This is a genomic window from Streptomyces sp. WMMC1477 (assembly GCF_027460245.1).
In the GTDB taxonomy this organism is placed as follows: Bacteria; Actinomycetota; Actinomycetes; order Streptomycetales; family Streptomycetaceae; genus Streptomyces.
The window spans coordinates 1,871,870-1,929,540 of sequence record NZ_JAPZBD010000003.1; the positions used below are offsets into that span (position 1 = coordinate 1,871,870).

The 57,671-nt window shown below is 71.2% G+C and carries 46 protein-coding genes and 1 pseudogene (2 of these 47 running past the window's edge); 21 read left to right on the top strand and 26 right to left on the bottom strand.

Annotated elements, in window-relative coordinates:
- Both O7609_RS08540 and O7609_RS08545 read right to left on the bottom strand, forming a co-directional pair.
- Nucleotides 1-238 carry the beginning of a site-specific integrase gene (locus O7609_RS08540; protein ID WP_269743352.1) on the bottom strand. Its footprint begins 1,436 nt before the window's first position, so only the first 238 of its 1,674 coding nucleotides appear in the window; its start codon is at nucleotides 236-238; the stop codon falls past the left edge of the window.
- Nucleotides 235-924 (bottom strand): helix-turn-helix domain-containing protein, encoded by a 690-nt coding sequence (locus O7609_RS08545; protein WP_269743353.1) that lies wholly within the window; start codon nucleotides 922-924, stop codon nucleotides 235-237. Before O7609_RS08545 ends, O7609_RS08540 begins: the two co-directional genes overlap by 4 nt.
- A 94-nt stretch (nucleotides 925-1,018) precedes the next feature.
- Between O7609_RS08545 and O7609_RS08550 the strand changes: the two genes are divergently transcribed.
- The 5 genes and pseudogenes from O7609_RS08550 (at nucleotide 1,019) to O7609_RS08570 (ending at nucleotide 6,825) form a co-directional block, all read left to right on the top strand.
- A complete protein-coding gene (locus O7609_RS08550) occupies nucleotides 1,019-1,249 on the top strand; it encodes a hypothetical protein (RefSeq protein WP_269743354.1) in 231 nt (76 codons plus the stop codon).
- Between the two features lie 233 nt (nucleotides 1,250-1,482).
- Nucleotides 1,483-2,813: pseudogene (locus O7609_RS08555) on the top strand (DUF3631 domain-containing protein).
- Nucleotides 2,814-3,358: 545 nt separating this feature from the next.
- Nucleotides 3,359-4,198: a DUF2637 domain-containing protein gene (locus O7609_RS08560; RefSeq protein WP_269743355.1), complete on the top strand. Its 840-nt coding sequence runs from the start codon at nucleotides 3,359-3,361 to the stop codon at nucleotides 4,196-4,198.
- 345 nt (nucleotides 4,199-4,543) lie between these two features.
- Nucleotides 4,544-5,113, top strand: coding sequence for a MobC family plasmid mobilization relaxosome protein (locus O7609_RS08565; RefSeq protein ID WP_269743356.1), 570 nt, complete (start codon nucleotides 4,544-4,546; stop codon nucleotides 5,111-5,113).
- The gene (locus tag O7609_RS08570) at nucleotides 5,110-6,825 is read left to right on the top strand and encodes a relaxase/mobilization nuclease domain-containing protein (protein WP_269743357.1); all 1,716 of its coding nucleotides are present in this window, start codon (nucleotides 5,110-5,112) and stop codon (nucleotides 6,823-6,825) included. The genes O7609_RS08565 and O7609_RS08570 overlap by 4 nt, the downstream gene beginning before the upstream one ends.
- Before the next feature lie 6 nt (nucleotides 6,826-6,831).
- Here O7609_RS08570 and O7609_RS08575 read toward each other — a convergent pair whose 3' ends face one another.
- The 7 genes from O7609_RS08575 to O7609_RS08605 all read right to left on the bottom strand — a co-directional run bounded on the left by O7609_RS08575 (nucleotide 6,832) and on the right by O7609_RS08605 (nucleotide 15,828).
- On the bottom strand, nucleotides 6,832-7,965 hold the full coding sequence (locus O7609_RS08575; protein WP_269743358.1) for a hypothetical protein: 1,134 nt from the start codon (nucleotides 7,963-7,965) through the stop codon (nucleotides 6,832-6,834).
- Between the two features lie 90 nt (nucleotides 7,966-8,055).
- Entirely contained in the window at nucleotides 8,056-10,137 is a 2,082-nt protein-coding gene (gene fxlM / locus O7609_RS08580; RefSeq protein ID WP_269743359.1) for a methyltransferase, FxLD system, read from the bottom strand.
- Nucleotides 10,138-10,158: 21 nt separating this feature from the next.
- Complete coding sequence (locus O7609_RS08585) at nucleotides 10,159-11,433, bottom strand: lanthionine synthetase C family protein (RefSeq protein ID WP_269743360.1); 1,275 nt, start codon at nucleotides 11,431-11,433, stop codon at nucleotides 10,159-10,161.
- Nucleotides 11,430-14,384 (bottom strand): lantibiotic dehydratase, encoded by a 2,955-nt coding sequence (locus O7609_RS08590; RefSeq protein ID WP_269743361.1) that lies wholly within the window; start codon nucleotides 14,382-14,384, stop codon nucleotides 11,430-11,432. Before O7609_RS08590 ends, O7609_RS08585 begins: the two co-directional genes overlap by 4 nt.
- A 217-nt stretch (nucleotides 14,385-14,601) precedes the next feature.
- Nucleotides 14,602-14,781: an FxLD family lanthipeptide gene (locus O7609_RS08595; RefSeq protein WP_224295499.1), complete on the bottom strand. Its 180-nt coding sequence runs from the start codon at nucleotides 14,779-14,781 to the stop codon at nucleotides 14,602-14,604.
- Between the two features lie 186 nt (nucleotides 14,782-14,967).
- Entirely contained in the window at nucleotides 14,968-15,156 is a 189-nt protein-coding gene (locus O7609_RS08600) for a hypothetical protein (RefSeq protein WP_269743362.1), read from the bottom strand.
- A 225-nt stretch (nucleotides 15,157-15,381) separates the two neighbouring features.
- Nucleotides 15,382-15,828: an ATP-binding protein gene (locus tag O7609_RS08605; RefSeq protein WP_269743363.1), complete on the bottom strand. Its 447-nt coding sequence runs from the start codon at nucleotides 15,826-15,828 to the stop codon at nucleotides 15,382-15,384.
- A 239-nt stretch (nucleotides 15,829-16,067) separates the two neighbouring features.
- Between O7609_RS08605 and O7609_RS08610 the strand changes: the two genes are divergently transcribed.
- From O7609_RS08610 to O7609_RS08620, 3 genes are all read left to right on the top strand, one after another.
- Nucleotides 16,068-17,351, top strand: a complete 1,284-nt coding sequence (locus O7609_RS08610) for an XRE family transcriptional regulator (RefSeq protein ID WP_269743364.1) — start codon at nucleotides 16,068-16,070, stop codon at nucleotides 17,349-17,351.
- The gene (locus tag O7609_RS08615) at nucleotides 17,348-17,887 is read left to right on the top strand and encodes a GNAT family N-acetyltransferase (RefSeq protein ID WP_269743365.1); all 540 of its coding nucleotides are present in this window, start codon (nucleotides 17,348-17,350) and stop codon (nucleotides 17,885-17,887) included. The genes O7609_RS08610 and O7609_RS08615 overlap by 4 nt, the downstream gene beginning before the upstream one ends.
- Before the next feature lie 203 nt (nucleotides 17,888-18,090).
- Nucleotides 18,091-19,191 carry a DUF3644 domain-containing protein gene (locus O7609_RS08620; RefSeq protein WP_332330041.1) on the top strand — a complete coding sequence of 367 codons (1,101 nt, stop codon included), beginning with the start codon at nucleotides 18,091-18,093 and terminating at the stop codon, nucleotides 19,189-19,191.
- A 187-nt stretch (nucleotides 19,192-19,378) separates the two neighbouring features.
- Here the strand turns inward: O7609_RS08620 and O7609_RS08625 are convergent, their stop codons facing one another.
- The 5 genes from O7609_RS08625 to O7609_RS08645 all read right to left on the bottom strand — a co-directional run bounded on the left by O7609_RS08625 (nucleotide 19,379) and on the right by O7609_RS08645 (nucleotide 27,471).
- Nucleotides 19,379-20,143: an IS5 family transposase gene (locus O7609_RS08625; RefSeq protein WP_269743367.1), complete on the bottom strand. Its 765-nt coding sequence runs from the start codon at nucleotides 20,141-20,143 to the stop codon at nucleotides 19,379-19,381.
- A 370-nt stretch (nucleotides 20,144-20,513) separates the two neighbouring features.
- On the bottom strand, nucleotides 20,514-23,657 hold the full coding sequence (locus O7609_RS08630) for a type I restriction endonuclease subunit R (protein WP_269743368.1): 3,144 nt from the start codon (nucleotides 23,655-23,657) through the stop codon (nucleotides 20,514-20,516).
- Entirely contained in the window at nucleotides 23,657-24,865 is a 1,209-nt protein-coding gene (locus O7609_RS08635; RefSeq protein WP_269743369.1) for a restriction endonuclease subunit S, read from the bottom strand. Before O7609_RS08635 ends, O7609_RS08630 begins: the two co-directional genes overlap by 1 nt.
- Complete coding sequence (locus O7609_RS08640; protein WP_269743370.1) at nucleotides 24,862-26,607, bottom strand: type I restriction-modification system subunit M; 1,746 nt, start codon at nucleotides 26,605-26,607, stop codon at nucleotides 24,862-24,864. The genes O7609_RS08635 and O7609_RS08640 overlap by 4 nt, the downstream gene beginning before the upstream one ends.
- Before the next feature lie 558 nt (nucleotides 26,608-27,165).
- Nucleotides 27,166-27,471, bottom strand: coding sequence for a dihydrofolate reductase family protein (locus tag O7609_RS08645; protein WP_269743371.1), 306 nt, complete (start codon nucleotides 27,469-27,471; stop codon nucleotides 27,166-27,168).
- Between O7609_RS08645 and O7609_RS08650 the strand changes: the two genes are divergently transcribed.
- Nucleotides 27,441-29,039 carry a LuxR C-terminal-related transcriptional regulator gene (locus tag O7609_RS08650; RefSeq protein WP_269743372.1) on the top strand — a complete coding sequence of 533 codons (1,599 nt, stop codon included), beginning with the start codon at nucleotides 27,441-27,443 and terminating at the stop codon, nucleotides 29,037-29,039. The genes O7609_RS08645 and O7609_RS08650 overlap by 31 nt on opposite strands.
- A gap of 25 nt (nucleotides 29,040-29,064) precedes the next feature.
- Here the strand turns inward: O7609_RS08650 and O7609_RS08655 are convergent, their stop codons facing one another.
- Entirely contained in the window at nucleotides 29,065-29,796 is a 732-nt protein-coding gene (locus tag O7609_RS08655) for a ferritin-like domain-containing protein (RefSeq protein WP_269743373.1), read from the bottom strand.
- Between the two features lie 427 nt (nucleotides 29,797-30,223).
- Between O7609_RS08655 and O7609_RS08660 the strand changes: the two genes are divergently transcribed.
- The 3 genes from O7609_RS08660 (at nucleotide 30,224) to O7609_RS08670 (ending at nucleotide 32,660) form a co-directional block, all read left to right on the top strand.
- Nucleotides 30,224-30,427: a cold-shock protein gene (locus O7609_RS08660; RefSeq protein WP_269734360.1), complete on the top strand. Its 204-nt coding sequence runs from the start codon at nucleotides 30,224-30,226 to the stop codon at nucleotides 30,425-30,427.
- A gap of 273 nt (nucleotides 30,428-30,700) precedes the next feature.
- A complete protein-coding gene (locus tag O7609_RS08665; RefSeq protein WP_269734361.1) occupies nucleotides 30,701-32,191 on the top strand; it encodes a DEAD/DEAH box helicase in 1,491 nt (496 codons plus the stop codon).
- A gap of 130 nt (nucleotides 32,192-32,321) precedes the next feature.
- Complete coding sequence (locus O7609_RS08670) at nucleotides 32,322-32,660, top strand: SCO5918 family protein (RefSeq protein ID WP_269734362.1); 339 nt, start codon at nucleotides 32,322-32,324, stop codon at nucleotides 32,658-32,660.
- Nucleotides 32,661-32,699: 39 nt separating this feature from the next.
- On the opposite strand, the gene O7609_RS08675 is transcribed toward O7609_RS08670, so the two are convergent.
- Nucleotides 32,700-33,041 carry a MerR family transcriptional regulator gene (locus O7609_RS08675; protein WP_269734363.1) on the bottom strand — a complete coding sequence of 114 codons (342 nt, stop codon included), beginning with the start codon at nucleotides 33,039-33,041 and terminating at the stop codon, nucleotides 32,700-32,702.
- A gap of 1,040 nt (nucleotides 33,042-34,081) precedes the next feature.
- On the opposite strand from O7609_RS08675, the gene O7609_RS08680 reads away from it, so the two are divergent.
- Nucleotides 34,082-35,455, top strand: a complete 1,374-nt coding sequence (locus O7609_RS08680) for a hypothetical protein (RefSeq protein WP_269743374.1) — start codon at nucleotides 34,082-34,084, stop codon at nucleotides 35,453-35,455.
- Here O7609_RS08680 and O7609_RS08685 read toward each other — a convergent pair.
- Nucleotides 35,385-37,508, bottom strand: coding sequence for an ATP-binding protein (locus tag O7609_RS08685; protein WP_269743375.1), 2,124 nt, complete (start codon nucleotides 37,506-37,508; stop codon nucleotides 35,385-35,387). The two genes, O7609_RS08680 and O7609_RS08685, sit on opposite strands and share 71 nt — an antisense overlap.
- A 231-nt stretch (nucleotides 37,509-37,739) precedes the next feature.
- Here O7609_RS08685 and O7609_RS08690 point away from each other — a divergent pair, with 231 nt between their 5' ends.
- The gene (locus O7609_RS08690) at nucleotides 37,740-38,126 is read left to right on the top strand and encodes a hypothetical protein (protein ID WP_269734366.1); all 387 of its coding nucleotides are present in this window, start codon (nucleotides 37,740-37,742) and stop codon (nucleotides 38,124-38,126) included.
- A 55-nt stretch (nucleotides 38,127-38,181) separates the two neighbouring features.
- On the opposite strand, the gene O7609_RS08695 is transcribed toward O7609_RS08690, so the two are convergent.
- Nucleotides 38,182-39,045, bottom strand: coding sequence for a LysR family transcriptional regulator (locus O7609_RS08695; protein WP_269743376.1), 864 nt, complete (start codon nucleotides 39,043-39,045; stop codon nucleotides 38,182-38,184).
- Nucleotides 39,046-39,113: 68 nt separating this feature from the next.
- Here O7609_RS08695 and O7609_RS08700 point away from each other — a divergent pair, with 68 nt between their 5' ends.
- Together O7609_RS08700 and recQ are read left to right on the top strand one after the other, a co-directional pair.
- Nucleotides 39,114-40,013 carry an EamA family transporter gene (locus O7609_RS08700; RefSeq protein ID WP_269743377.1) on the top strand — a complete coding sequence of 300 codons (900 nt, stop codon included), beginning with the start codon at nucleotides 39,114-39,116 and terminating at the stop codon, nucleotides 40,011-40,013.
- Nucleotides 40,014-40,134: 121 nt separating this feature from the next.
- A complete protein-coding gene (gene recQ / locus O7609_RS08705; RefSeq protein WP_269743378.1) occupies nucleotides 40,135-42,024 on the top strand; it encodes a DNA helicase RecQ in 1,890 nt (629 codons plus the stop codon).
- A 94-nt stretch (nucleotides 42,025-42,118) separates the two neighbouring features.
- On the opposite strand, the gene O7609_RS08710 is transcribed toward recQ, so the two are convergent.
- The 7 genes from O7609_RS08710 to O7609_RS08740 all read right to left on the bottom strand — a co-directional run bounded on the left by O7609_RS08710 (nucleotide 42,119) and on the right by O7609_RS08740 (nucleotide 48,289).
- Complete coding sequence (locus O7609_RS08710; protein ID WP_269734370.1) at nucleotides 42,119-42,745, bottom strand: hypothetical protein; 627 nt, start codon at nucleotides 42,743-42,745, stop codon at nucleotides 42,119-42,121.
- Nucleotides 42,742-43,956 carry an MAB_1171c family putative transporter gene (locus O7609_RS08715; protein WP_269734371.1) on the bottom strand — a complete coding sequence of 405 codons (1,215 nt, stop codon included), beginning with the start codon at nucleotides 43,954-43,956 and terminating at the stop codon, nucleotides 42,742-42,744. The genes O7609_RS08710 and O7609_RS08715 overlap by 4 nt, the downstream gene beginning before the upstream one ends.
- A gap of 7 nt (nucleotides 43,957-43,963) precedes the next feature.
- Nucleotides 43,964-44,518: a hypothetical protein gene (locus O7609_RS08720; RefSeq protein WP_269734372.1), complete on the bottom strand. Its 555-nt coding sequence runs from the start codon at nucleotides 44,516-44,518 to the stop codon at nucleotides 43,964-43,966.
- A 225-nt stretch (nucleotides 44,519-44,743) separates the two neighbouring features.
- Nucleotides 44,744-45,235: a helix-turn-helix domain-containing protein gene (locus tag O7609_RS08725; protein WP_269734373.1), complete on the bottom strand. Its 492-nt coding sequence runs from the start codon at nucleotides 45,233-45,235 to the stop codon at nucleotides 44,744-44,746.
- A 786-nt stretch (nucleotides 45,236-46,021) separates the two neighbouring features.
- Nucleotides 46,022-46,231, bottom strand: coding sequence for a DUF397 domain-containing protein (locus O7609_RS08730; RefSeq protein ID WP_269734374.1), 210 nt, complete (start codon nucleotides 46,229-46,231; stop codon nucleotides 46,022-46,024).
- A 213-nt stretch (nucleotides 46,232-46,444) separates the two neighbouring features.
- Nucleotides 46,445-47,308, bottom strand: coding sequence for a helix-turn-helix domain-containing protein (locus O7609_RS08735; protein WP_269734375.1), 864 nt, complete (start codon nucleotides 47,306-47,308; stop codon nucleotides 46,445-46,447).
- A 216-nt stretch (nucleotides 47,309-47,524) separates the two neighbouring features.
- On the bottom strand, nucleotides 47,525-48,289 hold the full coding sequence (locus tag O7609_RS08740) for a GOLPH3/VPS74 family protein (protein ID WP_269734376.1): 765 nt from the start codon (nucleotides 48,287-48,289) through the stop codon (nucleotides 47,525-47,527).
- A 337-nt stretch (nucleotides 48,290-48,626) separates the two neighbouring features.
- Here O7609_RS08740 and O7609_RS08745 point away from each other — a divergent pair, with 337 nt between their 5' ends.
- The 3 genes from O7609_RS08745 to O7609_RS08755 all read left to right on the top strand — a co-directional run bounded on the left by O7609_RS08745 (nucleotide 48,627) and on the right by O7609_RS08755 (nucleotide 54,656).
- Nucleotides 48,627-50,732: a D-alanyl-D-alanine carboxypeptidase family protein gene (locus tag O7609_RS08745; protein WP_332328054.1), complete on the top strand. Its 2,106-nt coding sequence runs from the start codon at nucleotides 48,627-48,629 to the stop codon at nucleotides 50,730-50,732.
- 44 nt (nucleotides 50,733-50,776) lie between these two features.
- Entirely contained in the window at nucleotides 50,777-53,446 is a 2,670-nt protein-coding gene (locus tag O7609_RS08750; RefSeq protein WP_269734378.1) for a bifunctional FO biosynthesis protein CofGH, read from the top strand.
- 109 nt (nucleotides 53,447-53,555) lie between these two features.
- Nucleotides 53,556-54,656: an ADP-ribosylglycohydrolase family protein gene (locus O7609_RS08755; RefSeq protein WP_269737073.1), complete on the top strand. Its 1,101-nt coding sequence runs from the start codon at nucleotides 53,556-53,558 to the stop codon at nucleotides 54,654-54,656.
- Between the two features lie 147 nt (nucleotides 54,657-54,803).
- Here O7609_RS08755 and O7609_RS08760 read toward each other — a convergent pair whose 3' ends face one another.
- Nucleotides 54,804-55,742, bottom strand: a complete 939-nt coding sequence (locus O7609_RS08760; RefSeq protein ID WP_269743379.1) for an SCO6745 family protein — start codon at nucleotides 55,740-55,742, stop codon at nucleotides 54,804-54,806.
- A gap of 142 nt (nucleotides 55,743-55,884) precedes the next feature.
- Between O7609_RS08760 and O7609_RS08765 the strand changes: the two genes are divergently transcribed.
- Nucleotides 55,885-56,478 carry a TetR/AcrR family transcriptional regulator gene (locus tag O7609_RS08765; RefSeq protein WP_269743380.1) on the top strand — a complete coding sequence of 198 codons (594 nt, stop codon included), beginning with the start codon at nucleotides 55,885-55,887 and terminating at the stop codon, nucleotides 56,476-56,478.
- Between the two features lie 171 nt (nucleotides 56,479-56,649).
- Nucleotides 56,650-57,671 carry the 5' portion of a CehA/McbA family metallohydrolase gene (locus tag O7609_RS08770; RefSeq protein ID WP_269744328.1) on the top strand. 460 nt of this gene lie beyond the right edge of the window, so the window shows 1,022 of its 1,482 coding nt (coding positions 1-1,022); the start codon lies at nucleotides 56,650-56,652; the stop codon falls past the right edge of the window.

Here is a 57,671-nt window from a genome sequence, read left to right on the forward strand (position 1 = left end):
CGGCGTCGGCCAGGCCGACGAGCGCGCGCACGTGGTCGAGGTCCGCCTGGGCGGCCTTGAGGGAGTCGTAGCCGGCGCGGCTGAAGGAGCGGCGGGTGCCGTCTTCGCGGGGCGGAAGCTCCTGGCGTATGGAGTACGAGCCGTGCTTGCGGCCGGAGAGCTTGGGGCATTTCTTGCCGAGCGGGTTGCCAGTGTGAGGGTCGCGGCAGTAGCAGCGGCGGTGGGTGGAACCCTTCAAAGATCGTTCTCCTCGGTGGGGTCGGTACCGGGTGGGTCGACGTCGTCAAGCTGCGAGGGCAGGTGGGGTGGAGTGCCGCCGGCTTCGCGGATGGCGTCGCGGTGGCGTCGTAGTTCGTGCTTGGCGTTGGCGGCCTGATCGGCGTACCGGGCCAAGGCGCGCTCGGCTGCTTCCCGCTGGACGCGGTTGGGGGCGGTCTTGACCTTCCAGCGTTCGTAGTCCTCACTCTCCACGGCGGCCAAGGCTGAGCGGAGTTCGAGGTCGTGGGCCAGGAAGTGGTCGAGCATGTAGTCGGTGGCGTCATCGGCAGCCGAACTGCCGGTGAACCACTGCAGGGCGTCCCAGGCCGGTCGCGGTTCCTCGTAGGGGAGTTGGCGGACCTCGTCGACGTAGCCGACGGGGTAGATCAGGCTGATCGGGGACATGCGCAGGGCCTTGGCGAAGACCATGACCTCGACCAGAGGGAGGACGGCGCGGCGGCCGGACTCCATGTTGGCGATCACGTTGCGGGGGATCGGGTAGCCGATCTCCTCGCATCTGTCGGCCAGATCCTGTGCGCTCCACCGCAGTTCCTTCCGTCGTCTGCGGACCTCGCCGGCCACGGTGGCCATGACGTGGTCCTCCCATTCGAGGTCGTCGGCCTCGGTGTCTTCTTCGTATCCATGGTCGGAACGGGTTTGTGTCATGAAGACACATTAACTTGCCTAACGTTGATTCCATGGCCGGGAGACGAGCGCGATCGCCGTGTTCGCCGAGGGCTCAGTCATGGATGGAGCGCGTATGCGCGAGAACGAACCCGTCGGCCGGGCGAAGGGCATGAGCCGCGAGGAGCTGCTGGAGCTTCCCGCCGCTGTTGACCTGGAGACGGGCAACCGGGCGCTGGGGCTGGGGCGGAGCAAGGGGTACGAGCTGGCGAAGCGAGGCCAGTACCCGTGCAAGGTGCTGAGGCTGGGCAACGCCTACCGGGTGGTGACCGCAGACCTGTTGGTTCTGTTGGGCCTGGCCGCGTGAGAGCGGGGAACCATAGCAGACGGTTCTGCGCTGAGCTGACACAGAAACGCTGGACTGTTGCCGGGCGTGGACGTACCGTCCGTGTTCCCTCGCGATGGCCTGGCGCCCGCGAGAAAAGGGTGGGCCCCCGGCGGTGCAACGCCGGAGGCCCGATGACTCCCCACCAGTCCCATGTGAACCGACCCGGCGGCCAGGGCATGCCAGCCCGCCACCGCCAGACAAGGAGCTGCCGAGTGCAACCCGAGAACCCCGAGCCCTATTCCGCCCCCGCCCAGGCCGTCTGGCCCGCAGCAGCCATCCCCGGCCGACCCGGCGCCCACCTGCACTCCACGCAGGCCGACGACGCCGATCCGAGCCCCACCGGTGATGCGGACGACGCCCGCAGCGCCGACGAGGCCAAGACGCCGAGCGAACTCGTGGAGATACCCGACGCGGAGCCGACCCACGGCTCGAAGCTGCTGGACGAACTGCACGGGCAGATCGCCCAGTTCGTGATCCCGCCCTCCCCGGAAGCCCTGGACGCGATCACCCTGTGGGTGGCGGCAACGCACATGCAGCCCTCGTGGCAGCACGCCCCGCGCCTGGCGGTGGTGGGGCCGGCGAAGCGGTGCGGCAAGTCACGGCTCCTGGACGTGCTGACCGAGACGGTCCACGAACCGATGCTCACCATCAACACCACCCCGGCGGCCATCTTCCGATCGATCTCCGAGGACAACCCGCCAACCCTCCTGGTGGACGAGGCGGACACCATCTTCGGCCCGAAGGTCGCGGAGAAGAACGAGGAGACGCGCGGCCTGCTCAACGCCGGCCACCAGCGGGGTCGTTACGTGACCCGGGTGGTGGGCAACGACCACACCCCGCACCGCTTCGCGACCTTCGCCATGGCGGCCATCGCGGGGATCGGCGAGCTGCCCGACACGGTTATGGACCGGTCGGTGGTGATCCGGATGCGGCGCCGGCCGAGGGCGAGAAGGTCAAGCCCTTCCGCTCCCGTCGTGACATCCCGGCCCTGCACGATCTGCGCGACCGTATCGCCGCGTGGGCCAGGCCCCTGCTGGACGAGGCCGCGGACCTGGAGCCGGAGATGCCGGTCGAGGACCGTGCCGCGGACACCTGGGAGCCCCTGGTCATCGTCGCCGACCTGGCTGGCGGGCACTGGCCCCGGCGGGCGCGCCTCGCGTGCGCGCGGATGGTCGCCGCCGAAGTGGCGGCCGAGGAGGACCACCCGAGCGGGGCGCGGATTCTCGCCGATATCCGCCGGGTGTTCTACGCCCAGCGTGAGGTGGAGAGCCTGTCCACCGCGGAACTCCTCCACCACCTGCGCCAAGACGCGGAGGCTCCGTGGGCGGAGTGGGGGCGGGGCGGGCTGACCGCCCGCGAGCTGGGCAGGATGCTGCGCGAGTTCGAGATCAGGCCCGGCAACGTGCGCATGGCGGACCGGACTCAGCGCAAGGGCTACATGCGCAACAAGTTCCTCGATGCCTGGAGCCGGTACTGCCCCACCATCCACTCAGTGGACACCCAGGCGGCCCGCCCGGTGAACCACCCGCCGTTCACTGAGTGAACGCCCTCTGCCCGGCGAACTCGACGCGGGCTGAACTCCGCCCCCCTTGTTGCCGTCCCTGCCGTCCTTGCCGTGATCTCGCAGGTCAAACGGTATACCGGCAAGACGGGAACCGGGGTCAAGACGGCAATGCGATCCGCGATCGCAGCCCTGCCGCAAGAGGCTGCCCGCATCCGTCTTGCGCCGTCCCCCGCCGTCCTGCCGTATCAGCGCAGGTCACAGCAACGCCCGCTGGGACGGAAGACGCAACGCCACCGTCCCGGCCCGGGGCACGGCCACACCGGCACCAGGCCCGCCAGGACGCGTCGACGTCTTGCTCCGAGTCGGAGCAAGACGTCGACGCCACCCGCCAGGACGGAAGGCCGAGGCGGTTGCCGTACCCGCTGTGACCTGCGCCTGCAACGGCAAAGACGCACCACACCACTACCCCAGGAGCACCCCGCTTGAAGGTCCCTCTCATGTCCCGTCACCGAGACCGCCCGCCGCTGGACGACCAGCCCGGTCAGAGGCAACCAGCGAAGACGAAGCCGACTGCGGAGCAGTACGTGCTCCGCGCGGCCGGCATCGTCATCGTGGCCCTTACCGCCGGTGCGTTCTGGCTCTCCTACGCCCACCTGGCCGAGGTCGCCGCCCAACACGGACTCCGCGACTCACCGACCCGCCGATGGGCGTGGCCCGCGACGCTGGACGCGTTCATCGTCGCGGGCGAACTCCTCATGCTCCGTGCGGGCCTGCGCCGCGTCACCGACCTGTGGGCCATCGGCGTGACCGTTATCGGATCGGTCGGCTCGATCGGGCTCAACGTGGCCGGGGTGACCGGCACGCGCGACGCCAGCAGCGTCCCATTGCTCGACTATGTGGTCGCCGCGGTTCCCCCGGCCGCCGCGATGGTGGCCTTCGGCGTGCTGATGCGGCAGATCCAAGCGCTCGTCGCACAGCCTGATGTCGACCCATCGGGCCCCGATTCGGTGCAGGTGCCGGAGCCGCCGGTCACCGCATCCGTCCACCTCGACGAGGCCCTGGCCGTCGCGGTCGGCCGGTCCGGCGAGGTTCCGGATGGGCGCGTCGGGCCTGCCGAGCTATTGACTCAGCCCGTCCCGGCCGATGGGCTGTCGGCCGCTGCATCCGTCCAGTCGCCGGAATCGCCCGCCTCCGCTGCGGCGGGCAAGGTGCGCGGTGGCCGTCCGCCCGGGGCTCCTCTTGAGGAACTCGTGGAGATCGGCCGGGCTGCTGCCGCTGAGCAGGGCAAGCTCACCCGGGCCGTCGTCCGCGCGGCGGTTGAGGACAAAGGGCTGACGGTCGGCAGCCAGCGGCTGACTGAGGTGATGGACATCCTCCGCGCCGAACTCGAAGCCTCCGCCGAGACCGATCGGCCCGGCGGCTGACCGGAACCGCCGCCGGGTGACCGGAACCTTTCCGGTCACCCGGCCCGCTGGCCGCTGCCCCGTGTAACGCACGGTCGTCCACACCTGTGGATACGGCGGCAGCCGTCCGAACTCCATCTGATCTCCGCCGTGACCCGCACTCCCTCCCCACCCCGCTCTGGAGAACCGTCCATGACGCACGACCGGTGCCGCCCCGACCACATTCCCGATGATCCGCAACCGCTGACGAAGTCCCCTACGCTGATGGACCGTTGGCGCCGCGCGTTCGGACGACCTGCCCCGGGCGGAGCCAGTAGTACCCCAAGTCCGACTCAAGGCCGGTCTTCGGGGGTCTCCGCCCCGGGGGTGGCGGAGACGGCCCAGCACCAGGGGGCGCCAGGCCAGGACGTCGGGGCCGAGAGCGGCCCCGACGCGGACACCCTCCACACCGTCCAATGCGAGACCCTGCGCCCCGTACGCGCCGCCGACACCGCCGAGAGCGTCGGCGGTGAGCCGGTCGTGAAGAGCGTGCAGCCCACGATCCGCCGCTTCACCGGCACCAAGCGCGTCGTCCGCGTCGGCCCCCTGCGCTTCACCGGCGACGAGCACACCCGTCTCCAGGAGGCCGCCGCCGAGCACGGCTACAGGGGCGACTCCGGCTTCGCCGCCGACATCGTCCTCGCCTTCATCACCGGCCGGTTCACCGCCAACCTGCCTCTGTCCGAGGACCGCCGCCGCACCCACGTCTTCCGCGCTCAGGTCCTGCGCCAGCTCAACCGGATCGGCGTCAACATCAACCAGATCGCCCGCGCCCTCAACAGCGACCACACCCCACCCGACATCCGCCAACGCCTCATCGAACTCCACGACCTGCTGGAGCTGATCGCCGAAGCCCTGCGCAAGCCCGCCGACCCGGAGACGGAGGCAGCCGCGTGATCGCAGCCATCAAACCGACCGGGGCCAACACCCGCGGCCTGCTCGCCTACCTCTACGGCCCCGGCGACCACGACGAACACCTCGACCCGCACATCGTGGCCGGCTTCGCGATGCTCGGCATGCCCGACCCCGGCCGCGACGAGAACGCCACCCTCACCGAACTCGCCCGCCACCTCGACGCACCCGTACGGCTACGCAACGGCGAGTTCGGCAAGCCGGTCGCCGACCATGTTTGGCACTGCCCGGTCCGTGCCGCCCCCGAGGACCGTTACCTCTCCGATGCCGAGTGGGGCGAGATCGCGCAGCGCATCGTCCAGGCGGCTGGCATCGCTCCGGCCGGGGATGACCTGGGCTGCCGTTGGATCGCCGTCCGCCATGCCGATGACCACATCCACATCCTCGCCACCACCGTTCGCGAAGACGGCCGCCGCCCCAAGCTCCACGGCAGCGGCGTGCGCGTCGGTGACGCCTGCCGCGAGATCGAGAAGGAATACGGGCTACGGCAGTTGAAGAAAGGGGACGGAACCGGAAGCCGTCGCCCGACTCAGGCCGAGATGCACAAGGCCGAACGCCTCGGCTGGCAACAGCCCAGCCCCGAGTGGCTCCAGGACCGCATCCGCGCCGCCATCCCCCACGTGACCAACGCCGAGGAATTCATCGCTTACCTACAAGCCAGCGGCGTCGAGGTCCAGGTCCGGCGCGGCCCGTCAGGAGACCTTCTCGGCTACGCCGCCGGCCGCCCCGGCGACGTCAACGAGACCGGCGAGCAGATTTACCACCCCGGAAGCAAGATCTCCCCCGACCTCTCCCTGCCCAAAATCAAGGCCCGTCTCAAATCCAGCCGACCCGAGGAACACCCCACCGCCCGCCGCATCCACCCCAGCAGCCCGTGGCATCAAGCCGCTGACGCCCTCGACACCCTGCACACCGACCTCGCCGACGACGCCCACGCCCAGGCTCGCATCACCGCCCTCGGCGAACTTCTTGAAGCCACCGCCCAGTCGGCACCCGCCCACCTGCAGGCCGAACTCCACGCCGCCTCCAAGGCGTTCGCCCGGGCCCAGCGCTCCCAGATCCGGGCGGAAGACCGAGCCGCCCACGCCCTGCGCAGCGCGGCACGCGACACCGTCCACACCGCCACCGGTCCCGACGGCAGCGCCCTGGCCGCCCTGGCCGCAGCCCTCGTCTGGGCCACCATCGTCGCCGCGCGCTGGCACGAAGCGAAGAACCACGCCCACCAGGCCGACTCCGCCCGCCAGGCCGTCCAGCACCTCCAGACAGCTGCCGACCGAGCCCTCGCCCCGACGCTCGCCGAACTCACAGCCCGCCCACCCAGGAATCAAGCCCGGCGCGTCCTCGCCAGCGATGTGCGGGCAGCCGTCCCCGACCACGCCGAGCGCATCCTCACCGACCCGGCCTGGCCCGCGCTCGCCACCGTCCTCGCCGACGCCGAAGCCCTCGGCCACCAACCCCACCAGCTCCTCAAGGAAGCCGCTGCCCAGCGTGAGCTGACCACCGCACGACAGCCCGCCCGCGTCCTGATCACCCGCATCCAGCACACCGGCCGAAACCCAGCACCCAACCGCCGAGCCGAAGCCGCCCGCCGCCGCTCCACCCTCGCAGGATCAATCCGCGTCCGGCAAACCCACGACGGTCAGCTTCCGCCGACGGCTACGACGCCTACCGAACAGCAGCGCCGACAGCGCCGATAGGGACCGTCAGGCCCGCAGGGGTTGCGTTCCTCTGGTATCGGAGGAACGTGTGAGGCTTTCCCGGATCACGCTGTCGCTGGCGCGCAGAGCCGACGTCAGTTCTCCTCGCAGCTCGTCCGGGAAGACCCCCGTGCCGAGGGCGCAGGCCCGCACCAGCGCGCGACAGTCGTGTACTTGCCGGTCCGTGGCGATCTCGGCGAACAGGGGGTGAGCCAAATTCTCTCGGACCGCGTAGCCGTCCTCGGCGTCCGTCGTCCTGCGGTGGAGGTCCTCGACGATGCGGTGCGCGGCGGACGCCTCGGCGGACCCGATCGCGTCGAGGACGGTAAGTCCGAGGCGGGTGTCGAAGACGGTCATCCCGGGTTCGGTCTTCCGTCCGGAGTAGGCCGTCACCAGGTCGGCCAGGTGGCTGTCGATCGGCTGCCCGGCGTCACGGCGGCACAGGACGGTCAGGCATGCCGTGACGGCTTGTTCCCACGGGTCGCCAGGCTTCGTGTCGGTAAGGAGACCAGCAGCCCCTGCCGTGTCGTTCGCAGCGAGGGCGGCGAGTACGGCGACCTGCCGACCGTCGAGCATCCGCTGTCCGATGCCATGGTGGGCTTCGATGTGCGCCAGGGCCTCGGCCCATCGCCCCTCGGTGGTGAGGGTGCGCGTGCCATCTGCGAGGAGGACGCGCCACAGCCATGCGCGAACTTCCTGGCGGTCTTCGCTGGTCGCTGTGAGGTACGCAGGTACGGTGACGCCCTCGAACCGTGCCGCTGTGCCGGTCTCCACGGCCCTGTACAGGTCGAGAAGTCGCTGACGCCCCTCATCGGCGTGGCCGGCGCGGATCTGGAGGCGGGCGAGGTTGATGACCGGTTCCAGTCCTCGGATTGCGCTCATGCCGGGCAGGGGGCAGGCGTAGAGGTAGGCGACGGCGTGCTGGTGGCACATCTCGCGGGCGAGGTCGGGAAGGTCGAGGTCGGAGGCGAGGAGCGCGGCTTGGTTGTAGAAGGCCGACGCGAGACCCTGGTCGGCCTTCCTCACCGCGGTGTCGGCCAGGTCGACGAGTGCACGCACACGTTCAGGCAGGGGCCGGCAGGCGGGGCGGAATCGGGCGACGAGCGGGAAGCGCTGGGCTGTGAGGCCGTGCGGGTCCATGGATCTCCCCCGGGTTGAAAGCAAGGATTGCTGAGGCGACGGTGCCCGCCAGCCGTGTACCGACGGGCACCGTCCGCTACGCGTGGTGCGTCATCGCCAGTCGACGACGATGCGGTTCAGCGGGGTGTCGAGGACGAAGAAGCCGGGGCGCTGCTCGATGGCGGGGGTGTCGAGGGGCTGGATTTCGAACGTGGCCTCACGGCCTCGGTAGTCGTGATCCCAGGAGCGGATGATGTCGGCGACCTTCGCGGCCAGTTCGTCGCTGCCGGGGCCGTGGCCGATGACGCCGAACTCCCAGAGCTTGTCGCCCTCGGGGGTCTGCTCCTTCGAAAGGCGCCGGGCGAGGTAGGTGACGGCACCATTGTCGACGACCGCGGTCGACGAGGGGTAGGGGTCCTCGGTGAGCAGAGTGCCCTTGGCGCTCTGGGGGAACAGCATCCGGATCAGGCCGGAGGGCAGGGAGCAGGTGACGAACAGTTCCATCCATTCCGGTGACTCCATGGCGCGGACCGTCATGCCGGTCCACTCCTCGGCGCGCGGCTGGTCAAGCACACCTGCGAGGGCATCGGCGTCGATGCTGAGCCCGGCGGGGGCCTGGAGTCGTACGGTGCCGTCCGTGCTGAGCGGGATCACTCGGCGGTCGTCGTCGGCGATGCCCCGCCGAAGCGGCATGAAGGTGTTCATCTCGCTGCCGAGGGACACCCACCGGCCGTCACGCTGCTCGTAGGCGATGGAGCGGGACACCGTGCCCTTGAGGCGCTGGGGGACGAGGAGCCGGCCGCCGGGGGCGAGCTGCTGCAGCCAGGCGTGCGGCACGCCGTGCGCGCCCACTGTGGCGATGATCCGGTCGTACGGCGCTGCTTCGGCGTAGCCGAGTGCCCCGTCGCGGGTCACGGCCTCGGCGTTCGTGATCCCTGCGGCGGCGAGGTGCGCACGGGCGCCTTCCACGAGGTCCTCGTCGACGTCGAGGGTGGTCACGTGTCCGCTCTCGCCGACCAGGTGGGCGAGGAGACCGGCGTTGTATCCGGTGCCGGCGCCGAGTTCGAGGATGCGTTCGCCGGGCTGGGCTTCGAGCTGGTCCAGCATGAGGGCAACGACGCCTGGCTGGGAGGCGCAGGAGATGGAGGTGCCGTCGGTGTCGTACTTGATGTGCACGGGCGCGTTGGCGTAGGCGTCTTCGAGCGACGCGTCGGGCACGAACACGTGGCGGGGCACGGTCCGCAGCGCGGTCTCGACGGCGGGCGTGCGGGCGTGTCCGTCCGCGCGGAGCTGGTCGACCAAGGCGTTGCGGAGGCGCTCGGCGTCCGCCGTGGGGGTGGTGATCGTATCGGTGTTCACCGCGCTGACGCTATCGATGTCGGCCGTTGCCTCGGTGGGCGACTCGGTGTGGTCACTCGTTCCCATGACTACCTCTCGTGCGATGTGGGACAGGGCGCTCTGGTCGTCCCGGAGGAGACCGGCGCGGTTGGCGTGGAAGATCACGTGGTGCGCGATGACGGCTCTCAGGCCGCGGGTGAGGGCGCCACGGCCTGCGAGGTCGGCGAGCGTGGCTCCTGTCCGTTCGAAGGCAGTGACCCACTCGTCATACCTGTGCAGTGGACCGTTCGGGCAGCAGAGGCTGTAGGCATCCACGGTCATCAACTTCTGCACGGGCGAGGTCAGTTCAACGGCTCGTTCGCGTGGTGGTGGATTGGTGGCTGGTCTAAGGGCTGCGACTTTCGCCCATACGTCGCCCTGTTCGAACCAGTCGAGTCCAGCGCCGCGCATCATGGCGCTCGCGAGCAGGATGGCGGTTTCCCGGCGTCCCAAGTGCATCGGGCCCGGCTGGTAGGTGAGCAGGTGGCGGGAGTCGCTGTGGAACAGTTCGTGGGCCGCGTCCATGGCCTCGGGTCCGCCGAAGGTGTCGGTCTCGGGCTCGTAGATGCTGGGCAGGCACGACACGGCCACACCGTCGCCGATGAGATCGCTCAGAAGCGCCTCGATGGCTGGTGAGGGCTTGTCGGCGAGGTAACGCAGCGGCCAGGGCTGCTTGTTCATGAACCACCAGCCGGTGAGCTGCCCTTCGGCCTCGGCCTCGATCAGGGCGGGGCCGAGGCGTCCGGCGATGGTGTGGCGTGCCATCTCGCGGTCGACGAAGGTGATGTTGTGCTGCTGCCAGCGGTCGGGAGGCATAAGGGTCCTTCGGTTGGTGGATCAAGCGATGAGGAGGCATGCGTCCCAGGCGGACCGGGGTGGTGCGGCGGTGCTGGGCGCGAGGAGGACCAGGGCTATGCCAGCGGCCCCGTCGAGGAGGCCGGAGCTGCCTTGCTGGTCCTGGATGAGCGCCTTGGCCATGAGTTCGGGGTCGGTGCCCGGTGGGATGACCGCAGCCAGGAGGGCTGGGATCGCGACTCGGAGTTTTCCCGCGGTTGAGGGGTGGGCGTCGTCGGCCGTCCGCGCGGCAGCGTGGGCGAGGCCGGCGAACCCGTGGCAGAGGCCGTTGTCCGTTGTGGCCTTCAGCTGGTCGGGATCGGTGAGGGCGGCCACGAGCGCGTTCTCCGCGTCGATCTGGCGTCGGGTGTCGCCGAGGGCGAGCGCGGCAAGTTGCTGGGCGCGGGCGAGGCCGGCGGTGCCGTAGCACCAAGACGGTCGCCGGGGCGCGGACGGGGCGAGACGCGCCCTGCTCAGCTCGCTTCGAGTGACCCAGTACGGCCAGACCGGCCCGCCGTCGGCCTTCTCCTTCCAGCGGTCCAGCCAGGTCAGGATGGTGTGCAGTGCCGCGTGGTGCCCGTCGGTCACGGAGCCGTTCCGAGCGGCGAGGGCCAGGAGCGCGAGCACGCCGCCGATGCCGTGCGCCATACCGGTGTTGGCGTGTCCGCCGGGAAATTGGTCATCCGGGCTGCCGGAGGGACCGGTCTCCGTCCACCAGCCCGGCAGGGTCTCGCCGTGGTGGGTGATCGGTTCGGTGAGGCGCACGCAGTAGTCGAGAACGGCGCGCATCGTGGAGCTGCCGGGGTTTCGGCGCAGTAGGTAGGCGCCGTATCCGATGAGGCCCCGGATGGCGTCGAACTCGGCGAGCTGCGGCAGGCGTCCGGCATCGATGCGGCGGTGCGCGGCATCGAGACGGCGCCCGACGTTGACGGCGATCTGTCCGTCCATCGCGTCGAGGGCTCGCTGGTAGGAGCCGGGAAGGTGGTCGGCAGCACAGGTCACGGCGTGGGCGAAGGCGGGCGCCCCGTAGAACGGGTGGCTGTCCGGGCCGCTGGTGAGCGGCTGCCGACAGGCGGCGGCGAGCCAGGCGTGGGCGTGGTGCCACGGGCCGAGGCCGCTCGCGGCCCGCTCGATGTGCAGCAGCGCGATTCCGGGAGGGCCGTAAGCAAGATGCTGCCGGTCCGAGGACAGCGTCCTGGAGCCGAGGGGCACGGTGTCGGGATCGGCGAGTTGGGCGGCGATGGCATCGACCAGGCCGAGCACGGGGTGGACGGTCACGAAGCCCTCCCCCTGGTGCGGGCTGTCCAGGCCAGGGCGGCGGCGCGCGCCAGGTAGAGGCACACCTCTTCCTCCGGGAAGTTCACGGCGACGTGGCGCACGAAGTGGACGTGCAGCAGGGAGGTCAGGACGTCATCGACGGCGATGCCCTGAGTGTCCGGGCCGGGCAGGTGCGGCCGGTACGCGGCGAGCGCCGTATCCCGGTCGCCCCATCCCGACACGATGGCGTCCCCGCCCGGGACACGGCGCAGCCCCGCCCAGTCGTCGCTCGGGTCGGCGAGCCGTACGGCATCGGTGAACTGCGGGCGAGGAACGGGAGCGGGGGCTGTCGGCGGGATGTGGTCGATCAGCCACCGCATCCCGGCTGCGGTGCTGCCGAGGAACGCGGAGGCGATGGCGACCGTGTGGGCCGCCACTAGCGTGCGCAGTCCGGGGTGCTGTGGCTGCGCGAGTTGGGCCAGGATGGCGCGCGAGTCCGCCCGGAAAACCTCCTCGGCGGCCTCCCATGCGGCGCCGGAGCCCCAGCGGCCCATCTCCCGGTAGGAGGTGGGATAGCGCAGGTCGGCCAGCAGGCCGATGCTTCGTAGCTCGTCAGCCCAGGCGCTCACCGTTCGGGCCGTGTCGGCGAAGGCTTCCCGGCCGGGGAGGGCGATGCGTACGCGGAGATGCTGGTCCGGGTCGCGGAAGCGGATGAACCACCACGGTGGGTTGCCGAGTTGTTCGAGGAGGCCGGGCAAGTGCCTGGAAAGCAAGTCGTCTTGGCGTCTGGAATCGCCGTACAGGGCGGCCAGGAGAACAGAGAAAGCGGCGGGCGTCTGCGTCTGGGCCGCAGACAGGGCACGGGCCCGGCTGGGGGCGGGCAGTGGTGGCCACGTCGGCGGTCGGGTCGCCTTGAGCGGAACTACGACCTCGTGGGCTCGCCCGCCACACCAGCCGTACGCCTCCGGTTCCGGGGCCTCGACGAGCACGGCGAGGCGCGAATGGTCGAGGTGCCTGCGCAGGAGCGCACGCTGGCCGGCCTCGTCGAGGTCGAGGAAAAGGCGCCGGTCGTCCTCGACGAGATGGACGCGGCGCGGCAGCCTCCGCCGGGCACGCCAGTCGCTGAGGGCGGCGTCCCACTCAGCCCGAGGGCGGACATGGCCGGGCAGTTCGGACGCTTCCAGACGCCAGCGTGCCGGGGCCAGCACGATCCGGCCGTACCGCAGACGTGGAAGGAACGGCATCGCCGCTGCGGCGCCCCAGTCGAAGACGGTGACCTGCGCGCACTGGGCGCGGGACAGTTCGGTGAGGAACCGCACCAGCGGCGGGGTGTGGGCGCGCAGGTTCAGCGCGTGCATCCCAACGGCCTCCACGCGGTGGCCTCGCTCAGGGACAGCGAGGTACATGCGGCGGCCGTCGCACCCCACGGCCAAGTCCTCCGGGGTGAGGACGGTGTCCTGCGGGGCGCGGTGTTCCTGAAAGCTGATCACAGTGGGCAGGGCCTGTGGGGCGCGAGTGACGTGGGCGCTCGCGGGGAACAGGGGCGGGAATGAAACCTGCGCGGGCATGGTGTTGCCGTCTGCGGCCGGGAGGTCGGCAAGCTCGGCGGTCAGGGCCTCGCGGTCGGCGGGAGCCAGCACACTGAGGAACCGGCCCGTGGAGACGCCGATACCACGGGACACGCTCACCATCTCCAGCCGAAAATGCCCACGCTGCAACTCCGCCAGGCTGGCCGCGTACACCCGCACCCCGATCTCCAAGTGCGGCGGCAGCCGAGGCTCGTCGGAACCCACGCCCAGCGCCTCAATCTGTTCGTCCGTGAGGATCACTTCGTCACGGCCGTCGAGCGCGACGGTCTGAGCCAGCCCTACGAGGGCGTCATCCCGACCGGAGACGCGGGGCCTGCGTGCGCCGGCCGGAGCGCCTGGGTAGCCGTCGGGATAGCCAGTGCCGCTGTCCGCGACGACCTCCGCGAGCGGCACCATCGTGCCGATGCCGTACCGCTCGTAGAACCGCTGGTGGTACTCGTTCCAGGCGGCGGTCCCGTACGGGCGGATACTCAAGCGGGTCAGGACGAGAGCGGCGCGCTCGATCTCTCGGGCGACCGCTTCCGGCAGAACGAGCCGCGCATCCAGGCGGAGGTCGAGCGCGACGGGATGGCGACGCAGGCCCGGGACGAGGTCTCGCATCCGCGCCGCGACGCTGTCCCGGCCACCGTGCGTGGCGCACTCCTCCAGGCCCACCCGGATGGCACGGAGTTCGCGTACGGTCTCCGCGACCGGGGCGAGGCTTCCAGCGTCGACGGCGTCGAGTTGGTCCACCAGATACCCGAGGGCATCGGTCTCGGTGCTCGGAGCGTGCAGACCCGTGATCAGCACCCGCCGCCTGATCAGCTCCGCCAGCAGTTGACGTGCCTTCTCTGGACCGGCCCCGGGGAACTCCGTCTGGAGCTTGTCCACGAGGGTGCCGAACCGGATCGGCGCCCTGCTCGCGGCAAGGACCGCGTGCACCGGTCCGGTCAGGGCCAAAGACGCCTCGACCGCGCGAGTCCGGTCGTCCTGGACGTCAGGCTGGAACGGCACGATGAGCCGGTCACCCCGGTACGTCACGGTGTTGTTGACAACGACGGGCAGCCTCTCGAGGAGGTCCGAGCACGACTCCAGCCGTTCGACCAGGGCCGCCAACCACTCTGCCCCTGCACGGCCGACGGCCACGTGCTCCTCGCCCCAGTCGGCCCGCGCCTGGGGGCCGAACTCCGCGGTGGCCACGCCGGCGAACAGGCCGAAGGGCGTCGCCCGGTGTTGGGCGCGCAGCAGGTAGCGGGCCACGGACAGCGCCGCGCGCTGCACATCCCGGAGGGCTGGGTGCTCGGCCGTGCACAGGGCCTCTACCTGCGCGGCCAGGACCGGGCTGGAGTACCGGAGGGCCTCGGCGACGTCCTTGTCCGCCCAGGCCGCGCGTAGCCACGCCACACAGGCAGACGCACCACTGGGCGAGCGGTCGTCGAGGTCAGGACATGGAGGAAACGGCAGTGAGGGCCGGGCCACGGCACGCACGAGAGCGGTGGAACCGGCGCGGAACGCTGCAGGCGAAGCAACCACCAAGTACCTCCGAAGGTGAGGGGGCGGGCGGCTGGTGCCGCCGCGCGGAGACGCGGCGGCACCAGACCGGGCTGACCTGAGGGCCGGGTTAGGCGACGTTGGTGGTGCAAGCGCCGCAGGTGGACCCGCAGTTGTCGTCGGTCAGGCTGACCAGACCCGCCGGGTCGGCGATCTCGACGAGGGAGACGTCCAGGTCGAAGCCGTCCGAGGCCCCCGGAATCTGGGGGCGTACTTCAGTGCGGCTGGGAACTACGGTGCTGCGCGTCATGCTTCAACTCCTTTTAGTCGTTGTGGTGTTACTGGGCTGGAGCGCCCACCAAGTGCCCACGGGAGCGGTGCCGGATGGCTGCTCCTCGACGGCTCCTGGCTGCCCGGCGCGAGGTGACGTGCTCCGCGTAGGAAGTCCTCGCGGGCTGCCTGCATCACGCCGGGAAGTCGTGTGCAGGGACTCTGATCAAGCGGACGACGGCCGCCGCTCCATGAAGTAGGCGAGCGCCTGGGCCTGCAGGCGATCGAGGCACTGCTCGCACGCGTAGAAGGGTGCGTGCTGCCCGTCCCACTGCACCGGTCCGAGCCAGATCACCAGGACTCCGGTACGCCCGCAGCCGAGCCAGCAGTCACCGGTGATCCACGGCCACTCCATGGAAGGACGTCCCCTTTTCAGCTGGTCGGGATGGTCGATCTGGCGGCCTGGCAGTGGGGAGCGCAGGCCCAGAGCTGGACGGCAGGCCCCAGTGGCGTATCTCCCCCAGCCGTCGCCCACTCGCTCCCAGCCAGCGGGCGCACAGGGCGCAGTCCATGGCCATCTGCTGGCGGGGCCGGAGTCTGGCGAGATCCGGAAGGGGCGAGGGTGCCGTGGCCGGGATACTCACTCGCCGCCCCCGGTGCTGAGTTCCGCCCAGACCTCTTTGCCCCAGGGGCGTCTGCCCGAGCCATGCAGGTCGTAGCCCCAGCGGTCGGCGACAGCATCGACGAGGAGCAGCCCACGCCCCGACTCGTCGTTGTCACCCGCCTGGCCGAGTATGGGCAGACGCGTCGGTTCCCGGTCCACGACCCCAACACGCACTCGTGTCGCGCTCGGCCGCCCGACCGTGAGGCGGATCTCGGGACACGGAGTGTGCCGGGCGGCGTTCGCGATCAGCTCCGTGACGATCAGCGCGGCACGGTCGGCGAGGCCGTCGATGTGCCACACACCGAGGACGGCTCGGACGAGGTCGCGGCCGATCATGGCCGTGGACGGCTCGCACGGGAAGGTCTGGCTGTACGTGGGGTGGCCGACGGATGGGACTTCAACTGGTTTTCTCAGACTCGTCATTGGGTGGAGCCTTCGTGTCGTCTCGGCGCCCGGCCCGCCCCTGCGGGGGAAACCTCGGGGGCGATCCGGGCCGTCAACAGCCGCCCGCCAGGTGGGCATGCGAGCGACCAGCACCCAGACAACTCCCTGCCCCTGCAGCCTGGTTAGGACGTTCAGGTAGTCAGCCGACGGACCGACCTAGGGCGTTTTGGCTCCCCCTTTACCTGGCGGGCGGGGATCGTGCGGGCTACCGTGCCCGCATGGACACCACCCGCAACACCGTTCTTGAGGCGTGGATGACCGAACACGGCTACAGCTCCAACAGCCTCGCCGAGGCCGTGAACAGGGCCATTGAACGGTTGACCGGGCGCCTTGGAGGACTCGACGGCTCGTCGGTCCGGGCATGGAAAGCGGGCCGGGTCACGTGGCCAAAGTCCGCTGCGCGCATGGCACTTGAGGACCTCACCGGACTACCCGCCGTCGCTTTAGGGTTCGTGCCACGGAGCCGGCCTTCGTCCACCCCGGCCCCACCGCAGCAGGAGGACCCCGACATGAAGCGCCGTACCCTCGTCGGCAGCATCGCGGCGGCTGCCGCAGCAGCAGCCGCACCCGGCACCACATCGCCGCGCCGTATCGGCATGAGCGACGTCAACCGCCTCAACAAGCGCTTCGCCGAGATCATCGCCAGCGACCACCGCCACGGCGGACAACTCGGCATCGAACAGCGGGCCGCCGCCCTCGCCGACGAGGCACTCAACCTCCAGAACGCCGGCAGCGCCACTCAGCGCGTGCGCAGCAATCTCTACGCCTCCGCAGCCGCCTTCCGCTCCTCCGCGATGTGGGCAGCCATCGACGGCCGGCGCTACGACGTCGCCAAGGCGCACATGCGCGAGGCCCAGGCCCTCGCCGAGATGTCCGGCGACCAAGCGATCAAGTTCCGCATCTGGAGCCACGCGGGCACCATGTACCGCCACATGGGCCGCCCCGCCGACGCATTCGCCGCCAACGACGTGGCCCGCAACCTGCACCTCACCCGCCGAGACCCTCTGTTCGCCTCCCTCGGCATGGCCCGCCAGGGCGCCATCCACGGCACGGCACAGGACCGCACCGGCACCCGCCGCGCCTTCGACCAGGCCCAGGACGCCATGCTGCGCGCCAATGCCGCCGACTACCGGCCAGTGTGGATGCTCGCCTTCTACGACCAGGCCGAGCTGGACTCTCTGTCCCTCTCCGCACATTTGGCGCTCGGCGACTACTCGACCGCCGAGTACCACGCCCACCGCTGCCTGTCCGCGCTCCGGCCCCACATGATCCGGTCCCGGGCCATCACCACCACCCGGCTCGCCCATTCCCAGCTCGCCCAGGGCGCCCCCGACGCCGCCGCGGCCACCGCGATGAAGGTCCCCGCCGAAGCCGCCACCCAGCACGCCCGGGTCACACGCATGCTGCAGGAGTTCGGGGCCGCACTTCGCGCCACCGCGCCGGGCAGTTCCACCGTGCAGACCTGGACCGAGCACGCCGCCACCTGGAGGATGGCCGCATGACCACGGCGCCCGCCATCGAACTGCGCACGTTCACCACCCTCGACACAGCCCGCGGCGACCTCCTCGACGTGTACGCCGACGTGCGCGCCCCGCTCCTCCACCTGCCGAACTACGCGGTCACCGCGTTCGGCGAACGCCTGGACCGACACGGCACCGAGCCGGGGTTCACGGCCGTCCTCGCGTACGCGGACGGACATCCGGTCGGCTACGCCTACGGCAACACCATCGAGCACGGCAACCGCTACTGGCAGCGCACCAGCCCGACGCCGGCCGAAAGTTACACCGAGCGCCCGGCGGTGGCTCTGAAGGAGATCGGCGTCCGCCCGACCTGGCGGAAGACCGGCACCGCCCGCCGCATCCACGACGCCCTCCTCGCCACCCGTGACGAGCCGTACGTCACGCTCATGGTCAACCCGGCCGCCGGCGATGGAAAAGTCCACGCGCTCTACAAGTCGTGGGGGTACGAGGACATCGGCCAGAGCCAGCCGTCACCGGCCTCACCGGTCCTCACCGTGATGATCCGCGACACCCGCTGACCCCAGAGGCGGGCAGTGCAGGAATGACCCTCAGGGCCCGGTCTCGGAGTACGTCCAGCGGGGCCCCGTTGAACAGGTTGGGCGCACAAACGGGGCGTCCGAGCGGGGCCGGTGCTCGTCGTAGCATCTACCAGCCCGTAATAACAGGAACCCTCTACCCTGGACACCGATTGTCTGGTGCGTCTGGAACGTGAGGGCTGCGAGTGAGACTGAGGCAAGAGGCTCGTGTCCTCAAGGAGAAGGCCGTTTCTTCGATGGTTGCGGCGGCCGAGGCATTCAACTCGCCGCACGACCGAGGGCGAGAAACGAAGGTACTTCTGCACCTTCAGCACTCCTTCGAGATGCTGCTGAAAGCCGCGCTCGTCCAGAAGGGCATTAGCGTCTTCGACCCGGCCCTGGGCCGGTCACTCGGATTTGAGACCTGCGTACGCAAAGCCGCCGAACACCCGGACATCAAGCTCAACGAGCCTGACGCAGGAACGCTCAGAGCCATCGACGCCATGCGCGATGACGAGCAGCACTGGTTCAACCAGGTTTCCGAGCAGCTGCTGTACGTGCATGCCCGAGCTGCCGTGACACTCTTCGACGACCTGCTCAGGGGCGTATTCAAGGAGTCGCTCGCTAACCACCTGCCCGACCGCGTACTGCCGGTCTCGGTTGACCCGCCCCGTGACCTTGCGCTCCTCTTGGACGAGGAATACACACAGATCGCAGCCCTACTCAAGCCGGGCCGACGCGCGACGCACGAGGCGCGAGCCAGGATTCGAACCTTGTTGGCGATGGAGGCCCACACCGGGCCGGAGACCCGCGTCTCGGGTAAGGACGTCGATCGCGTTCAGGCCGGCATACGTGGGGGAGCGAGGCGCTCGGAAGTCTTCCCTCGCTTGGAGGAGCTGGCCACTGCTACGGACGGTGAGGGACTGCTGGTCAAGGTGCGCTTCGTCAAGAACCAGGCGGCTCCGCCAGTGCGCTATGCGGCTGATGAATCCGTGCCGGCGGCCGCGATCCGGGAGGTGGATCTCCAGGCCAAGTACCACCGCTCGGCGGCCGAGCTCGCCGAGGCACTTGACTTGACCCAGCCGAAGTGCCTCGCGTTGCGCCGACACCTGGGCATCGACGCTGATCCCGCGTGCAGCCACGAGTTCGTCTTCAGCTCCCAACGCCTGAAGCGCTTTTCCGACAACGCCTTCACCCGCATGCGCACCGCGCGCGACACGTTGGATCTGGAAGCCGTCTGGCGAGCTCATAACCCGTCCGCCCGCCAACTGGAGTCCTGCAAAGTGCCCGGCTGTCGAGCTGGGTGACCGTCGCGACGCACGGCGATCTTTGACTACCTGCGGAGACCATCGTGCTCTGGACGTCGGAGTATCGCCACCAACGATTCTCGAGGGACCTGCTCGTGTCGGTGGGCTGCGCTAGCCTGCATCCGCCCTGCCGCTGTCGCCGCCGAAGGCGCAGCCTCATCCACCGGGCACTGAGCCTTTGCCAACCTCACTTTGAGCTGGCCAGATGTAGGGCGAGGACGGCCTGCACGAGGCCGGTGGTGCGGATGGTCGAGCAGCGGAGCCTGCGGAGGAGCCGCCAGGCCTTGAGAGTGGCGACGGCCTGCTCGACGAGGGCCCGGATCTTCGCTTGGGACCGGTTCACGGCTTTCTGACCTGCGGAGAGGGTCTCCCACCGTCCCCAGCACGGGGTGCGGACTGTGCCGCCGGCGCCCCGGTAGCCCTTATCCGCCCAGCACGTGACGCCGACCTCGGTGAGGGCTTCGACGATGCCGTGTTCGCGGGCCGCGCGGACGTCGTGGACCGCGCCGGGCAGGGCCGGTGAGGCCCACAGCAGACGGCCGAAGGGGTCGGCGAGGACCTGCACATTCATCCCGTGTTTCTTGTGCTTGCCGGAGAAGAAGGGCCGGTCGGCTGCGATCCGGTCGATCGGCAGGAGCGTCCCGTCGAGCAGGACGTAGGCCTTCCCCGAAGCGGTCCGAACCGCCTCGGCGAGGGTCGGTGCGAGTGCGGCCAGCAGCTCGACGGCCTCGTTGATGTACCGGTAGACCGTACTCGTGCCGATCTCGAAACCCGCCGCGATCTGGGCATATGTGGTCCCGTTGCGTAGATGCGCCAGCACCAGCAGGGCCTGACGGCCGACGGTGAGCCGACGCCAGCGGCTTCCGATCCGACGACGGTGCTCGCGCAGACGAGCGGCGAGGAAGGTCAGGGACCGACTGGACACGTCCAGCCCGCACGGGTAGACAAGCACGTGAAGCCTCTGGTGGGTATCGGGCGATCTTGGTCGTGAACCCGTCTACCAGGGGCTTCACCCCTGTGTCGAGCCAACTGGACAGCTCAAAGCCCAGGTTGGCAAAGGCTCACTGAGGGGAAGCGATGCGTCAACAAGAAGTCACCGAAGACTGCCCTGGGACAGGACAGGACGGGTACATGGACGAGAGTGCACCAGGCGACGAGTGGTACGTGATCTGCCCGGTCTGCAGGATGAAGTGAGCAGGAGGCAGCACCCTCATCGAGCCCCACAAAGACTGGCGGAAGCGCTGAGGGCGGAGGCTGGCAGTTAGGCGAGCGGGCCTTGACCCAAAGCCCGCTGCTGGGGCGCGACGTGCGTGCTGCCGTTTCTAAGCATCCACCTGTTGATCGATCGCCGCTTCGTAGAAGGCATCCGCGAGGGCGACGATGATCGAATTGATGGCCGGCCCGTCGGTGAAGAAATAGTCAGCCATGGTGTTGTGGGCGTCCTGGTTGTCTGCGACCGCCTCCGTAACGGCTGCTTGGAAATCTGGTGACTCCAGGAACTGCTTCTTGGAGTTCACCTTGGTCTGGTTGATCAAATTCGAGTTCGCGAGCAACCGCTGGACGAGTCCCTGCACGAACTCCCTGATCTGGGACTCGGCGAACGATTCGGCGCCGAAGAGGTCGTTCATCTTGTCTATGACGACCTGGAGCGCCACGTACTTCGGATCCTTCTTCATTCCTGTGCCGGCTGCGCTGATGCCCTTCAGCTGCCCGTCGCCCACGAGCGAGATGTTGACCGGGATTGCCTTGTTGTGCTTGACCCCGACCAGCACCACGTCGGAGAGGTCCACGTCGGCCGCCCAAGCGGACTCGGCGATGACCTTCTCCAACAGGCGCAGGAAGATCGAAAGCATCTCCATGTAGGGGTCGCCGTAGTCGACGATCTGGGACATGAAGTCATAGAGACGTACGTAGGTGGAGACATCCTTGCGGAACAGGTCGAGCGCCTGGAGCGTGACCTTGTCCTCCTCCTCGATCGCCCGCGCGTAACGGCGCCGGAAGTCGTGCTGCGCCGGGCTGATCGCCGCCGAGAGCGCGTTGTTGCCCTTTCTGGTCACCCACAGCTCGGCGACCTTGCGAACGTCGTCCTCGGTGTAGATCCCGGCTTGGGCAAGCTTGTTAGCCAGGTGGACGACGACATACGGATCGGTCTCGGTCTCCAGGGTCGCGTCTTTGAAGTACGGCTCGAAGGCTGCCTTGATGTCTTCGGGCTTGTTGGCGAAGTCGATGACGAACGTCTTGCGCTTCTGCTCCCCACCAGCGGTGCGATGGGTGCGGTTGAGCCGCGAGAGTGTCTGCACCGCGGTGACCCCTGACAGCTTCTTGTCTATGTACATCGCCGAGAGTAAGGGCTGGTCGAAGCCGGTCTGGAACTTGTTGGCGACCAGCATGATCTTGTACGTCTCGCCCTTGAATGCGGCTGCCAGATCAGCCCCGGCGCCGGGGTTCATGTTGGCCTCGGTGAACTCGTCGCCCTTCGACGGCTGCGGGCCCCAGTCGCTGTGCCAGGTCTCGTCCTCGGTCATCGTCACCCCGGCGGAGAAGGCAACCAGGGTGCGGTAGTTGTACGAGGCGTCTTCGGTGCGGCGCCTGGCGATGTAGGCGTCGATGGCCAGCTTGTACTTCACTGCGGACTTGCGCGAGTCGGTCACCACCATCGCCTTCGCCTTGCCTTCGAGGAGGTAGGCGACGTTGGCGTGGAAGTGCTCGACGATGATCTGCACCTTCTGGCTGATGTTCGTCGGGTGGAGCTGCACCCACCGCATGAGCCCCTTGCGGGCGGCGGCCTCCTCGACCTCTCCCCCGTCACCGCTCTCGGCCCTGCCGGCGATCTTCAACGCGGTGTCGTAGGACTGATAGCCCTTGAGCACGTCGAGGATGTAGCCCTCCTCGATCGCCTGCTTCATCGAGTACAGGTGGAACTCGTGCGGCTTCCCGTCGGCACCCTTGCGGCCGAACAGTTCGAGGGTCTTGTTCTTCGGCGTCGCGGTGAAGGCGAAGTAGGAGATGCTCTCCGACTCGGCCCTCTCGGTCATCTCCGAGGCCAGCACCGACTCCACATCGACCTCGCCGCCCTCCTCGATCTCCTTGACCTCCTCGGCCGTCAGTACCTGCTTCAGCTTCGAGGAGATCTGACCCGACTGGGAGGAGTGCGCCTCATCGGCGATGACGGCGAACCGCTTGCCCTTGAGGCCAGCGTCGGTCCGGATCTCGTCCAGCGCATGCGGGAAAGTCTGCACCGTCACGGCGATGATCAGCTCGCCATTCTTCAACACTTGCGCCAGCAGACCCGACTTCGACTTCGCGCCGGCCTTGCGGACGTCCTCGGGGCTGATAGTCGCGACGATCTTGCCAGTGCCGTCGATCTGCCGGATCGCATCCTGCAGCTGGGAGTCGAGCACGGTGCGGTCCACGACCACGACGACCGAGTCGAAGACCTTCCGATCATCGACGTGCAGCCTCGCCAGCCGGTGGGCCGTCCAGGCGATGGTGTTTGTCTTCCCCGACCCAGCCGAGTGCTCAATCAGGTACCGCTGCCCGACGCCCTCTTCCCTCACCGCCTCGACGATGCTCGTCACGGCCTCCCACTGGTGGAACCGCGGGAAAAGCATGCTCGTACGCCGCACCGACGTGCCGTTGGTGACGTCCCACTCTTCCTTGGTCTGCACGATCATCAGGCGCCCGATGATGTTCAGCCAGGCGTGTTTCTCCCATACGCGTTCCCACAGGTACGCCGTCGACGACCGTCCGTCCGCGCCGGGCGGATTACCGGCACCGCTGTCGAAGCCGATGTTGAACGGCAAGAAGTGGGTCTTCTCCCCCTCCAGCCTGGTGGTCATCGCCGCGAGGTCGTTCGAGACCGCGAAGTGGACCAGAGCGCGGTGTCCGAAGGACAGCAGCGGCTCAGGCCGTCCCTTAGTCAGTGGGTTGCGGTCCTGCTTGTACTGGTTGATCGCCTTATCCAGCGACTCGGTGAAGTTGGTCTTCAACTCCACTGTCGCCACCGGAAGACCGTTGACGAAGAACACCAGATCGAGGATGCGCTGGTCAGCAGTCGAGAAGTGCACCTGCCGCACCACCCGCACCCGCATCGCCTCGTAGTGCGCCGTCGTGGTCTCGTTGAGCGAGGTCTCGGGGCGAAACTGCGCCATCTTCAACCGGCCGCCACCGATGTACTGCACCCCGTTGCGCAGGATGTTCAGTGTGCCCCCGCCATGCTCCAGCGGCCTATCCAGCGCCGCCGTCAGCACGTCGAGGAACTTCGCCTGCGACCCCGCCGCCTTCAACGCCTTCTCGTACGCCGGCTTCTGTGTCTCCTCCAGCCACGCGTACAGGTCGTTCGGGAACAGCGCCCGCTCCCGGTCGTACTCTCCGCCGTCACGGTCGTTCTCCGAATAGAGCCAGCCGTGCGCCTCCAGGTACTCGCAGATCTCTGTCTCGAAGACCACCTCATTGTGATCGGCCATCACACCACTCCTGGTACGTCAATCTGCCCGGTCATCGCCGCCGAGATCACCGCAAGCCGACGTTCCCTGGAGAGCTCGATGAACTGCTCGGTCTCCTCGATGAGCGTGTCGATCTTCGCAGTCGCATCGCTGATCTCCGCCACTAGCCCACGCTGCTCCTCAAGCGTTGGAACCGGAACACGCAGGGAGCCAATGATGTCGGAGTTCAAATTGTCCATCGTCGATCCAACGGAGGCGAGCGCGAGTGCATCGCGATTCCGCCGGCTGCTGAATACGATGGCCCCGAACGCTGGCTCGATGAATGCTCGATTGAACCGGATAAGCGCCGAGCCCGTCCCGCATAGGAAGCCCACTGCAGGGGCCCCCACGACCGCACAGCGTCCAAGCTCTCCTCGACGGGCGGCGACCAAATCACCTTCCTCAAGAGCATGGCGCGCAAGCTGTTCTGCTTTGGCAGCGCCGACCGCGACCCTCGGATCGGGGACGACTTCACCTGCGACGATATGGGATGGATTGATGATCGGCGTGCCACCATCCTCATACTCATCGGACTTCAACTGACTGCCGAACGGCCCCGTCTGGACCAAAACAGCAACTGCCTTCAATGGCGTGTTCCAGTCAAGGAGCGCAACACTTCGCTCTACAACCGACCACCGCCGCTCGCGGAGCATCTCGATCAGCCGCTGCTGCTCGTCGATGAGCGTGTCGATGTCGGCTGTCTCGCGGTCAAGGAAGTTGACGATGGAGCGCTGCTCGTCGGTCGGGGGCAGTACGAGAGGAATGCGAGCGAATGTGCTCCAGTTGCGGAAGTCAACGCTGCGCTCACGGACGTTCGGCGCCTGGGTGGCAAGGAAGCCGGAGGTTCCAAGGTGGCGTAGCAGGCGGGCAAGGTAAGCGGGATCGTCGCCCGCCATAGGCTCACAGACGTGGTAGACGGGCGAACCGTTGCCATGGCTGTCCGAGACGCCGACGGCGCCGGCAAAGCCGTCGAGGGCGTGGAAGACCAGGTCGCCGGGACGGATCTCCTGATAGCCGTTCTCGGTATCAGAGAAGGTGTAGCCATCCTTACGGCGGTTCGCGCGCAGAGTGACTGTGCCATCCCGGTAGGCGGTGATAACACCGAGCCCCGACCGAGCAGGTCGGTCCAGCGGGCGCAACACTCGCCGCACCGTTGTCGCACGCCAGTCAGGCGGCGGCGTGGTGATCACTGCTCCACCTCGCGGAGGAGATCGAGGATCTTGGCGACCTGCTTCTCCAAGTCGGCGTCGATCTCGGCAAGCGGGCGAGGTGGCACGTACTTGTAGAACTGGCGGGTGAAGGGAATCTCATAGCCAGTCTTGGTTTTGGCCCAGTCGATCCAGGCGTCAGGAACGTGCGGCTTCACCTCAGCGTCGAAGTACGTCTGGATTACTTCGCGCTCCCCGGCGGCGCCTGCGGTTGAGCCGCCGTAGGTGAAGGACACGATTTCGGTATCACGCTTTTTCGAGTCGGGCTTCAGATTGCCCTTGCGGTCGACGATAGGGTTATCGCCTTCATCGAGCAGGGGACGCTCGACGGTGATGGTCCAGTAGCCGAACTCATCGTTGCGTAGCAACTTGGAGAAGTCAGGGTCGGCGTCCTCGAAGTCGGCGTACAGCCGCACGACCTCGGCGCGGTCACGGTCGCTGATCTCGCGTCCCTTGGACCCGAGGTTCTTGCGCATCTTGGTCCAGAACGACGTGCCGTCGATGAGCTGGACTTTGCCCTGGCGGTCGGGGTGCTTGGTGTTGTCGAGGATCCAGATGTAGGTGGCGATGCCGGTGTTGAAGAACATGTTGGTCGGCAGCGCGACGATCGCCTCGACCAGGTCATTCTCCAGCAGCCACCTACGAATGTTGGAGGGGCCGGATGCGGCAGCGCCGTTGAAGAGCGGTGAGCCGTTCATGATGATGCCGACGCGGCCGCCGCCGTCCTCGGGTGCGCGCATCTTGTGGGCCAAGTGGAGCAGGAAGAGCATTTGGCCGTCCGAGGTCGCGGGGAGCCCCGGCGCGAATCGGCCGTAAGGGCCGGAGGTGTCGCGCTCCGCCTTGACCGCCTTGGCGTACTGCTTCCAGTCCACTCCGTAGGGCGGGTTGGACATGCAATAGTCGAACTGGCGCCCCTTGAAGGCGTCGGCGGTGAGCGTGTTACCGAAGGCGATGTTGGTCGTGTCATGGCCCTTGGCGAGCAGGTCGGACTTGCAAATGGCGTACGACTGCGGGTTGTACTCCTGCCCGTACAGAGTGAGCTTCGCGTCGGAATTCTGGGCTAGCAGGTGCTCCTCTGCCAGGGAGAGCATGCCGCCGGTACCGGCGGTGGGGTCGTACAGCGACCTGATAATGCTGCCCTCAGAGAGGTCGACGTCCTTCTCCGCGAAAAGCAGGTCCACCAACAGCCGGATCGCGTCGCGCGGCGTGTAGTGGTCACCGGAGGTCTCGTTCGCGGCCTCGTTGAACTTGCGGATGATGTACTCGAACGCATCTCCCATGTCTGCGTTGGACACCATGTCGGGATGCAGATCGACAGCGCCGAAGGACTTGACGATCTCGCGTAGGAGCCCGGCCTTCTCCAGGGCCAGGAGCTCCTTCTTGAAGTCGAAGTACTCGAACACGTCCACGTCGGCGGAGAATCGGTCGATGTAGTCAGCGAGGTTGTCCGCCAGCCCGTCCGCATCGGTCAGCAAGTTCGCGAACGCGTAATTGGAGGTGTTGTAAAATGTCCGCCCCGTGGCCTTCTTGACCTCGACCTTGAGCCGGTTCGGGTTCTCGTACCTCGCAGCCAGCTCTCGTACCACCACACGGTCCGGCTCAAGTACGCAGTCGAGCCGTCTCAGGATCGTGAACGGAAGAATCACAGTCCCGTACTGGTTGGGGCGGTAGGGCCCCCGAAGCTGGTCAGCAATCGACCAGATGAAGCTTCCGAGCGTACTCACAAGGTTCCTCACGAGAATCGTCTAGCAGTGACGATCACTTTGCCAGAGGGAGCAGCCAGCATCCCATGGTTCAACCATGAGGCCCCCGAGGTGCTCATGCCGATCGGCCCCGGGGTGCCTGCACGTGCTGCCGGAGCGGCAGCTCCGGAAGACGTTGGAAGATGGCGAGAACGAACCGGGCGCCACAGACTCCACTACAGCGAGGTGGGGATGCGCCAGCACGACACCGAGGTACCTCAGGTGCGTGAGCGATGCGTGAGCGGACTACCTGATACAGGTCGGCATGAGTCGGATCACATGGCTTGCCACGCAGTCCTGACCAGGAGAAACAGCACCGGGTGACAGCGCAAGGCACCCCCTGGCAAGGATCCAATCCCACTCCTAAAGCGGGTGTCGCAGGTTCGAATCCTGCCGGGGGCACCAGCGCGAAAGGCCACCTGGGAAGGTTCCCAGGTGGCCTGTGACGTTCGCGGGTTGATCATCCATCCCCGCCGAAGTGGGGTCCTGGCCGCGGCGGTTCGCGGGCCCGGCGCCCGTCGCGCGGTGAAGGGCGCCGTGTCAGTGGCGGACGCGGTAGTGGAGGTGAGTGACGCCGTCGGCTTCGACCACCGTGGGGGTGTCCAGCTTGGTGGGCGTGCCGTCGAGTCCGGAGAAGAAGGGGACGCCCTTGCCCAGCAGCACCGGCACGAGGTCGACCGCGATCACGTCGATCAGGCCGAGGTTGAGGCACTGTCGGGTGATGGACGGCGTGGCGATGGCGACGTCTCCGTCGCCGGCGAGTTCCTTGGCCTGCTCCACGGCTTTGGCCACCCCGTCGGTGGCGGACGTGAAGGGTGCGTCCTCGCGCGGCCAGCCGTCCGGCACGCGGTGGGTCACTCTGGGGACTCGCCGCCGACGACCCCGCGCCCGGCCGGCGGCTGGGCGCGGAGCTGCCCTGGCTCTGGCACCTGCACCGGAACGGGCTCGAAGGCGTCGGGTTCCTGCGGCGTGCGCTCGGGCGGGCCCCGAGCGACCGCGGACACCTCCAGGCACGGCTGCTCACCGGGCTGGCCCTGGTCGTGGACACCGCGAGCCCGCTCGACCAGGAGCACGGCCTGGCCCGGCAGGCCCTTGAGCTGGCCACCGAGCACGGCGACGAGGAACTGCGTGGCCCGTGTCTCTCGCTCGCCTCGGTGGGCCGGTTCTACACCGACTTCGAGGCCGCCTGGGAGCTCACCACCCAGGCCGTCCGCTCCGCACGGGCCGCGGGCGACGCGTTGTTCGTCCACGCCCAGGTGGGCATGCAAGGGATGATCCGGCACCTGCAGGACCGCCACGACGAGGCGTGCTCCCTGCTGGAGAGCGCGGTCGACGGACTGCAGGGCCGGCACCCGGGCATCGCCTCGACGGCGCTCGCCTTCCTCTCCGCCACCTCGCTCGTGCGCGGACGGCCGGCCGACGCGCGACGTTCGGCCGAGGACGCGCTCGAACTCGCCGAGCCCCTGCACGACTACCTGCGGGTGGGCATCGCGCGCGGTGCGCTCGCCAACGCCCTGGTCGCTTCGGGCGACCCGGCGGGCGCGCACGACGCCGTACGGCCGGTCCGCAGGCTCGTGGGCGACGCCGACACCGACGTCTTCGTGCCCGGAGCGGCCCTGACGCTGGGGCGGTTGTGCCTGGCCGACGGCGATCTCGACGGCGCCCTGCGCTGGTTCGAGCGCGATGTGCGGCAGACGGACCACGGAGCCCCCACCTACCTGGCGGCTCAGATGCACGTGGGCTACGGCGAGGCACTGCGGCTCGCCGGGCGGATCGAGGCGGCCCGTGACGAACTCGACCGCGCGACGGACGCGGCGCGCAGGCTCGGCATGCCACGGACCCTGGCCGACGCGCTTGAGCAACAAGGCCATCTCACCGGCGACATCAGCCTCCGCCACGAGGCGCTGGCGATCCGCCTCGACCACGGTCTGCGGATGTACTGGCCGGACAGCCTGGAGTCGCTCGCCCCGGCCATGGCGGCGCCGGCGACCGTACGGGTCCTGGCCGCCGGTGACCGGGCGCATGAGGTCATGGGACTGCCCCGGCGGCCAGGCGGTCGACGCGGGTACGACGCCACCCTGGCGGCACTCCGGGACGAGCTCGGCGCGGGTTTCCCGGCCGCGTGGGCCGAGGGAGCCGCGCTGTCGCCCGACGAGGCCGTCGCCTACGCCCGGCGGGCCCGCGGGGCCCGGGGCCGCCCTGCCAGCGGCTGGGGGAGCCTCACGCCGACGGAGCTGACCGTCGCCCGGCTGGCGGCCGAGGGCCTCAACAACCCGCAGATCGCGGCACGGCTGTTCATGAGCCGCAGCACGGTCAAGACCCACCTCGCTCACCTCTACGCAAAACTCGGCGTAGCGAACCGGACCGGGCTCGCCGCCTTTCCGGCGGCCGCCGGCCGGGCCGTCGCGCCCTGAAAGGGCTGGCGCCGGGCTCCTACCGTCAGCGCACGCTCGCGGAGGCGTCCGGACGGGGTGTCAGGACGGCGGCGACGACCGCGGTGGCCGAGGCGGTGACGTCGGACACGAAGGGCAGCCGGCCGACGCCGAGCCGCCGCAATGCCGGGCCGTGGTCGGCGGCGACGACGAGGGAGGCCGCGAGCAGGAGGAGTCGCCACAGGGCCATCACCGGGCGGCGCGTCGCACGGGGCAGCTCCGCCAGGGAGGCGTGCAGCCGCTCGCAGTGGAACGGCACGTGGCGCTCCTCGTCGGAGAGGATGCGCCCGGCCACCTCCGTGGTGAGCGGGTCGTCGGTGCCGTCGCGCAGGGCTCGGTAGTAGCGCAGCGCCACCACCTCCGCGATCATCAGCACCAGCAGCTCCAGGCGCAGGCCCATGAGGCGCCGCAGCCGCACGAAGGCCCTGTCGCTCCAGTGGCCGGTCAACGTCGGCATGCCGCCTGCGGCCAGGAGGCGGGCGAGGAGGCGGGCGTGGTTCTGTTCCTCCGCGACGAAGAGCCGGACCGCCTGGGCGTAGTCGTCGTCTCCGGCCTCGTCGGCCTTGGCGATGAGGTTCGCGCCGTCACCGTCCTCGCCGACCTGGAAGCGCTGGATGCCGGCCCACACCGCCGGATGCAGCGTCGCCCTCCGCGTCCAGTCCGGGTCGCCCTGGGCGCGCCTGCGCGCCCGCTCGTCCTCGAACCGCCGTGTCCACTGGGCGAAGTCCCCTGGGTTCACCTGGTCCCTCCCTCTCCGGGGGCACGGCCGCCGTGCCCCCGGAGAGGGACGACGCGAGGCGGGGGTGGGCCGTTCCCCCCAGGCCGTTGGAGGGCGGTCAGGCCCCTGTGGGGGGAGCCGGAATTTCCGGTCGGCACGGTCCGTGGGTCACGGATATCTGCACTCGCGGGGTGAGGGTTTGACCGAGGGTGCGGGTAGTTTCCCTGCAACGACGAAGGGCCGAAATGATTCCCTGCACACAGGGCGCCGCGACGTGCTAGCGTTGACCCAGTTGCAGTTGTGGTTCCCGAATTCCAGGTTCTTCACGGTCGGCTCTTACGCCACTGGAAGTGCTTTTGACACCGGTCTTTTCCGGCGGGGTGATCATCGCGGCGACGCGGTGTCCGTGCGGTACGGGCACCGATTGACTGCCCCGAAGGAGAAAAACATGGCTACTGGCACCGTGAAGTGGTTCAACTCGGAAAAGGGTTTCGGCTTCATCGAGCAGGACGGCGGCGGCCCCGACGTGTTCGCCCACTACTCGAACATCGCCGCCCAGGGCTTCCGTGAGCTGCTCGAGGGCCAGAAGGTGAGCTTCGACGTCGCGCAGGGCCAGAAGGGCCCGACGGCCGAGAACATCGTCACCGCCTGACGCTGACGCGTACTGTCCGGTTGGGGCCCGCATCCTTTGGGGTGCGGGCCCCGACTGCGTACGCTCCCCCGCGGGTCCTCACCTGAGGACGCGCATGGGGAATCCGTGGACAATCCACGTGGATTTCCCTTCCGGGATGAAATACATCCCCGCCAGACCGTATTGCAGCGCACGATCTGCTTACGCGTTCCATTCGGCCTGTACTTGCAATTCTCTGGGCGGCTTCCGGCTGTGGGAATTCCTTGATACGTGCCGCATCGAGGAAGGTTCCGCATGAACCGCACCCGCACGGACAACCGCTCGGCCCGGGGCCGGAAGGGCGCCGCCGGGGGGAAGAACGGCAACCGCTTCCGGTCGTCGGCCCCGAGCCGAAGCGGCGGACCGGCCCGGTCCAAGGGGCACGGGCGCGGCCCGGGCACGGCTCAGGGTGATTTCGCTCTCCCGAAGACGCTCACCCCCGCACTGCCCGCAGTGACGCACTTCGCCGATCTCGACATGCCCCCCGAGCTGCTGGCCGCGCTCGGTTCGCAGGGTGTGACCGTCCCGTTCCCGATCCAGGCCGCGACGCTGCCGAACTCCCTGGCCGGACGCGACGTCCTCGGCCGGGGGCGCACCGGTTCCGGCAAGACCCTCGCCTTCGGGCTCGCCCTGCTGGCCCGCACCGCCGGGCGGCGCGCCGAGCCCCGGCAGCCGCTGGGCCTGGTCCTCGTCCCCACCCGTGAGCTGGCACAGCAGGTCACCGACGCCCTGACGCCGTACGCCCGCTCGGTGGGTCTGCGGCTGGCCACGGTCGTGGGAGGGATGTCGATCGGACGACAGGCCGGCGCGCTGCGCGGCGGTGTCGAGATCGTCGTCGCCACCCCCGGACGGCTCAAGGACCTCATCGAGCGCGGCGACTGCCGTCTGGGCCAGGTCTCCGCCACCGTTCTGGACGAAGCGGACCAGATGGCGGACATGGGGTTCATGCCGCAGGTCACCGCCCTGCTCGACCAGGTCCGCCCGGAAGGCCAGCGCATGCTGTTCTCCGCCACCCTGGACCGCAACGTCGACCTGCTCGTGCGCCGCTATCTCAGCGATCCCGTCGTGCACTCCGTCGACCCGTCCGCGGGCGCGGTCACGACGATGGAGCACCACGTGCTCCACGTCCACGGTGACGACAAGCACGCCACGACCACCGAGATCGCCGCACGTGACGGTCGCGTGATCATGTTCCTGGACACGAAGCACGCCGTCGACCGGCTCACCAAGCACCTCCTGAAGAGCGGGGTGCGGGCCGCGGCCCTGCACGGGGGCAAGTCGCAACCCCAGCGCACCCGGACGCTGACGCAGTTCAAGGACGGTCACGTCAGCGTGCTGGTGGCCACCAACGTGGCCGCGCGGGGCATCCACGTCGACAGCCTCGACCTCGTCGTCAACGTCGATCCCCCGATCGACCACAAGGACTATCTCCACCGCAGTGGCCGCACGGCCCGGGCCGGTGAGTCCGGCAGCGTCGTCACCCTGGTCACCCCGGAGCAGCGCCGCACCGTGTCCCGCGTCATGGCGATGGCCAGCATCACCCCGCGGACGACCCAGGTCCGGGCGGGCTCGGAGGCCCTGCGCCGCATCACCGGTGCCCAGGCCCCGTCCGGCATACCGGTCGTCGTCTCCGCGCCCGTGGCCAAGCCGCCCCAGCGCGGCGGTCCCGCACGCGGCCGGCGCCGTCCGGCTTCGGCCGGCCGGCCTACATCCGCACGTCGGTCCGCCGCCGGCGCGAGAGCATAGAACCACCCCGGAAGAGCCGAACCCGCTCGCGAGGAGTCATCCCCTGGCCCTGCCCGTGCGTCCCCGCAGGAACGCCCCGGGCGACCTCGTCCGCCCCGCCGCCCCCGTCCTTCCACCCTTGTGAGGCATCATGCGCTGTGTCATCGCCCGCTTCCCGTTCGAGCTCACCAAGAGTGGCGTGCTGGAGTCGATGAAGGGCGTCAAGCCCGAGCCGGTCACCGGCGACTCCGTGATCATCGGGCGCCGCAGCTACCCCACCATGCAGGTCGGCGAGGTCATCACCCGCCAGGACCGCCGCGATTTCAGCGCGCGCGAAGTCCTCAAGGCCATGGCCCAGCTCGGCTTCACCTGCCGTACCACGCCCAAGGACGCCGTCCCGGAGGCCGCCGACCCGCTTCAGCGGGCTTCCGCGATGCTCGGTACCCCCGACCCGTCCGACCGCCGGGAGGTCACGGACCAGGGCTGGTGAACCGCGGCCCGGGGCTGCCGTACGCCGTGACGGGGCAGGTCAGCCGTCCGTCGTGGGGCCGGCCCCGGCATCACCGCGCCGACGCAGTTCGTCGTTGATGCGCCGCGCCTCTTCCAGCTGGTCCTCCAGGATGACGATGCGGCAAGCGGCCTCGATGGACGTGCCCTGGTCGACCATCTCGCGGGCGCGGGCGGCGATGCGGAGCTGGTAGCGCGAGTAGCGGCGATGGCCGCCCTCGGAGCGCAGCGGCGTGATCAGCCGGGCTTCACCGAGGGCTCGCAGGAAGGCGGGGCTGGTGCCGAGCATCTCCGCCGCCCGCCCCATCGTGTATGCGGGATAGTCGTCGTCGTCGAGACGGTCGAGCGGTGTGTCTGCGGTCAATCTGCACCTCTGCTGGGGGAACGCGTCGCGGGGCCCTGGTGCCTACGTCACCAGCGGTTTCTGGGGGCATCGGCCAGCTCGTCCACCCATCCGCCGCGGCGACGGCCCTCTGGTCGCCCACCAGCCTTCGACGGCCTGGGAGCGGGGTGGGGGTCACCGCTGCGTGACTGCGACGTGCGCCTCCTGCCCTCTCCGTCTCCTGCTGCGTAGCTCCACCAGCCACCCGGCTCGGCACCCGGCGGGCGGACGAGGCGGCCCAAGCCTACTGCGGCCCCACCGCCCCGCCGTCGCGTCGGGGCTTCCTGTCTGCCAATAGATTAGCCCCGCCGCGAGCGCGTCTCTACAGCAGCCATGACAGATTTCCCGGACGGCTCCGCGCGCCTGCCGGGTACGTGGGTCGGCGCGTCGGGCCGGCCCACCGGCCGGGGACCGGCTTCCGGCGTCCGGCGTCGCCCTTCGGGAGAGCCGCCGCATTGCGCGCCCCGCCGTGCGTGAGGAGATCCCCGCGCGCTTAGGGTGGCCGGGGAGAGCAGATCGTACGCCCGGGAGATGAGCAGTGGGGTCAGTCGAGCCCCTGCCGATCCGTGTGCCGGTGGGTGAGGGCGCCGGTCGGTGGGCGAGCCGGGCGGGGTGCCGCCGCGTGCTGCTGGTCGTCCACAACGTCACCTCGGCGGGGCGGCTGCTGGATGTTCTGCCGCTGTTCCACGACGACTTCCGGGTGCAGTTGTTGGTCACATCGACGGGTTCGTCGGCGTTTCAGGCGGGGGTGCGGGAACTCTTCGCCGAATGGGGGCTTCCTGTGTTGCCCTGGGAGCAGGCGTTGTCGACGTCGGTCGACCTCGCGGTGTCCGCAAGCTTTGGTGGCCAACTCTCGCGCATACAAGGCAAGTTGGCCGTCCTTTCGCATGGGGTTGGATACACTAAGAGGCTGACCGAACCGCGAACCGCGAACCGCGAACCGCGAACCGCGAACCGCGAACCGCGAACCGCGAACCGCGAACCGCGAACCGCGAACCGCGAACCGCGAACCGACGTTCGGGTTGTCGCGAGAATGGCTGCTGGCGGACGGGGAACCGTTCGTGGACGCCCTCGTGCTGTCCCACCCAGAGCAGCTGGAGCGGCTGCGCCGGGCCTGCCCGGAGGCCGAGGGGGCGGCCGTACTCGCGGGCGACCCGTGTTTCGACCGCATGCTGGCGGCCCGGCGGCACCGGGAGCGGTTCCGGCGTGCCCTGGGAGTGCGCCGCGGGCAGCGGCTGGTGGTGCTCAACTCCACCTGGAACTCCGAGGGACTCTTCGGCGACGGGGGCGAGACGGACGTGCTCCCCGGCCTGCTCCCCCGGCTCGGCGCCGAGCTGCCCGCCGACGACTACCGGTTGGCGGCCGTGCTGCACCCCAACATCTGGTACGGGCACGGTCCGGGGCAGATCAGGGCCTGGCTGGACCGGGCCCGGCGCGGCGGGCTGACGCCGGTCGACCCGGTGCACGGGTGGCGGCAGGCCCTGCTGGCGGCGGACGTGGTCCTGGGGGACTTCGGCGCCGTCTCCTACTACGCGGCGGCCCTGGGCGTCCCCGTGCTGCTGGCCGCAGACGGGCGGGGCCGGCTGGACCCGGAGGCCCCGCTGGCCGCGTTCGTGCGGGAGGCGCCACGGCTCGCCCCGCACGGGCCGCTGCGCGAGCAGGTGGACAAGCTCCTGGCCGAGCCCCCGCCCGGGGCCGGTGCGGCCGCGTACGTCACCTCGGCTCCGGGAGCCGCGGCGGCGTTGCTGCGCCGGCACTTCTACGCGCTCATGGAGCTTCCGGAACCCGAGGCGCGCGCCCTGCTGGAGCCGCTGCCCCTGCCGCCCCACGACCCGCCGCGGCGTACGGCTCCGCTGTACGTCCGGACGCGGGTCCAGGGGGTGGACGTCGTCGTCGAGCGGTCCACCGCGCCCTTCCGGGACGTCGAGGGGGAAGCCCATCTCGCCGTCCACGAGGACACCCGGGACCCCGGTGAGCTGGAGGTGGCCGACGTCGTCCTCCGGGACGGGGCGCCGGACGACCCGCGGCTGGGCGGGCCCGGCCCGTGGACGGCGGAGGTGCTGGGTCGGCATCCGCACTGCGCGCTCGCCGCCTATGTGACCGGGCCGGACGCCTGCACCGTGCGGACCGGCGTGCGGACCGGGGCGCGGACCGGGGAGAACGACTCGTTCCGGCTGTCGGCCGGGCCGGGCGCGGACGCGGACCCGGCGGTGTACGCGTCGGCCCTGTACGCCTGGCTGACGGCGGGCGGGGTCGTGCCGTCGCGGGGCGTCACGCTGCGGGCGCGGGTGGCGGGCGGCGTGCATCCCGTGACCGTGGAGCCGGTCACCCCGGGGGCCGGCAGCGGAGCCGCAGGTTGGCCAGATAGCGCAGATGCGGAGCCGCCACCGGGCTGAGCAGGCGTTCCGCCTCGGTGATCCGCGTCAGGGCCGCGGCGTCGTCGCCGGCGTCGTGGAGTGTCTCGGCGAGATCGGTGAGGGCGCGGGCCTGGTTGTACGCCTCGCCCCGGCGGGCGAAGAAGTCCACGGCGGACTCCAGGGCGTCCCCGGCCTCAGCCGGCCGCCCCATGCCGCGCAGGGCGCGTCCCTGGTGGCGCTCGGAGAGGGCAAGGGCGCGCGCTCGGTCCGCGGCGCCCTCCTGGCCCTCGGTGATGTTCCGGTAGAGCCGCTCCGACTCGACGAACCGCTCGTACGCCGCCTCGTACCGCCACTGGTACAGGCTCAGCAGGCCCAGGAACTCCACCGACGACGCCTCGCCGCGCAGGTGTCCGGCCGCGCGTTCGGTCGCGACGGCGGCGCGGGCGGCGCCCTCGGCCTCCTCCCAGCGTTCCAGTGCGCCGAGGCAGTGGGCGAGCTGGAAGTGCAGCGCGCCCGCCATCCGGGTGTCCGGCCGGTGTTCGCCGGCCCAGCGCACGGCCACGCGTAGCGCGGGCAGCGCCTCGTCCCAGTACCCGGCCTTGAGCTGTAGCGGCCACAGGGCGCGGGCCAGGCGCAGGCCCGTGTCGAGGTGTCCGTGTTCTTCGGCCACGAAGACCGCGCGGACGAGGTTGTCCACGTCGGCCGCCAGCGCGGCCACGCCCTCCGCCTCGTCGGCGTGGGGGCTCTCGTCGTCGGGCGCCGGTTCGGTGCGCCAGCTCTGCGGGAGGGCGGCGTGTGCGGCGTGCCGGGCGCGTCGCAGCAGGGTGTCGAGCACGCGCTCGGTGGCCGCGGCGCACGCGGCGGCACCGTGCTCCGCGGCGGCCCGGTCGGCCAGGAGGCGGCGCGCCTCGGGGCGGAAGCGGTAGCGGCCGTCGGGCCGCGGTTCCAGCAGGTGGACGTCGGCGGCCTCCGCGAGCAGCCGGCCGGCCTCCCGCTCGGTGACGGCTCCCGCGGCGGCGGCGAGGCGCGCGTCGACGGACGGCCATCCGCCCAGCGCCGTCAGCCCGCACAGGCGTGCCGCCTGTGGCCGCAGGCGTCGGTGGGCGTCCCCGGCCGGGCCCGGGAGCGCGGGGCGGCCGGTCGCTCCGGGGGACGGCTCCGGGGCGGGGCCGTCCCCGGCCCGCAGCAGCCCGGAAGCGGCGGTCTTCAGGGCGAGGGGGTTGCCCCCGCAGTGGTGCAGCAGTTGCCGGATCTGCGGCTTGGCGAGCGCGGTGTCCTCCCGCCCCGCGACCGTCCGCAGCATGCGCACGGCGTACCGGTCGCTCAGCGGCGGGACGGGGACGCGTTCGGCCTCCAGCGCGAAGGGCGGGCCGGAGACGACGACCAGCAGGAAGACCTCGGGCGTGGCCGGGATCAGGTTACGCACCTGGGCGAGGGAGGACGCGTGGTCGACCACCACGAGTGCTCTGCGGTCGGCGGTGAGCGTCCGGTAGAGCTCTTCCCGGCCCTCCTCGGTGGGCGGGACGCGCTCCGGCTCCACGCCCATCTCCCGCAGGAGACGCAGCAGGACGACGCCGGGCTCCGGCCCGGTGTCGCGCGCCGCGTCGCGCAGGTCGACGTAGAACTGCCCGTCGGGGAACCGGGCGTAGTGGGCCGCGCCGAGGTGGAGGGCCACGGCGGTCGTGCCGATGCCCGGCGGGCCGTACAGCAGCGCGACGCGGGGCCGTCCGGCGGCGGGACGCGTGGCCTCCCGCCCCAACTGCCTCAGCACGCGCTGACGGTTGGTGAAGTCCCGTGGCGCCGGGGGCAGTCCGCGCCCCGGGGAGAGCGTCAGCGCCTGCTCCGAGAGCCCCCGCACGAGGAGCGACCACTCACCCGCCTGCCGCGGGTCCCGGGCCATGCGGGCGTGCATCTGGCCCGCGAGGGTGCGCCGGCCCTCCGCGCTCTCCGGGAGCGGTGTCTCCCGGCCCATGGTCCGGCGCACCAGGGCGCCCGTCGACTGGAGCAGTTGCTTGCCCATCTCCCCGGCGGCGCCGTTCGCCACCTGGGTGAGGAACGCGGTGAGCGCGCCCACCGCCACGATCTCCAGCACGTCCGGCCCTCCCCTGGTCCCCGACCCGGCTCTGGCCGGACTGTATCGCCGCGACGGCGCCCCGGGGCAACTTTCCGGCCCCGTCCGCCGGTTCGGCTTACGGCAGCCTCACCGGTCCGGCCGCGCCGTCCGGACCGGCCCACGGCACCGCACCGCCGGCACCGGTTCACTCCGGTGCGCCCCCTCCCGCGCCGATCCGCGGCGCACGTCACCGCCGGATCATTGGCTTCCATGAAGGGATTCGGGAAGTACTGGGGCTGGGTCGTCTTCGCCGTCCTGGTCGCCGGCTGGTTGAGCCTCGATGTCGGTCCGGTCGCACTCGTCGTGCTGTCCGGTGTGTGCAGCTTCTACTTCTTCTTCAACGTACCCGTGTGGTGCGGGGCGACCGGGCGCGATGGGGCGTGCCGCAACAACAGCCGCGGCGCGCTGATGGGCTGCCATCTGCGTCAGCACAGGTGGCAGAAGTTCAGGATGGTGTTCTGGAGCTCCCGTTGGGCGCAGCTCCGGCAGGAGCTCTTCCAGGACGCGAGCACCGGCCTGGCCAGCGTGGGCGGCGTGTTCGCGGTGACGTCCGGCCTGGTGGCGACCCTGCAACCGCTGTTCGGCGGGGGCTGGTAGCGGGCGGCCGCCCGGGAGGCGTCCCGTCGGGGCGCCGGTCACGACGGGGGCACGCTCAGCCGGCCTCGGTGGCGAGGACGGCGTGGGTGAGGGCGACGAACTCGGGGAGGGCCGGGTGGCCGGCGCCGTCCCGCCAGGCGAGGACGACGGGGACGGGGGGCGCGTCCACGAGCGGGCGGTAGACGAGCGCGGGGTGGGCGTGGTTGCTCGGGGTGGCCGAGGTGGTGACGCCGAGGGCGCGGCCGGCGGCGATCGCGAGAAGCCACTCGTCGGTGTTGCCCACCTCGATGGTGGCGGTGGGACGGGCCGAGGGCGGCCACAGGTCGAGCGTCGTGGTGCCGAAGACGGTGTTGAGGGCGATCGGGTGCGGGGTGAGGTCGGCGAGGGTGACGCGGGGGCGGGCGGCCAGCGGGTTGTCCGCGGGCATGACGACGACCCGCTCCTCCCACAGCAGCGGCTCGGTGCGGCAGCCGGGCGGCTGGACGGTGCCGCGCAGCAGGGCGGCGTCGACCCTGCCCTGGGCGAGACCGGCCGTGTGCTCGTCGATGCGGAGCAGTTCGAGGGGCACGTCGGGGCGGTTCTCGTCCCAGCGGCGCAGGAGCGGGATGGTGTGGTCGCCGAGGGCCGCCCAGTTGTGGCCGACGCGCAGCGGCCAGCGGCGCAGGCCCGCGGGGTCGACGGCGTTCTCGAAGGCGGTGAGGGCCGCGGCGGCCTTGTCGCGGAAGGTGTGCCCCTCGGGGGTGAGCTCCAGGTGGTGGGTGGAGCGGTCGACGAGGCGGGTGCCCAGGTGGTCCTCTAGGCGGCGCAGGGTGCGGGAGAGGGCGGGCTGACTGACGTGCAGGCGGGCGGCGGCACGGGTGACGTTGCCCGCCTCTGCGATGGCGAGGAAGGCCCGCAGGTGTCGCAGCTCGATGGTCATGCGTCAGAAGCATAACCGCCGGGGAATCGGCATTTCACAGCGCGCGACCCGCTTCATAGCGTGGAACCATGACGACCACGGTGAGAGACGCATCGGCCACGGCCGCACCCCTCCTGCGACGTCGCGCCGCCGGGTACGGAAGCCTCGGCGGCGTCGGTCTGGTGTTGCTCGGGGCGGTGTCCGTCCAGTTCGGCTCCGCCTTCGCGTCGCTGCTGTTCCCCCGGGCGGGAGCGCTCGGCACGGTGGCGCTGCGGGTGACGTTCGCCGCTCTGCTGCTGCTGGTCGTCACCCGGCCCCGGCTGCGCGGCTACACACGCGCCGACTGGGCGGTGGCCTGCGGCTTCGGCCTGGCACTCGGCGGTATGAACATCCTCTTCTACCAGGCGATCGACCGTATCCCGCTGGGCCCGGCGGTGACCCTGGAGGTCCTCGGCCCGCTCCTGCTGTCGGTCGTCACCTCGCGCCGCGCCGCCAGCCTGCTGTGGGCGGGGCTCGCCCTGACCGGGGTCTACCTGCTGGGCCAGGGCGACTTCGGCCGGCTCAACGGCGCGGGAGTGGCCTTCGCCCTGGGGGCCGGAGTGATGTGGGCCGCGTACATCCTCCTCAACGCGCGGGCGGGGGCACGCTTCCCGAGGCTGGACGGCCTGGCGATCGCGATGGCCGTCGCCGCGCTGCTCAGCCTGCCCCTGGGCGTCGCGTCCGCGGGCGGGACGCTGCTGGAGCCCGCCGTGCTCGCTCCGGGCCTGGCGATCGCGGTCCTCTCCTCCGGCATCCCCTACGCCCTGGAGCTGCTCGCCCTGCGCAGGCTGCCCGCGGCGACGTTCGCGGTGCTCATGAGCCTGGCCCCCGCCCTGGCCGCGACGGCGGGCTTCCTCATCCTGGGGCAGGAGCTGTCCTGGGCGCAGTGCGTGGCCATCGCCCTGGTGGTCCTGGCGAGCGCGGGCGCGGTCCGCATGGCGCGCCGCTGATCGCCCGGGGCGCACCGCCGGCGGGCTGAGCCGACGCCGAGGGCACGGTGGGGCGGGCCCGGCGGGGGCGGGTGGCCGGATGTGGTGCACGGGTGTCGTGGGGCGCTCTTAGCATGGGCGGATGGCCGATCAGCGCAGTCCCCTCGACGTCCTGAACCGCGTTTTCGGGTACGACACCTTCCGCGGGCAGCAGCAGGAGATCATCGAGCACGTCTCCGGGGGCGGGGACGCGCTGGTCCTGATGCCGACGGGCGGCGGGAAGTCCCTGTGCTACCAGGTGCCGGCGCTCGTGCGGGAGGGGGTCGGCGTCGTCGTCTCCCCGCTGATCGCACTCATGCAGGACCAGGTGGACGCCCTGCGGGCGCTGGGCGTCCGCGCCGGGTTCCTCAACTCCACGCAGGACTTCGAGGAGCGGCGCCTGGTCGAGGCGGAGTTCCTGGCCGGGGAGATCGATCTGCTGTATCTGCCGCCGGAGCGGCTCCGCGTCGAGTCGACGCTGCGGCTGCTGGACCGGGGCGAGATCTCGCTGTTCGCCATCGACGAGGCGCACTGCGTGGCGCAGTGGGGGCACGACTTCCGGCCGGACTACCTGGCGCTCTCGGAGCTGCACGAGCGCTGGCCGCAGGTGCCGCGGATCGCGCTGACGGCGACGGCCACGGAGGCCACGCACGCGGAGATCGCCTCCCGGCTCAAGCTCCAGGACGCCCGGCACTTCGTGGCGAGCTTCGACCGGCCGAACATCCAGTACCGCGTCGTGCCCAAGGGCGAGCCGAAGAAGCAGCTGCTGAAGCTCCTGCGCGCCGAGCACGAGGGGGACGCGGGCATCGTCTACTGCCTTTCCCGGTCCTCGGTGGAGAAGACGGCGGAGTGGCTGACGCAGCAGGGCATCGAGGCGGTGCCGTACCACGCGAAGCTGGACCCGGCGGTGCGGGCGGAGCACCAGGCCCGGTTCCTGCGCGAGGACGGGCTGGTCGTGGTGGCGACGATCGCGTTCGGCATGGGGATCGACAAGCCGGACGTGCGCTTCGTGGCCCACCTGGACCTGCCGAAGTCGATCGAGGGCTACTACCAGGAGACGGGCCGGGCCGGGCGGGACGGGCTGCCGTCGACGGCCTGGCTGGCCTACGGGCTCCAGGACGTGGTGCAGCAGCGCAAGCTCATCGACGTCGGCCCGGGGGACGAGGCGCACCGGCGGCGGCTGTCGGCCCATCTGGACGCGATGCTGGCGCTGTGCGAGACGGTGGAGTGCCGCCGGGTGCGGCTCCTGGCCTACTTCGGCGAGGAGAGCGGGCCGTGCGGGAACTGCGACACGTGCCTGACGCCGCCGAAGACGTGGGACGGCACGGTGGCGGCGCAGAAGGTGCTGTCCACGGTGGTGCGGCTGAAGCGGGAACGGGGCCAGAAGTTCGGCGCCGGGCAGATCGTCGACATCCTGCTGGGCCGCAAGACGGCGAAGGTGATCCAGTTCGACCATGACGCCCTGAGGGTCTTCGGGGTGGGGACGGAGCTGGGCGAGGCGCAGTGGCGCTCGGTGGTGCGGCAGCTGGTGGCGACGGGCCTGCTGGCCGTCGAGGGCGAGTACGGCACGCTGGTGCTGACGGAGGCGAGCGCCGAGGTGCTGGGCGGCCGCCGGGAGGTGCCGCTGCGGGAGGACCCGAAGGCGGTGGCCGCGGCGAAGTCCGCCGGCGGGGCGAAGGGCTCCGGGGGCGGCGGCCGGAAGGCGGCGGCCGTGGAGCTGCCGGAGGAGGCCGTGCCGCGGTTCGAGGCGCTGCGCGCCTGGCGGGCGGCGACGGCGAAGGAGCAGGGCATCCCGGCCTACGTCGTCTTCCACGACGCGACGCTGCGGGAGATCGCCACCCGGATGCCGGGCTCGCTGACGGAGCTGGGCTCGGTCGGCGGCGTCGGGGAGAACAAGCTGGCGAAGTTCGGGCAGGCGGTGCTGGACGTGCTGGCCGGGCGGGACACCGCGGAGCCGACGGTCCCGGATGCCTCGGTGGACGACGAGGGCTGACGGCGGAGGGCCCGCGCGGCCCCGGACACGCGGCGGCGCGCGCGGCCCCGGGGACGCGGAGGGCCCGGGCGGCGGTGCGGTCGGGACGCGGGCGTCACCAGGAACCGGACACGGCCCCCGCCCCCGCCAGCAGGCCGAACGTCCCCGCGGCGACGAGCGCCCCCAGCCCGGTGCCGGCCAGGACCTGCGCCGTGGTGTGGTCGCGCAGCTCCACCCGGGACCAGCCCACCAGTGCGACCAGCGGATACGCCAGCAGCGCCCACGGCCCGCAGACGAGGGCCAGGATCGCGACGCTGCCCGAGGACACCGCGGCGTGGACGGACACCTTCCACGCCGCGGTGATCGCCATCAGGACGACGAGCGTGGCGATCATCGCCGCGATGAGGGCGATCATGGCGCGGGGCGCCCCGGACGCCCCCATCAGCAGCGTGCCCGTCGTCACCGAGGCGGTGATGAACACCATCACGACGAGCCGCTGCTGCCGGACGCCGAGGTGCCGGTCGGCCCAGGTGCCTCGCCGGATGCCGAAGGTGATGAACAGGACGGGGAGGACGGCCGCGAAGAACGCGCCGAACAGCCCCCAGCCGATCCCGGCGAGCCCGTCGACCCGCCAGCCGACGAGGACGGTGAGGGCGATGATCCAGTTCTTCGGCTCGAAGCCGTCGGTGATCAGCCGTGCGGTGGAGCGTGGTGGTGCGGTGGTCGCGGACTGCGTGCTCACGGTCGTGCGGGCTCCTGACGGACGGCCTCGGGGCTGCTGCTGGTGAACCCCCGGACGGCGGGGTGGTGCCGGGCCGCCTCCAGCCGGAGGAGGAGATCCACCTCGGCGTCCAGGTCGCCGAGGTGGCCGAGGCCGTGCAGGCGCTCGCGGACGGCGGCGTCCTCGTCGGGGTCGGGCCGGCGCACGGGGTCCAGGGGCGGACGTCCGGCGAGCTTGGCCCGCCGGGCGGCCTCGATGCGGCAGGCGTTGGCGAGGGCGTGGTGCTCGTCACCGCTCAGCCCGCTGGCGTCGGCGACGGTCTCGGCGCGCTCGCGGTCCGCGGCGGAACCGTAGGGCTCCAGCGCGAGCATGGCGTCCCGGATCTCCACCACGGTGCGGTGGAGCCGCATCCGCAGTTCCCTGCGGCCCAGCTCCTCGTGCAGGACGACCTCGGGCACCGCCTCCGTCAGGTCGCGCCACAGCGGGCCGAGCTGGCGCAGCAGCCGCCAGGACCGGCGCGCCTGCAGGGTGACGCCGACGGCGGGCAGCAGGCTGCCGACGAGGATGAGGACGATGGCTGCGTGCTTGGCCACGTCCGTCCAGTGGGCGACGGCGGCGTCCAGGGCGTCGTCGGTCGCGCCGAGCAGCGCGGCCACCAGGTAGACGGCGCGCACGAGGGCGTAGCCGACGCCCGCCGCGGTGCCCAGGCCCAGGAACCGCAGCCCGGAGCGCAGCCAGCTCGCGCCCGCGTGCCGACGCGCCCCGACGAACAGCAGGGTGGCGATGAGCAGGGCGCCGCCGAGGTAGGCGTACCAGACCATGAGGTAGGCGGTCGCCGCGGCGCCGGCACCGGCCTTGCTCTCGAAGTACTCGGCCACCTGCGCGTCGCGCGGGGTGAGGGAGAACAGGACGGACAGGGCGAGCAGGGTCCCGCCCGCGAGCAGCGCGCGGAAGGCGCGGCCCCGGGCCGTGCTCGTGCCGGTGATGCGGAAGACGAACTCCAGCAGCGCGGCGGCGGAGGTGATGCCGAAGACGTGCTTGAGGAGCGTGGAGAGGTTGTGGATCCCGGTGCCCTCGTCGATGACCCGCATGACGTCGGGAAGCCGCAGGGTCATCGCGATCGTCAGGGCCGAGAACGTCACCGACAGCACCCGTTGGTTCGGGCTGCGGAAGGCGGTCGGGACCCGCCACAGAACGGTGGCCCACAGCAGGATCAGTACGGCGGCTTCCATGGGCTCCTCACCAGCGTATGGGGGATCCGAAGGCGTCGTTGAGCCGGTCGAGGACGTCGGCGGCCTGGTCGCACTTCGCGGGGACGGAGGTGACCGCACGGTCGCTGAGGATCGTGGCCAGGAGTTCGGCGTCACGCTCCTCGTCGTCGCTGTAGCTGGTGCGGCCGAGGATGTGGAGAAGCTGGTCCATGTCCAGCTCGTCCTCGTCGTCCTCGACCGGTTCGCCGTCGGGTTCCGGCATGAGCCGGCTCACGTAGGCGGGGCGCTCGGCGTCGGGCGAACCGTGGCCGAGCAGCATGTGGGAGAGCTCGTGCAGCACGATCTGGAGCTTGTGGAAGGAGCTGGTGGCCGGCTCGTAGAAGATCAGGTCGGTGTTCCGCGTCGCCACCCATACCCCACAGGGCAGGCTGCCGTCCGGCGCGGCCTCCAGCGGGACCAGCCGTAGGGGACGTCCACGCTCTGCGGCGATGCGCTCGCAGAGGACGTCGAGGTCGAACGGACGGGGCAGATCGAGAGCGTCGGCGACGGCCTCGCAGCGGGCACGGCGGCTCGTCTTGGGCATACGGACTCCTTCGGGCCCCGAGTTTAGGCTCTGCCGGAGTCCAGAGACCAAATTCCGGCGACTGATTATCAGTCAATAAGGTTTCCGTGTTGCAGCACACAGAATTCATCGCGCGCTGGCTTCGATTCGGCACGCGGCGCACCACCCCGGATTCCCCTCGTCCCGGCGGACATCGAGCAAGGGCGACGATTCCGCCCTTTCCCGGTAAAGCCGGCCGAGGCCCGGCTACCCGGTCCGGCCGGGGGTGTCCGGCAGCCCCTCCAGCCGACGGGCCTGGTCGACCACGCCGCGAATCGCCCGCAGGCTCTCGACGGACAGCCCGTTCATCCGGACCGCCACATCGCGCACGTCCCCGTCCCCCAGCATGTCCGCCAGCTCACGCTGGGCCCGGGTCAGCTCCACCCGCTGCTTCACCTTGGCGATCTTCGCGTCCACCCGGTCGGCCACGGTGTCGTCGAAGAAGTAGGTGACGGGAACACCGAAGAACCCGGCGATCACGGTGAGCGTGGAGACCTTCGGGTCGGTGATCTCACCCTTGCGGATCTTCTGGATGGTGGCATGGGAGACGGTCTGCCCACCCGGGCCGGCCTTCGCCTTGATCGCCTCCGCGATCTCCATGTAGCTGAGCGGCCCGCGGTCAGGCGGGTGGATCGTCCCGATCAGATGGTCCAACCGCTCCGCGATGGTGCGCCCGTTCCCGGGTGTCCCCCTGTCCACCCCATCACCCCTCGTGGTCGGCTCCTGCGGCTGGTCCGCACCGCAGCCGGTGTCTCATCAAGTTTACGCACTCGGCGGACTCGACCCCCATCGTAAAGCCCGCTTGACAAGAGGGGGCACCCAGGTCGTAACCTCTCCGTGGCGCGTAAAACGAAATAGACGGCACGGCGTACGGCAACGGGGGTCCGCACGGCGTGCTCGCCCTTCAGAGGGCGCGGGGTCGGAAGTCCGGCCGGTCTGACACGCTCAGGCCGTCGGCTTCCGGCCCCACTTGCTTGCGCCGCCCACCACACTCCAGGCCCGCGTCTCCCTCCGGACCGCCGGCCCCTTCGCCCTCCGGGGGCGCGGGGTCGGGAGCCCGGCGGCTCTGACGCCGCCAACAACCTTAGGCCCTGTCGTCAATAGCGCCCTGCGCGCGACTCCCCCGGCCAACGCCGGGGGACCCCGGCTCGCGGACGGACACCCCCTTTGACGACAGGACCCAGGAGCCGTGGCCGGGCCCGGACAGGGAGGCCCGGTCGTTCTTGAGGCGGTGCCGGCCCGGGGCTCGTCCGCGACGTTCACGCCGTCACGCGGCAGCCTGCCGGGCCGGGCGGGGCGTGGGTACCGGCGGTGGCGTCCGGGACATGCGGGGAGGGGATACGGCGGCGCGCACCGGCCCACCGGGGGGCAGGTGCGCGCTGCCGAAGGAAGCGGCCTCCTCGGGCCGCGCCCGGGGCTCTCGGCCAGGACGGCGGACCGGCCGGAAGGCGCCGGGCACGGAGCACGGCAGGCCGCTCACGGCCGTCAGGCGCGGTCGAGCTCTCCGCCCTCGACGGCGCCCACGAACGACGTCCAGGACACCGGGGCGAAGGCGAGGGACGGACCCTGCGGATTCTTCGAGTCCCGGACGGCGATCGTCGCGCGCAGCGGGGACTTCACTTCCACACAGGCGCCGTTGCCGCCGGAGTGGCTGGACTTCACCCACCGCGTGGTCTTGCCCTGCCGGATTGCCATGTCTGCTCCCGTCTTCCCCTATATCCCACCATGTCGCGATGGAAGGGATTCAGCATGAGAAGCCAGTCTTGTTACTGGCACATGATCGACCGTACTCGGCAATCCACCACCGCGTAGGGGGCGTTCACTCGACCGTGTGGCATATTCCGCCTGCTACTTCCGCAACCCCGCTGCCGCGGTGTACGGTGCCGCCCTTCTCGCTCCCGGGCCACCTCAGGTCTCGCGGGCGTACTCCTTGGCCACGTCCTGGACGAAGGCCCGGCTGTCGTCGGCGTTGAGGGCCTGCGCCCGCAGATGCTCGTACATGACGCTGTAGCTCTGCACGTCCTGCGCCTTCTCCAGGTAGAGATCGCTCGTCACGCCCTCCAGGTACACCACGGTGGAGTCCGCGGTGTCCGGGAACTCGAGGATCGCGTACTGGCCGTTGACGCCCGGGTGGGCACCCATGGAGAAGGGCATCACCTGCACCGTCACGTGCGGCAGCCGGGACAGCTCACACAGGTGCTCCAACTGCTCGATCATCGTCTGCCGGCCGCCGACCCGGCGGCGCAGCGCCGACTCGTCCAGCACGGCCCACAGCCGCAGCGGCTCGTTCGGCGCGGAGACCCGCTGCTGGCGGCGCATGCGCACCTGGACGCGCTTCTCGACCTCGGCCGGGGACGCCTCTGGTAGCGCGCCCGCGATGACGGCCTCGGCGTACGTCTGCGTCTGGAGCAGGCCGGGCACGATCTGCGGCTCGTAGATGCGCAGCGACGCGGCCTCGGTCTCCAGGCCGATGTAGACGCTGTACGGGATGTCGCCGAAGGCGTGCCACCAGCCCTGCTGCCGGGACTCCTTCGCCATCTGCATGAGCGACTCGACTATGCGGCGGTCCTCGACCGCGTACACGCCGCACAGGTCGCGCACGTCCCGCTGGCTGATGCTGCGGCGCCCGTTCTCCAACCTGCTGATCTTGGACTGGGAGACGAGGAGGCGGTCGGCGACCTCTTCGGCCGTCATGCCCTTCTCCTCGCGGAGCCTGCGCAGCTCCTGACCCAGTCGGCGCCTTCTCACGGTGGGATTGACGTTGGACGCCACGGACGTGCACCTCCGCTGGTCAGGGTCGCTTGACTCCAGCAGGGTGCCAGCAACGAGGCCCCGGCACCGGCACTTTGCCGGAAATTCGACCACAGCCCGTAGGCGAACACACGCACGGGGTGTCGACCTCGACGCCGCCCGGTCGCGTCCGGGCAGCCCGGAGCCGGCACCCGGTGGCTGCGGGTGCCGGCTGGGCGGTCAGGGACGTGCCGTGGCTCAGCGCACCCCGGCGACGCGGATCATGCCCGCCCGCCTGGGCTGCGCGGGCACACCGCCGGCGGACGAGGCCGTCGACGCGGACCGGCTCCCGCGGGCGGAGGTCCCGCCGCTGGCGGCCGCCCCGCGCCGCGAACCCACCGCCGCGCCGTTCTGCACGTCCATCACCGCGTGGGCGACCAGGCCGCCCATCGGGTCGTGCCGGATGAGGTCGCGCAATCGCGACCGGCACGACCGTCCCTCGTTGCCCGGGTACAAGTGCTTGCCCAGCCCGACGGCGTGCGCCAGGGCGGCCAGCGCGGCCGTCCGCGGGTCCGGCGGAACGCCGGTGCGGATCGCCGCATCGAGCCGGGCCCTGATCTCCCGGCTGATGGCCGTGTCCGTCGCCTGGTAGCGGGTCGTCGGCAGCACCCCGCACATCTGGCCGTTGACGGCATGCACCATGCCACAGCGCTCCAGATGCGTGAGGTACGTCTGACGCAGCCCCAGCCGGGGCCCGCCTACCCAGTTGACGGCACGCACCGGACTGCCGCGCCTGCGCAACAGCTCAAGCGCCGAGTCCAGCGTCGGATCTCCGGTCGGCCGTGGCAGCACCACGGCGATACGGTCCCCGTCTGGGGCTATGCGCCCGGCCAGAGCCAGCTCCACGAGCTGTGCTCCGGCAAGGCCGAGGTCAAGCGACTGCGGCTGCGCCGTGGTACCCGTGGTCGGGTCCAGAGCTAGCAGCAGAAGCTCCTCCGGAATTGTTCTGCGGCTCCTGCCCATCCATGCCTCCCCGCGTGGATGCATGACAGGGTGACCCCTCTCACAATGTTCTGTCGAGAGGGCCTGCCCGCAATGTAGTGGAACCGATAGGTATGTCGTACTCGTCTAGCGGCAGGGAAGCCGGGCGAACCGAGCTGCCCAGGAGACACTGATACGGGTACGACAAAACGGAACGGCAGGAGGCACGGTGGCGGGCGAGTCCCCCGAGAGGTCGGAGCAGCGAAGGTCGTCGGGGGAGACGGCAACGGACGAGGCGTCGGTTCCCGCCTCGAGCGTGTCGGTCGATCCCCGTGCGGCCTTCCGGAAGCGCACGGCCCCGACGTCGGAAGCGGAACCAGTGCAGGAGCCGGAGGCGGGCGCCGTCGGGGCGGAGGCGAGCGGCGGCACCCCCGAGGCCGAGGCCCCGGCCGTCGACACCCCGACGACGATGTTCCGTGCCCCCGCGGCGGCCGCCGCCGGACCGGAGGCCGAAGGCGCCGGGGAGACCGACGGCACCGACGAGACCTTGGAGCCCGGTTCGGGCCCCGACGTGGACTCCGCGGCCGAGGAGCCGGCGGAGGCCGAGGACGACGCGGGGCCGGCCTCTGACGTGACCGAGGACGCCCAGGACGCCGAGGAGGACGCCGAGACCGGGGGCGAGGCCGAGGGGGCCCCTGCGACCGCCGGAGGCGACGCCACGGACGAGGACGCCGGGGAGGCCGAGGAGTCCCGCGACGCCCGGGACGAGGCCACCTCCGAGGCCGCCTCCGAGGCCGCCTCCGACGACGAGGCCGTGCACGGCGTCGCGGACGACGACGAGGCCGACGACGCCACGGACGCCGCAGGCGACGCGGCGGCGGACGCGCCCGCACCGGCGGCCCCCGCCAAGACCGAGCCCTCAGCCGAGGCCATACCCGAGAAGCCCGAGACCGAGCCCGGGAAGCCCGCGCCCGAGCCGGCCGTCGGCGCGGGCAGCGGCGGGGACCCGGCGACGACGGCGCTGCGGGCGGCGCGCCCGGAGTCGGCGCCGACCGCGGCCCCGCCCGCACCGCCGAACGGCGGCGAGCGCGCCCCGGAACGGACGAGCCGCTTCGTCCCCCTGCCCTCCGACGCCGCGTCCTCCTCCCCCGCCGCCGAGGACGTCCCGGAGCCGGAGCGGACGCGGCAGCAGCCCCTGCCGCCGACGGGCGAGCGGCCGATAGAGCTCCTGGCGGCCCTGACCAACAAGCCGGCTCCCCCGCCGACGCCCCTGCGCATCCTGGTGCGCAGGGTCAAGATCTGGACGCCGCTGGTGGCGCTGCTGGCGGTCGTGTTCGTCGCGGCGCAGCTGCTGCGTCCGCCGCCGGAGCCCTCGCTGGAGCTCACGGCGGCCGGCTCGTACGCCTTCGACGGCGCGACGCCGGAGCTGGCGTGGCCGGAGGCGGGTCAGGCGGCGGTCGACGTCCAGGGCATCGGCTCGTTCGGGACGCACGGCGAGCAGAAGCCCGTGCCGATCGCGAGCGTCGCCAAGACGATGACGGCGTATCTGCTGCTCAGGGCGCATCCGATGGAGCCCGGCGAGGACGGCGCGTCGATCCCGGTGGACGCGAAGGCCGAGAAGGAGGCGGGCTACAGCGAGCAGGGTGAGTCGACGGTCCGGGTCGCCGACGGCGAAACGATCACTCAACGCGAGGCGCTCGACGCCATCATGATCGCCTCGGCGAACAACGTGGCCCGGCTGGTGGCCCGTTGGGACGCGGGCTCGGAGGCGGCCTTCGTCGAGCGGATGAACACCGCGGCCGAGGAGCTCGGTATGACGAACACCACCTACACCGACCCGAGCGGGCTGCGGGACGACACCGTCAGCACGGCCGAGGACCAGGTGAAGCTGGGCAGGGCCGTGATGGAGTTCGAGGTCTTCCGGGACATCGTCGACAAGCCCGCGTACACGGACCGCAACGGCACGGAACACGACAACTGGAACCGGCTCGTACCCCTGTACGGCACGGTCGGGATCAAGACGGGCACCACCACCGCGGCGGGCGGCAACCTGCTGTTCGCCGCGACGGCGGACGTCGGCGGCACGCGGCAGTTGATCATCGGTGCCGTTCTCGGGCAGCACCAGCCGCCGATCATCGACTCCGTCCTGGCGGCGGGCAAGGACCTGATCCAGTCCACGCAGAAGGTGCTGACGGCGCGGACGATCGTCGAGAAGGGCACGGTCGTCGGAGTGGTGGACGACGGGCTGGGCGGCCGGACGGACCTCGTGGCGACGGAGGACGTGGTGGCCGTGGGCTGGCCGGGGCAGTCGGTGGAGCTGAAGCTGTCGGCGGGCGAGGAGCCGGTGCCCGGCGAGGCGGACGCGGGCACGGAGGTGGGCCGGCTCACCGTCGGCGAGGGGCCGGGCCGGGTCAGCGTGCCCGTCGCCCTCGCGGAGCCGCTCGGCGAGCCGGGCGCGGCGGCGAAGATCACGCGCGTGCTGTAGGTGATCCCCCTGGTGAGGCGGGGGTGGCGGCGTACGCTCGGATGATGACTTCCGACGTACCCGCCGTCTCCCGCCCGACCGCCACCGCCATGCGGCGGGCGCTCAGACGGGCCCGGGACGGGGTCGCGCTGGACGTCGCCGAGGCCGCCGTGCTGCTCCGGGCGCGCGGTGACGACCTGGCCCGGCTGACGGCCTCGGCCGCCCGGCTGCGGGACGCGGGGCTGGCCGAGGCAGGGCGGCCGGGGGTCATCACCTACTCGAAGAGCGTCTTCGTGCCGTTGACGCGGCTCTGCCGCGACCGCTGCCACTACTGCACGTTCGCCACGGTGCCGGGCCGGCTGCGGCGTGCCGGCCACGGGATGTTCATGTCGATGGACGAGGTCCTCGACGTCGCCCGGCGCGGTGCCGAACTGGGCTGCAAGGAGGCGCTGATCACGCTCGGGGACCAGCCCGAGGACCGGTGGCCGGAGGCGCGGGAGTGGCTGGACGCGCACGGCTACGACGACACCCTCGCCTACGTGCGGGCCGTCGCCGTGCGGGTGTTGGAGGAGACGGGGCTGCTGCCGCATCTGAACCCGGGCGTGTTGACGTGGTCGGACTTCCAGCGGCTCAAGCCGGTGGCGCCGTCGATGGGGATGATGCTGGAGACCACGGCGCGGCGGCTGTGGAGCGAGCCGGGCGGGCCCCACCACGGCTCGCCGGACAAGGACCCGGCGGTCCGGCTGCGGGTGCTGGAAGACGCGGGGCGCTCCAGCGTGCCGTTCACCTCCGGGCTGCTGATCGGGATCGGGGAGACGCCGGAGGAGCGGGCGGAGTCGCTGTTCGCGCTGCGGCGCGTGCAGCGCGCGTACCACGGCCTCCAGGAGCTGATCATCCAGAACTTCCGCGCGAAGCCGGACACGGCGATGCGCGGCATGCCGGACGCCGAACTCGACGACCTGGTGGCCACGGTGGCGGTGGCCCGGCACATCATGGGCCCGTCGGCACCCTTGCAGGCACCGCCCAACCTGGTGGACGAGGAGTACGAGCGGCTCATCGGCGCGGGCATCGACGACTGGGGCGGGGTGTCCCCGCTGACCCCGGACCACGTGAACCCCGAGCGTCCGTGGCCGCAGCTCGACGTCCTGGCCGAGCGGTCGGCGGCGGCCGGGTTCCGTCTGCGGGAACGGCTGTGCGTGTACCCGGAGTTCGTGCGGCGGGGCGAGCCGTGGCTGGACCCGCGGCTGCGCCCGCACGTCGGTGCGCTGGCGGACCCGGACACGGGGCTGGCGCGCCAGGACGCGGTGGTGGAGGGGCGCCCCTGGCAGGAGCCGGACGAGGTGTTCACGGCCACCGGCCGCACCGACCTGCACCGCACCGTCGACACGACGGGCCGCAGCGCCGACCGGCGCGAGGACTTCGACGCGGTGTACGGCGACTGGGAGGCGCTGCGCGAGGCCGCGGCCCCCGGCATGACCCCGCGGGGTCCGGCGCCCGAGCGGCTGGACGCCGAGGTCCGCGCGGCGCTCGCCCGGGCCGCCGAGGACCCGGCCCGGCTCACCGACGAGCAGGCTCTCGCCCTGCTGCACGCCGACGGCCCGGCGCTGGACACGCTGTGCGGCATCGCCGACGCCGTCCGCCGCGACGCGGTCGGCGACGAGGTCACGTACGTCGTCACGCGGAACATCAACTTCACCAACGTCTGCTACACGGGCTGCCGGTTCTGCGCGTTCGCGCAGCGCCGGACGGACGCCGACGCCTACACCCTCTCCCTCTCCCAGGTCGCCGACCGGGCGCAGCAGGCGTGGGACGTGGGCGCGGTGGAGGTGTGCATGCAGGGCGGCATCCACCCGGACCTGCCGGGCACCGCCTACTTCGACCTCGTCCGGGCCGTGCGGGAACGGGTACCGGGCATCCACGTGCACGCGTTCTCGCCCATGGAGGTCGTCAACGGGGCCTCGCGCACGGGGATGTCGCTGCGCGAGTGGCTCGTCGCCGCGAAGGAGGCCGGGCTGGGCTCGCTGCCGGGCACGGCGGCCGAGATCCTGGACGACGAGGTGCGCTGGATCCTCACCAAGGGCAAGCTGCCGGCGGCCACCTGGACGGAGGTGGTCACGACGGCGCACTCGCTGGGTCTGCGCACGTCCTCGACGATGATGTACGGGCACGTGGACCAGCCGCGGCACTGGCTGGGCCATCTGCGCACGCTGTCCCGCGTCCAGCAGGAGACCGGCGGCTTCACGGAGTTCGTCACGCTGCCGTTCATCCACACCAACGCCCCGGTCTACCTGGCCGGTATCGCCCGCCCCGGCCCGACGCGGCGCGACAACCGCGCGGTGACGGCGATGGCCCGGCTGCTCCTGCACCCGCACATCCCCAACATCCAGACGAGCTGGGTGAAGCTGGGCGCCGAGGGGGCCGCCGAGATGCTGCGCTCGGGCGCGAACGACGTGGGCGGAACGCTGATGGAGGAGACGATCTCCCGCATGGCCGGGTCCTCCTACGGCTCGCACCGCTCCGTCGCGGAGCTGCGGGCGATCGCGGAGGCCGCGGGCCGTCCGGCCCGTCCCCGCACGACGACCTACGGCGAGGTGCCCGCCGAGCGGGTGGCCGCCGCGCAGGCGGCCGACGGCCGGCTCCCGGAACTGCTGCCCCTCCTGAGCGCGGACGGCGGGCCCGGGAACGGCCTGCCCGACGGCGGCCCGTCCGGGGGCGAGACGGCCCCCGCCCGGTAACGAGCGGGAATACAGCGGGTGTTCAACCGGCTGGATTACAGTGCCCGGTGCAGTCTGTAGGCGACCGCGGGGAAGGCTGGTGACCGGGGTGGACGGGGGCGGTGGGGCCATGTGGGGGCGGGCCGAGCAGCAGGGTTTCCGCAGCCGGGTGCGCGGGTGCCTGCTCGGCGGGGCGATGGGTGACGCGCTGGGCGCGGGCGTCGAGTTCGACTCGCTGGCCGCGATCCGGGAGCGGCACGGGCCGCAGGGCGTGACGGACTACGTCCCGGCCTACGGGCGCCGGGGCGCGGTCACGGACGACACGCAGATGACGCTGTTCACGGTGGACGGGCTCATCAGGGCGCACGTCCGCCGGGACGCGGGCGCGTGGCATCCGCCGACGGACGTCCACGCCGCCTATCTGCGCTGGGCCGCCACCCAGCGGGACTGGGGGCCGGACGAGCGCAAGGAGGACGACGGCTGGCTGGCCCGCGAGGAGTGGCTGTACTCGCGGCGGGCACCGGGCAACGCGTGCCTGACCGGGCTGGCGGACGACCGGATGGGCACGCTGGAGAGCCCCAAGAACCCGGAGTCGAAGGGGTGCGGGACCGTGATGCGGTCGGCGCCCTTCGGCCTGCTGGTGGGCTGGGAGCCGCAGCTCGTGCTTCAGCTCGCCGTGGAGTGCGCGACGCAGACGCACGGGCATCCCACCGGGTACCTCGCGGCCGGGGCGTTCGCCGTCATCGTGCACGCCGTGACACGGGGCGAGTCGCTGGACGCCGCGGTGCAGCAGGCCCTGGCGCTGCTCGCCGTGCATCCGGGGCACGAGGAGACGACGGACGCGCTCAAGCGGGCGCTGGGGGCGGTGCGGCAGGGCATGCCGAGCGCCGAGCGGGTGGAATCGCTCGGCGCGGGCTGGGTGGCCGAGGAGGCGCTGGCGATGGGCGTGTACTGCGCGCTGGTCGCCGAGGACACACGCCACGGGCTGCTGCTCGCCGTCAACCACGGGGGCGACTCGGACTCGACGGGCTCGGTCTGCGGCAACCTGCTGGGTGCCCTGCACGGGGAGACGGCGCTGCCGCCGAACTGGGTGGTGGAGCTGGAGGGCCGGGCGACGATCCTCCAGCTCGCGGACGACTTCGCGATGGAGATGACGCAGGGCTCGGCTCTGCACACCCCCGCGACCCCGGCCGGCAGCCCCGGCTGGCTGCGCCGCTATCCCCGGGCCTGAGCCCACACGGTTCCCCGCGCGCCGGGGAGGTCTGCGTCGACGGCACGGGGGCCGGCCGGCGCGGTTCCCGGCACCGGGCCCGCCCGGGCGGGGGGGGTGTGACCTCGGCCCAGGTCGCACTCCCCGGCCTCTGGGCCAGGGAGCACGTCAATCCTGGTGCGGGTAGCTCATCCCGATGCCCAGGGTGCTGCGTTCGGGCAGGAGGCCGGTGCCCACGACGTCCAGCACCGCGGGCAGGACGAGCCCGGCCAGGTGCTCGCAGGACTCGACGCCGAGCCGCGTCCAGGGCCCGGCGGCGAGTTCGTCGGTCAGCCGCTCGACGGCCGCCCGGCCGGCCCGCCCGGCCTCGGTGGCGGTGCCGTCCGGTGCGAGCCAGCCGCGGGCGGTGAGGCGCTCGGTGGCGGCGGCCCACTCGGCGTCCGTCCAGCCGCGGCTGGCGAAGACCTCGGCGGGTGCCGCGCCGGCGGCCGAGTGGGAGACGAGCGTCTCGACGGGGTCCAGCCCGTGGGCGAGGAGGGCGGCCAGGTGCCCGTCGCCCCGGTGCTCGCGCAGCCGCGTCACCGCCTGCCACAGGACGAGGTGGGGCTCCGCGGGCCAGGGCAGGGCCGCGTTGGCGGCGGCCAGCGGACGTGCGGCGTGGTCGGCGGCGAGGGCCGCGCTCCGGGCGAGCTCGGCGGCCTCGGCCACGGCCGGGTCGGCGACGCGCTCGCCGAGGGCGGCGCGCAGGGCGGCGTCGGCCGCGCGCAGCCGGGCGTCGAGCACGGCCTCCGGGGCCGCTGTCGCCCAGACGCCGGGCAGGTGGCGGCGGACCATGGCGGGGCTGAAGCTGTGGAAGGTGGCGGTGACGAGTTCGGCGGAGGCGGCGCCCAGCGGCGCGGCGCGCCAGGCGAAGTAGCTTGGCCAGCGCTCGTCGACCGGGAGGCCGAGGGCCGCCGCCTCCTCGGTGGCCTCGGGGGCGAAGTAGATGATCGCGTGCAGCGGCTCCAGGGTCTGCCACAGGCGGCGGACGAGGCCGAGCGGCACGGTGGGCGCCGCGGGCGGCACGGCCGGGTCTGCGGCGGCCGAGGCGGTGTGGGACACGGGCATGGGTTGGCCTTTCGTCGGCCGTCCTGGACAGGCGTCGGGCGGGCGGTGACGAGCGTCGGCCGGCAACCTGCATCTTGACAGCGTCCAGATTGCCGCGCCACGGAGGACTTGTCAACGTCTAGATTCCGGTACGGTGGCCCGCATGCCCGAACCACGCCCGTACCACCACGGCGACCTGCGCCGCACCCTGCTGGCCGCCGCCGCCGAGGTCATCGCCGCGGACGGACCGGCCGCGCTGAGCCTGCGCGCCCTCGCCCGTCGCGCCGGCGTCTCCCACGCCGCCCCCGCGCACCACTTCGGCGACCGCACGGGGCTGCTCACCGCCCTGGCCGCCGAGGGCTACGGGCTCCTGGCCGACACCCTCGCCGCGATCCGCCCCGACCCCCCGGACCGCCTGCGCGACCTCGGCGCCGGGTACGTGACCTTCGCCCTCACCCACCCCGCGCACTTCGAGGTCATGTTCCGGCCCCACCTGCTCCACCCCGACGACCCCGGGCTGGCGGCACAGCGGGAACGGGCCTGGGCCGAGTTGCTCGGCGGCATCACCGGCGAGGAGGACACCGCCGGGGCGCCCCGCCCCGTGGCGCTGGCGGCCTGGTCCCTGGCCCACGGGTACGCCACCCTCTGCCTCGACGGCAGTACCCCCACCCCGGACGACCCGGCCGCCGCCTTCCGCGAGCTGGCCACCGTCACCGCGCTGGGCTCCCACCACCCCCGGGGCGGCGCGCCGGGCTGAGCCGACGGCACGCGGCGGCCGGAAACGGTTCGCCGGGCCAAGGCCCCGGCGACGCGCGGGGTTTCCCCGGCCGTCGTCCGCGCGTACAACCGTGGCGCCGGTCGTGTATCCGTCCCGATGTGGGGGTTCGTCGTGCTGGACAGGCGTACGGTGTTGGGTGTTTCCGCGGGCATGGGCGCCCTGACGCTCGCTCCGGTCGAGTTCGCGTCGGCCGCCGGGCGGCCGACGGAAGAAGGCGGGAACGGCGGGAACGGCTCGGCCGGCGTGGACGGCGAGGAGACGCGGACCGTGCGCGGCACGCTGCCGGCCGGCGTCGCCGACTACGTCTACCTGCCCGTGGAAGTGCCGCGCGGAGTACGCGAGATCGCCGTCTCCTACTCCTACGACCGCCCCGCCGTCCCCGACGGCACCCGCGGCAACGCCCTCGACATCGGCATCTTCGACGAACGCGGCACCGACCTTCCCGGCCGTGGCTTCCGCGGCTGGTCCGGCGGCTTCCGCAGCGCGTTCGCCATCTCCGCCGAGCGGGCCACCCCCGGCTATCTGGCGGGGCCGGTGCGGCCCGGCACCTGGCACGTCGTCCTCGGCCCCTACACGGTCGCCCCACAGGGCCTGGACTACGAGGTGAGCGTGACCCTGCGGTACGGCGCCCCCGGCGAGGCCGTGCGGCCGTCCTACCCGCCGGAGCGGGCGAAGGGCCGGGGCCGGGCCTGGTACCGGGGCGACGGGCACCTGCACACCGTGCACTCCGACGGGCGGCGCACCCCGGCCGAGGTGGCCGCCGCAGCCCGCGCGGCCGGGCTGGACTTCATCGTCACCACCGAGCACAACACCACCTCCGGGCACGGCGCGTGGGCCGGGCTGTGGGGCGACGACCTGCTCATCCTGTGCGGCGAGGAGGTCACCACCCGCAACGGCCACTACCTGGCCGTCGGCACCGACCCGGGCACCTTCGTCGACTGGCGCTACCGGGCCCGCGACCACGCCTACGACGGGTTCGTACGCCGCGTGCACCGCGCCGACGGCCTCGTCGTCCCGGCGCACCCACACTGCCCGTTCGTCGGCTGCCAGTGGAAGTTCGGCTTCGAGGGCGCCGACGCCGTCGAGGTGTGGAACGGGCCGTGGACGCCAGACGACGAGGTGTCCGTCGCGGGCTGGGACCTGGAGCTGGCGGCACGCGGCCACCGGAACTG

Bases quoted from the DNA above. Each gene is read 5' to 3' on its own strand.
- O7609_RS08550 (WP_269743354.1), top strand. From the start codon at position 1,019: ATGCGCGAGAACGAACCCGTCGGCCGGGCGAAGGGCATGAGCCGCGAG.
- O7609_RS08605 (WP_269743363.1), bottom strand. From the start codon at position 15,828: ATGACGAGTCTGAGAAAACCAGTTGAAGTCCCATCCGTCGGCCACCCC.
- O7609_RS08755 (WP_269737073.1), top strand. From the start codon at position 53,556: ATGTGGGGGCGGGCCGAGCAGCAGGGTTTCCGCAGCCGGGTGCGCGGG.
- O7609_RS08750 (WP_269734378.1), top strand. From the start codon at position 50,777: ATGACTTCCGACGTACCCGCCGTCTCCCGCCCGACCGCCACCGCCATG.
- O7609_RS08615 (WP_269743365.1), top strand. From the start codon at position 17,348: ATGACCACGGCGCCCGCCATCGAACTGCGCACGTTCACCACCCTCGAC.
- fxlM (WP_269743359.1), bottom strand. From the start codon at position 10,137: ATGCCTCCCGACCGCTGGCAGCAGCACAACATCACCTTCGTCGACCGC.
- O7609_RS08595 (WP_224295499.1), bottom strand. From the start codon at position 14,781: ATGACGCGCAGCACCGTAGTTCCCAGCCGCACTGAAGTACGCCCCCAG.
- O7609_RS08740 (WP_269734376.1), bottom strand. From the start codon at position 48,289: ATGGGCAGGAGCCGCAGAACAATTCCGGAGGAGCTTCTGCTGCTAGCT.
- O7609_RS08690 (WP_269734366.1), top strand. From the start codon at position 37,740: ATGAAGGGATTCGGGAAGTACTGGGGCTGGGTCGTCTTCGCCGTCCTG.
- O7609_RS08575 (WP_269743358.1), bottom strand. From the start codon at position 7,965: ATGGACCCGCACGGCCTCACAGCCCAGCGCTTCCCGCTCGTCGCCCGA.
- O7609_RS08670 (WP_269734362.1), top strand. From the start codon at position 32,322: ATGCGCTGTGTCATCGCCCGCTTCCCGTTCGAGCTCACCAAGAGTGGC.
- O7609_RS08730 (WP_269734374.1), bottom strand. From the start codon at position 46,231: ATGGCAATCCGGCAGGGCAAGACCACGCGGTGGGTGAAGTCCAGCCAC.
- O7609_RS08715 (WP_269734371.1), bottom strand. From the start codon at position 43,956: ATGGAAGCCGCCGTACTGATCCTGCTGTGGGCCACCGTTCTGTGGCGG.
- O7609_RS08765 (WP_269743380.1), top strand. From the start codon at position 55,885: ATGCCCGAACCACGCCCGTACCACCACGGCGACCTGCGCCGCACCCTG.
- O7609_RS08665 (WP_269734361.1), top strand. From the start codon at position 30,701: ATGAACCGCACCCGCACGGACAACCGCTCGGCCCGGGGCCGGAAGGGC.
- O7609_RS08700 (WP_269743377.1), top strand. From the start codon at position 39,114: ATGACGACCACGGTGAGAGACGCATCGGCCACGGCCGCACCCCTCCTG.
- O7609_RS08630 (WP_269743368.1), bottom strand. From the start codon at position 23,657: ATGGCCGATCACAATGAGGTGGTCTTCGAGACAGAGATCTGCGAGTAC.
- O7609_RS08545 (WP_269743353.1), bottom strand. From the start codon at position 924: ATGACACAAACCCGTTCCGACCATGGATACGAAGAAGACACCGAGGCC.
- recQ (WP_269743378.1), top strand. From the start codon at position 40,135: ATGGCCGATCAGCGCAGTCCCCTCGACGTCCTGAACCGCGTTTTCGGG.
- O7609_RS08610 (WP_269743364.1), top strand. From the start codon at position 16,068: ATGGACACCACCCGCAACACCGTTCTTGAGGCGTGGATGACCGAACAC.
- O7609_RS08760 (WP_269743379.1), bottom strand. From the start codon at position 55,742: ATGCCCGTGTCCCACACCGCCTCGGCCGCCGCAGACCCGGCCGTGCCG.
- O7609_RS08600 (WP_269743362.1), bottom strand. From the start codon at position 15,156: ATGGAGTGGCCGTGGATCACCGGTGACTGCTGGCTCGGCTGCGGGCGT.
- O7609_RS08720 (WP_269734372.1), bottom strand. From the start codon at position 44,518: ATGCCCAAGACGAGCCGCCGTGCCCGCTGCGAGGCCGTCGCCGACGCT.
- O7609_RS08695 (WP_269743376.1), bottom strand. From the start codon at position 39,045: ATGACCATCGAGCTGCGACACCTGCGGGCCTTCCTCGCCATCGCAGAG.
- O7609_RS08660 (WP_269734360.1), top strand. From the start codon at position 30,224: ATGGCTACTGGCACCGTGAAGTGGTTCAACTCGGAAAAGGGTTTCGGC.